The sequence below is a fragment of the Mycobacterium sp. NPDC004974 genome (assembly GCF_053600815.1).
In genome coordinates this window covers 858,685-915,995 of record NZ_JBSGAQ010000001.1, presented here as the reverse complement: position 1 = coordinate 915,995, position 57,311 = coordinate 858,685, and the positions used below count along the sequence as shown (strand labels likewise).

The 57,311-nt window shown below is 66.7% G+C and carries 52 protein-coding genes (2 of these 52 only partly in view); 18 read left to right on the top strand and 34 right to left on the bottom strand.

The window, feature by feature from the left end; all coding sequences use genetic code 11:
- The 6 genes from pks2 to mutA form a co-directional block, all read right to left on the bottom strand.
- Window positions 1-4,593, bottom strand: the 5' portion of a protein-coding gene (gene pks2 / locus ACWEFV_RS04410; RefSeq protein ID WP_450069171.1) for a sulfolipid-1 biosynthesis phthioceranic/hydroxyphthioceranic acid synthase. 1,686 nt of this gene lie to the left of the window's left edge; the window shows 4,593 of its 6,279 coding nt (coding positions 1-4,593); it begins with the start codon at window positions 4,591-4,593; the stop codon falls past the left edge of the window.
- Window positions 4,594-5,561: 968 nt separating this feature from the next.
- On the bottom strand, window positions 5,562-6,827 hold the full coding sequence (lipL, locus tag ACWEFV_RS04405) for an esterase/beta-lactamase LipL (protein ID WP_450069170.1): 1,266 nt from the start codon (window positions 6,825-6,827) through the stop codon (window positions 5,562-5,564).
- A 75-nt stretch (window positions 6,828-6,902) separates the two neighbouring features.
- Window positions 6,903-7,253, bottom strand: a complete 351-nt coding sequence (locus tag ACWEFV_RS04400; RefSeq protein ID WP_167857840.1) for a DUF4333 domain-containing protein — start codon at window positions 7,251-7,253, stop codon at window positions 6,903-6,905.
- Between the two features lie 66 nt (window positions 7,254-7,319).
- On the bottom strand, window positions 7,320-8,294 hold the full coding sequence (gene meaB / locus ACWEFV_RS04395) for a methylmalonyl Co-A mutase-associated GTPase MeaB (RefSeq protein ID WP_210115656.1): 975 nt from the start codon (window positions 8,292-8,294) through the stop codon (window positions 7,320-7,322).
- Entirely contained in the window at window positions 8,291-10,558 is a 2,268-nt protein-coding gene (gene scpA / locus ACWEFV_RS04390) for a methylmalonyl-CoA mutase (protein ID WP_450069169.1), read from the bottom strand. The genes meaB and scpA overlap by 4 nt, the downstream gene beginning before the upstream one ends.
- Window position 10,559: 1 nt before the next feature.
- Window positions 10,560-12,449: a methylmalonyl-CoA mutase small subunit gene (gene mutA, locus ACWEFV_RS04385; RefSeq protein WP_450069168.1), complete on the bottom strand. Its 1,890-nt coding sequence runs from the start codon at window positions 12,447-12,449 to the stop codon at window positions 10,560-10,562.
- Window positions 12,450-12,587: 138 nt separating this feature from the next.
- On the opposite strand from mutA, the gene ACWEFV_RS04380 reads away from it, so the two are divergent.
- Both ACWEFV_RS04380 and ACWEFV_RS04375 read left to right on the top strand, forming a co-directional pair.
- Window positions 12,588-13,343, top strand: coding sequence for a TVP38/TMEM64 family protein (locus tag ACWEFV_RS04380; RefSeq protein WP_135454369.1), 756 nt, complete (start codon window positions 12,588-12,590; stop codon window positions 13,341-13,343).
- A gap of 51 nt (window positions 13,344-13,394) precedes the next feature.
- On the top strand, window positions 13,395-13,871 hold the full coding sequence (locus ACWEFV_RS04375; protein WP_450069167.1) for a nitroreductase family deazaflavin-dependent oxidoreductase: 477 nt from the start codon (window positions 13,395-13,397) through the stop codon (window positions 13,869-13,871).
- A 10-nt stretch (window positions 13,872-13,881) separates the two neighbouring features.
- Here the strand turns inward: ACWEFV_RS04375 and ACWEFV_RS04370 are convergent, their stop codons facing one another.
- Together ACWEFV_RS04370 and ACWEFV_RS04365 are read right to left on the bottom strand one after the other, a co-directional pair.
- Window positions 13,882-15,081, bottom strand: coding sequence for an SPFH domain-containing protein (locus ACWEFV_RS04370; RefSeq protein WP_135454364.1), 1,200 nt, complete (start codon window positions 15,079-15,081; stop codon window positions 13,882-13,884).
- Between the two features lie 41 nt (window positions 15,082-15,122).
- A complete protein-coding gene (locus ACWEFV_RS04365) occupies window positions 15,123-15,557 on the bottom strand; it encodes an NfeD family protein (protein ID WP_450069166.1) in 435 nt (144 codons plus the stop codon).
- 57 nt (window positions 15,558-15,614) lie between these two features.
- Here ACWEFV_RS04365 and ACWEFV_RS04360 point away from each other — a divergent pair, with 57 nt between their 5' ends.
- Entirely contained in the window at window positions 15,615-16,472 is an 858-nt protein-coding gene (locus tag ACWEFV_RS04360) for a hypothetical protein (RefSeq protein WP_135454359.1), read from the top strand.
- 27 nt (window positions 16,473-16,499) lie between these two features.
- On the opposite strand, the gene ACWEFV_RS04355 is transcribed toward ACWEFV_RS04360, so the two are convergent.
- From ACWEFV_RS04355 to ACWEFV_RS04315, 9 genes are all read right to left on the bottom strand, one after another.
- Window positions 16,500-17,519, bottom strand: a complete 1,020-nt coding sequence (locus ACWEFV_RS04355; RefSeq protein WP_450069165.1) for a ferrochelatase — start codon at window positions 17,517-17,519, stop codon at window positions 16,500-16,502.
- A 91-nt stretch (window positions 17,520-17,610) separates the two neighbouring features.
- The gene (inhA, locus tag ACWEFV_RS04350; protein ID WP_135454354.1) at window positions 17,611-18,420 is read right to left on the bottom strand and encodes an NADH-dependent enoyl-ACP reductase InhA; all 810 of its coding nucleotides are present in this window, start codon (window positions 18,418-18,420) and stop codon (window positions 17,611-17,613) included.
- A 62-nt stretch (window positions 18,421-18,482) separates the two neighbouring features.
- Complete coding sequence (gene fabG1, locus ACWEFV_RS04345) at window positions 18,483-19,271, bottom strand: 3-oxoacyl-ACP reductase FabG1 (protein WP_135454352.1); 789 nt, start codon at window positions 19,269-19,271, stop codon at window positions 18,483-18,485.
- Between the two features lie 84 nt (window positions 19,272-19,355).
- Window positions 19,356-20,363 (bottom strand): VWA domain-containing protein, encoded by a 1,008-nt coding sequence (locus tag ACWEFV_RS04340; protein WP_135454350.1) that lies wholly within the window; start codon window positions 20,361-20,363, stop codon window positions 19,356-19,358.
- Between the two features lie 73 nt (window positions 20,364-20,436).
- Window positions 20,437-21,381, bottom strand: coding sequence for a DUF58 domain-containing protein (locus ACWEFV_RS04335; protein ID WP_044518315.1), 945 nt, complete (start codon window positions 21,379-21,381; stop codon window positions 20,437-20,439).
- Complete coding sequence (gene moxR1 / locus ACWEFV_RS04330; protein ID WP_135454346.1) at window positions 21,378-22,541, bottom strand: chaperone MoxR1; 1,164 nt, start codon at window positions 22,539-22,541, stop codon at window positions 21,378-21,380. The genes ACWEFV_RS04335 and moxR1 overlap by 4 nt, the downstream gene beginning before the upstream one ends.
- Before the next feature lie 135 nt (window positions 22,542-22,676).
- On the bottom strand, window positions 22,677-23,372 hold the full coding sequence (gene ripB / locus ACWEFV_RS04325; RefSeq protein WP_135454344.1) for an NlpC/P60 family peptidoglycan endopeptidase RipB: 696 nt from the start codon (window positions 23,370-23,372) through the stop codon (window positions 22,677-22,679).
- Between the two features lie 10 nt (window positions 23,373-23,382).
- Window positions 23,383-24,849, bottom strand: a complete 1,467-nt coding sequence (gene ripA / locus ACWEFV_RS04320) for an NlpC/P60 family peptidoglycan endopeptidase RipA (protein WP_286174931.1) — start codon at window positions 24,847-24,849, stop codon at window positions 23,383-23,385.
- Between the two features lie 225 nt (window positions 24,850-25,074).
- Complete coding sequence (locus ACWEFV_RS04315; protein WP_135454342.1) at window positions 25,075-25,659, bottom strand: Rv1476 family membrane protein; 585 nt, start codon at window positions 25,657-25,659, stop codon at window positions 25,075-25,077.
- Between the two features lie 292 nt (window positions 25,660-25,951).
- Between ACWEFV_RS04315 and ACWEFV_RS04310 the strand changes: the two genes are divergently transcribed.
- Together ACWEFV_RS04310 and ACWEFV_RS04305 are read left to right on the top strand one after the other, a co-directional pair.
- On the top strand, window positions 25,952-28,780 hold the full coding sequence (locus tag ACWEFV_RS04310; RefSeq protein WP_450069164.1) for an aconitate hydratase: 2,829 nt from the start codon (window positions 25,952-25,954) through the stop codon (window positions 28,778-28,780).
- Between the two features lie 67 nt (window positions 28,781-28,847).
- Window positions 28,848-29,426 (top strand): TetR/AcrR family transcriptional regulator, encoded by a 579-nt coding sequence (locus ACWEFV_RS04305; RefSeq protein ID WP_044518305.1) that lies wholly within the window; start codon window positions 28,848-28,850, stop codon window positions 29,424-29,426.
- A gap of 29 nt (window positions 29,427-29,455) precedes the next feature.
- On the opposite strand, the gene ACWEFV_RS04300 is transcribed toward ACWEFV_RS04305, so the two are convergent.
- From ACWEFV_RS04300 to trxA, 4 genes are all read right to left on the bottom strand, one after another.
- A complete protein-coding gene (locus tag ACWEFV_RS04300) occupies window positions 29,456-29,650 on the bottom strand; it encodes a helix-turn-helix domain-containing protein (RefSeq protein WP_135454337.1) in 195 nt (64 codons plus the stop codon).
- Between the two features lie 129 nt (window positions 29,651-29,779).
- On the bottom strand, window positions 29,780-31,408 hold the full coding sequence (locus ACWEFV_RS04295) for an ABC-F family ATP-binding cassette domain-containing protein (RefSeq protein ID WP_135454335.1): 1,629 nt from the start codon (window positions 31,406-31,408) through the stop codon (window positions 29,780-29,782).
- A gap of 24 nt (window positions 31,409-31,432) precedes the next feature.
- A complete protein-coding gene (locus tag ACWEFV_RS04290; RefSeq protein ID WP_450069163.1) occupies window positions 31,433-32,263 on the bottom strand; it encodes an enoyl-CoA hydratase in 831 nt (276 codons plus the stop codon).
- An 18-nt stretch (window positions 32,264-32,281) separates the two neighbouring features.
- Window positions 32,282-32,656, bottom strand: coding sequence for a thioredoxin (trxA, locus tag ACWEFV_RS04285; RefSeq protein WP_135454330.1), 375 nt, complete (start codon window positions 32,654-32,656; stop codon window positions 32,282-32,284).
- A 267-nt stretch (window positions 32,657-32,923) separates the two neighbouring features.
- On the opposite strand from trxA, the gene ACWEFV_RS04280 reads away from it, so the two are divergent.
- The gene (locus tag ACWEFV_RS04280; protein WP_450069162.1) at window positions 32,924-33,649 is read left to right on the top strand and encodes a polysaccharide deacetylase family protein; all 726 of its coding nucleotides are present in this window, start codon (window positions 32,924-32,926) and stop codon (window positions 33,647-33,649) included.
- Between the two features lie 68 nt (window positions 33,650-33,717).
- Here ACWEFV_RS04280 and ACWEFV_RS04275 read toward each other — a convergent pair whose 3' ends face one another.
- From ACWEFV_RS04275 to ACWEFV_RS04230, 10 genes are all read right to left on the bottom strand, one after another.
- Window positions 33,718-34,410, bottom strand: coding sequence for a heme peroxidase (locus tag ACWEFV_RS04275; protein WP_450069161.1), 693 nt, complete (start codon window positions 34,408-34,410; stop codon window positions 33,718-33,720).
- A 94-nt stretch (window positions 34,411-34,504) separates the two neighbouring features.
- Window positions 34,505-35,032: a hypothetical protein gene (locus ACWEFV_RS04270; protein ID WP_450069160.1), complete on the bottom strand. Its 528-nt coding sequence runs from the start codon at window positions 35,030-35,032 to the stop codon at window positions 34,505-34,507.
- Window positions 35,033-35,076: 44 nt separating this feature from the next.
- Entirely contained in the window at window positions 35,077-35,430 is a 354-nt protein-coding gene (locus ACWEFV_RS04265) for a hypothetical protein (RefSeq protein ID WP_450069159.1), read from the bottom strand.
- A 97-nt stretch (window positions 35,431-35,527) separates the two neighbouring features.
- Entirely contained in the window at window positions 35,528-35,869 is a 342-nt protein-coding gene (locus ACWEFV_RS04260; RefSeq protein WP_135454321.1) for a metal-sulfur cluster assembly factor, read from the bottom strand.
- Entirely contained in the window at window positions 35,866-36,318 is a 453-nt protein-coding gene (gene sufU / locus ACWEFV_RS04255; protein ID WP_210741441.1) for a Fe-S cluster assembly sulfur transfer protein SufU, read from the bottom strand. Before sufU ends, ACWEFV_RS04260 begins: the two co-directional genes overlap by 4 nt.
- A gap of 2 nt (window positions 36,319-36,320) precedes the next feature.
- Window positions 36,321-37,577, bottom strand: a complete 1,257-nt coding sequence (locus ACWEFV_RS04250; RefSeq protein WP_450069158.1) for a cysteine desulfurase — start codon at window positions 37,575-37,577, stop codon at window positions 36,321-36,323.
- A gap of 1 nt (window position 37,578) precedes the next feature.
- Entirely contained in the window at window positions 37,579-38,352 is a 774-nt protein-coding gene (gene sufC / locus ACWEFV_RS04245) for a Fe-S cluster assembly ATPase SufC (RefSeq protein WP_135454314.1), read from the bottom strand.
- On the bottom strand, window positions 38,352-39,503 hold the full coding sequence (gene sufD / locus ACWEFV_RS04240; protein ID WP_210115654.1) for a Fe-S cluster assembly protein SufD: 1,152 nt from the start codon (window positions 39,501-39,503) through the stop codon (window positions 38,352-38,354). Before sufD ends, sufC begins: the two co-directional genes overlap by 1 nt.
- A 54-nt stretch (window positions 39,504-39,557) precedes the next feature.
- Window positions 39,558-40,988 (bottom strand): Fe-S cluster assembly protein SufB, encoded by a 1,431-nt coding sequence (gene sufB / locus ACWEFV_RS04235; RefSeq protein ID WP_135454309.1) that lies wholly within the window; start codon window positions 40,986-40,988, stop codon window positions 39,558-39,560.
- Window positions 40,985-41,833, bottom strand: coding sequence for a helix-turn-helix transcriptional regulator (locus ACWEFV_RS04230; protein ID WP_210115513.1), 849 nt, complete (start codon window positions 41,831-41,833; stop codon window positions 40,985-40,987). The genes sufB and ACWEFV_RS04230 overlap by 4 nt, the downstream gene beginning before the upstream one ends.
- Window positions 41,834-41,898: 65 nt before the next feature.
- Between ACWEFV_RS04230 and mptB the strand changes: the two genes are divergently transcribed.
- From mptB to ACWEFV_RS04205, 5 genes are all read left to right on the top strand, one after another.
- Window positions 41,899-43,575, top strand: a complete 1,677-nt coding sequence (gene mptB / locus ACWEFV_RS04225; protein ID WP_450069157.1) for a polyprenol phosphomannose-dependent alpha 1,6 mannosyltransferase MptB — start codon at window positions 41,899-41,901, stop codon at window positions 43,573-43,575.
- Window positions 43,572-44,504: an ABC transporter ATP-binding protein gene (locus tag ACWEFV_RS04220; RefSeq protein ID WP_135454307.1), complete on the top strand. Its 933-nt coding sequence runs from the start codon at window positions 43,572-43,574 to the stop codon at window positions 44,502-44,504. The genes mptB and ACWEFV_RS04220 overlap by 4 nt, the downstream gene beginning before the upstream one ends.
- Entirely contained in the window at window positions 44,501-45,283 is a 783-nt protein-coding gene (locus ACWEFV_RS04215) for an ABC transporter permease (protein ID WP_135454305.1), read from the top strand. The genes ACWEFV_RS04220 and ACWEFV_RS04215 overlap by 4 nt, the downstream gene beginning before the upstream one ends.
- Window positions 45,284-45,380: 97 nt before the next feature.
- Window positions 45,381-46,307 (top strand): COX15/CtaA family protein, encoded by a 927-nt coding sequence (locus ACWEFV_RS04210; protein ID WP_450069268.1) that lies wholly within the window; start codon window positions 45,381-45,383, stop codon window positions 46,305-46,307.
- A gap of 88 nt (window positions 46,308-46,395) precedes the next feature.
- Window positions 46,396-47,199 carry a DeoR/GlpR family DNA-binding transcription regulator gene (locus tag ACWEFV_RS04205; RefSeq protein ID WP_135454303.1) on the top strand — a complete coding sequence of 268 codons (804 nt, stop codon included), beginning with the start codon at window positions 46,396-46,398 and terminating at the stop codon, window positions 47,197-47,199.
- On the opposite strand, the gene ACWEFV_RS04200 is transcribed toward ACWEFV_RS04205, so the two are convergent.
- Both ACWEFV_RS04200 and ACWEFV_RS04195 read right to left on the bottom strand, forming a co-directional pair.
- Window positions 47,182-47,919 carry an inositol monophosphatase family protein gene (locus tag ACWEFV_RS04200; protein WP_450069156.1) on the bottom strand — a complete coding sequence of 246 codons (738 nt, stop codon included), beginning with the start codon at window positions 47,917-47,919 and terminating at the stop codon, window positions 47,182-47,184. The genes ACWEFV_RS04205 and ACWEFV_RS04200 overlap by 18 nt on opposite strands.
- The gene (locus ACWEFV_RS04195) at window positions 47,916-48,731 is read right to left on the bottom strand and encodes a BtpA/SgcQ family protein (RefSeq protein WP_135454299.1); all 816 of its coding nucleotides are present in this window, start codon (window positions 48,729-48,731) and stop codon (window positions 47,916-47,918) included. Before ACWEFV_RS04195 ends, ACWEFV_RS04200 begins: the two co-directional genes overlap by 4 nt.
- A 196-nt stretch (window positions 48,732-48,927) precedes the next feature.
- Between ACWEFV_RS04195 and ACWEFV_RS04190 the strand changes: the two genes are divergently transcribed.
- The 6 genes from ACWEFV_RS04190 to ACWEFV_RS04165 all read left to right on the top strand — a co-directional run bounded on the left by ACWEFV_RS04190 (window position 48,928) and on the right by ACWEFV_RS04165 (window position 55,414).
- Window positions 48,928-50,415, top strand: a complete 1,488-nt coding sequence (locus ACWEFV_RS04190) for an FGGY-family carbohydrate kinase (RefSeq protein ID WP_450069155.1) — start codon at window positions 48,928-48,930, stop codon at window positions 50,413-50,415.
- Window positions 50,412-51,212: an SDR family NAD(P)-dependent oxidoreductase gene (locus tag ACWEFV_RS04185; protein ID WP_135454295.1), complete on the top strand. Its 801-nt coding sequence runs from the start codon at window positions 50,412-50,414 to the stop codon at window positions 51,210-51,212. The genes ACWEFV_RS04190 and ACWEFV_RS04185 overlap by 4 nt, the downstream gene beginning before the upstream one ends.
- A gap of 62 nt (window positions 51,213-51,274) precedes the next feature.
- Window positions 51,275-52,612, top strand: a complete 1,338-nt coding sequence (locus tag ACWEFV_RS04180; protein ID WP_135454293.1) for an ABC transporter substrate-binding protein — start codon at window positions 51,275-51,277, stop codon at window positions 52,610-52,612.
- Between the two features lie 40 nt (window positions 52,613-52,652).
- Window positions 52,653-53,519 carry a carbohydrate ABC transporter permease gene (locus ACWEFV_RS04175; RefSeq protein WP_450069154.1) on the top strand — a complete coding sequence of 289 codons (867 nt, stop codon included), beginning with the start codon at window positions 52,653-52,655 and terminating at the stop codon, window positions 53,517-53,519.
- On the top strand, window positions 53,516-54,331 hold the full coding sequence (locus tag ACWEFV_RS04170; protein ID WP_135454288.1) for a carbohydrate ABC transporter permease: 816 nt from the start codon (window positions 53,516-53,518) through the stop codon (window positions 54,329-54,331). Before ACWEFV_RS04175 ends, ACWEFV_RS04170 begins: the two co-directional genes overlap by 4 nt.
- Window positions 54,332-54,349: 18 nt before the next feature.
- A complete protein-coding gene (locus ACWEFV_RS04165) occupies window positions 54,350-55,414 on the top strand; it encodes an ABC transporter ATP-binding protein (protein WP_450069153.1) in 1,065 nt (354 codons plus the stop codon).
- Between the two features lie 25 nt (window positions 55,415-55,439).
- Here the strand turns inward: ACWEFV_RS04165 and ACWEFV_RS04160 are convergent, their stop codons facing one another.
- A complete protein-coding gene (locus ACWEFV_RS04160) occupies window positions 55,440-56,378 on the bottom strand; it encodes an ATP-grasp domain-containing protein (protein ID WP_450069152.1) in 939 nt (312 codons plus the stop codon).
- A 32-nt stretch (window positions 56,379-56,410) separates the two neighbouring features.
- Between ACWEFV_RS04160 and ACWEFV_RS04155 the strand changes: the two genes are divergently transcribed.
- On the top strand, window positions 56,411-57,311 hold the 5' portion of the coding sequence (locus ACWEFV_RS04155) for a quinone oxidoreductase family protein (RefSeq protein WP_135460018.1). The gene runs 74 nt beyond the window's last position; 901 of the gene's 975 nt are visible here — the first part of the coding sequence; it begins with the start codon at window positions 56,411-56,413; its stop codon lies off the right edge, out of view.

The following is a 57,311-nucleotide window of genomic DNA, read 5'->3' as shown; positions in this document are numbered from 1 at the left end:
GTACCACGCCGTTGCGTGTGCGGTGGGCACAGCGGCGGCGCTTGCCGTCGCCAGCCCGTCTGGCAGTGCGACGGCAAGGTCGGAGGCACACGTGACGAACGTGCCCCAGCAGCCTGTTGTCGACACACCGGCGACCCGATCGCCCACCTTGTGGTCGGCGACGTCGGGTCCGACGGCCGTGACGATTCCGGCGAAATCGCGGCCCAGCGTTGCGGATTGCTCCATCAGACCGGGATACCGGCCGGAGGCGGCCAGGACGTCGATGAAATTCAGGCTCGACGCGCCGACCCTCACCTCGATGCAACCGCGCTCGGGAGCGGTCCGCTCAAAGGCGGTGAGCTCCAGAGAACCGAAGTCACCCGGCGTACGGATGCTCAGGCGCACTGCGTCGGTGGACATGTCGACGATGGTGGACAGACGCTCGTCGGCAGCCAGCGGGCTCGCTCCCAGTCGCGCGGTGTACCACTTGCCGTCGCGCCAGGCGGTCTCGTCCTCGGGACTGCCGGTGAGCAGTTGACGGGCAATGTCTTTGGCGTCGGTCCGCTCATCGATGTCGATCTGAGTCGCATGCAGCTGCGGTTGTTCGTTCCCGATCACCCGGACCAGCCCGCGAAGGCCGATCTGGTCGAGGTTGATCGCGTCGCCGGACAGCACCGATTGCGCACTACGAGTGATCAGATGGAGACGGGGGGCTTGATCGTCGACCTCGACGAGTTCACGCACGATGTGAACCACCCGCTGGACATGTTGCAGACCCCGGGAAGCCGATTGCCGGTCCCCCGCATCCGCAGCGCCGGCCAGGACCACGACGACATTGCTGTACGAGTCGTTGTCGAGGTGGTTGCGCAGTGATTCGGCATGGGCCGAGTGGTTCGCCCCTTCGGGCCAGACCACGGTCGACACGTCGCCGAGATCAGGTTCGAGCGCATCGGCCAATTCGGTGGACAGCAGATCCGCTTCGTCGGGCGTGATCAGCAACCACCGGCCCGTTCCGGACGTCTGCACCTCCGGAAGCTCCTGCTCCTGCCAATCGACGGCGAGCAGGCGCTCGTTGAAGACGCGTTCCCGCTGACCGCTTTCAGACATTCCGGTGCCCAGGCGCAGGCCCCGAACGACGAGCAGCACCTCACCGTCCTCATCGAGGAGATCGAGATCGGCTTCCACGCTGGTGGCGTCGGCGCTGGTGACCTGCAGCAGGCAGTAATGCGCTGCCCGGGTCGAACCGGATGCCCGCAGGCTGTTCACGCCGAGCGGGAGCAGCAGCCCGCCCGGATCCTCGCCCTCGGCGTACGCCGCCACAGACTGGAAGCACACGTCGAGCAGGGCCGGATGGATCTGGTAGGCGCCCTGTTGGGACCGAATCGCACTGGGCAGGGCCACCTCAGCCAGAACGCTGGTGACCGGACCTTCGGCGGTATATGCCGCCGCCAGGCCGGAGAATGCAGGCCCGTACTGAATGCCCTTCTCCGCGAACCATTTACGCAGCCCATCCCCCTCGACACGGCGAGGGTGGGCGGCCTTGAGTTCGGTGAGATCGTGCCGGGCCGGAACGTCGGACGGATCGGCCTCGACGATCACCGCCGCCGCACGCCGGATCCGTTCGCCCTGCTTGGCGGTCTCGACCTGGAAGTCCACCGCACCCTCGGGTGTCACCGTCGCCTCGGCGGAGACCAGGGTCTCGTCGTCGAGCAGCAGCATCTGCTCGAAGGTGATGTCCCGTACCTCGCAGGCATCGCCCAACAGCGAGCGACCGGCGACCAAAGCCATCTCGCAATACGCGGCGCCCGGAAGTGCAGCCACATTGTGGACCTGATGGTCGGCCAGCCACGGCTGCGCTTCGACACCGACGTCGGCCTGCCAGACATGCCGCTCGGGATCCTCGGGAAGGACCACGTGCGCGCCCAACAACGGGTGGACGCTGAGCAGATGGCCACCGCCCGGAACGTGCTCGCGGGCGTCCCGGCTGACGGTCAGGGGCTGGCGGGTCCAGGTGGGAAGCGGCGCGTCGGACAGGGCGCCCGCCGGGTACAGCGTCGCGAAGTCGACTGCCGCACCAGCGCTGTGGAGGTCTCCGACATACTGCAGCAGCCCGGTGGGCATCTGCGTCTCGCGTCGCATGCTCGGCAGCGCCGCGATGCTGATGTCCAGGCTGCGGGCGACCTGTTCGGCCGGGTGGACCAGCAGAGGATGCGGGGCCAGCTCACCGAACACCCGGTAGCCGTCTTCGAGTGCGGCCTGCACGGCGGCCGAGAACCGCACCGCGTGGCGCAGATTGTCGACCCAGTAATCGGCATCCGTATACGGCTCGTCACGAGGGTCGTATGAGGTCGACGAGTAGTACGGCACCGACGGAGTGAGTGGGGTCAGGTCCGCGAGCGCCTCGACGAGGTCGTCGAGGATCGGGTCGACCTGCGGCGAGTGCGACGCGACGTCGACCGCGACCTCGCGCGCCATGATGTCCCGTTGTTCCCAGTCGGCGACCAGTTCCCGAATGCGTTCGGTGGTGCCTCCGACCACGGTGGACCGCGGCGAGGCGATCACCGAGATCACGACGTCGGTGATCCCGCGTGCGGCGAGTTCGGACAACACATGCTGAGCGGGCAGTTCGACCGATGCCATCGCACCCGAACCCGAGATGCGCATCATCAGGGTCGAACGCCTGCAGATCACCTTCACGCCGTCCTGCAGCGACAGCGCGCCCGCCACCACCGCGGCGGCGGCCTCGCCCATCGAATGGCCGATCACCGCTCCGGGCAGCACTCCCCTTGACTTCAACGCCGCAGCGAGCGCGACCTGCATCGCGAAGATCGTCGGCTGCACCCGGTCAATTCCCTTGACCGGCTCGGGATCTGAAATCGCTTCGGTCACAGAGAAACCCGACTCTGCCGCGATCAGGGGCTCCAGCTCGGCAATGGCTGCCGCGAAGGCAGGCTCATTGGCAAGAAGCTGGGCGCCCATGCCGGCCCACTGCGAGCCCTGACCCGAGAACAACCACACGGGTCCGCGCTCGCCGGTACCCACCGCCGGCTCGTAGACGGCGTCGCCCTCGGCGACCTCGCGCAGGGCTGCGGTGAGTTCCTCGGCGGTCGCCGCCGTCACCGTGGTTCGGACCGGCCGATGAGCGCGCCGCCTCGTCAGCGTGTACGCCAGATCGGGCAACGGCTGATCGGCGGCCTCATGGGTCAGCCAGTTGGCCAGCCGGCCCGCAGTGCGGCGCAGTTCATCGGCGGAGGTGGAGGACACCGCGAAGATCATGGCCTCGGAGTCGCCGTTCGACGCGCCGGCAGGTTCGGACCCGGCGTCAGGCGCCTGCTCGAGCACAGCGTGCACGTTGGTGCCCGACAAGCCGTAGGACGACACCGCCGCGCGACGGGGATGCGCCCCCTCGACGGGCCACTGCATCAGTTCGGTGGGCACCACCAGTGAGCTCTTGAGTCGAGCCATCGGCTCGGGCAATTCGGTGAAATGCAGGTTCGCCGGGACAGAGCCGTGCTGCAGCGCGAGCACGGCCTTGATCAGACCGATCGCGCCGGATGCCGACTGGGCGTGTCCGATGTTCGTCTTCACCGAACCGAGTGCGCACGGTCCGTCGGTGCCGTACACCGCGGCCAAACTCGCGAACTCGATGGGATCGCCGACCGGAGTTCCGGTCCCGTGGGCTTCGATCATGCCGACCGTCACGGGATCGACCCCACCGGCAGCCAGGGCCGCGCGGTAGACCGCACTTTGCGACTCCTCCGACGGGGTCGCGATGTTGATCGTGTGGCCGTCCTGGTTCGCCGCGGTCCCACGGATCACGGCGAGCACCCGGTCGCCGTCCCGCTCCGCGTCGGCAAGGCGCTTCAGCAGCACCATCGCGACGCCTTCACCGGAGACGAACCCATCGGCACTGACGTCGAACGCGTGGCAGCGACCTGTGGGCGACAGCATCCCCTGTGCCGAACCCGCCACCATCTTCTTCGGATCGAGCAAGAGCGAAGCGCCGCCGGCCAGGGCCAGGTCGCTTTCCGACTCGTGCAGGCTCCGGCACGCCATGTGAATGGCCAGCAAGCCCGATGAGCATGCCGAGTCCACTGTCAGCGCGGGCCCGTGAACACCGAGCGCGTAGGCAACGCGACCCGACGCGAGGCTGAAGTTCGTCCCGGCGAAGCCGTAGGCGCCGTCGAGTGCATCGGCCTCGGCGGCCACCATCTGGTAGTCGTTGTGCGTCATGCCGAGGAACACGCCGGTCAGCGAGCCGGAAACGTCGGTCGGGGCCAACCCTGCGTGCTCGAGGGCCTCCCAGGACGTCTCGAGGAGCAGACGGTGCTGCGGATCGATGGACGGCGCCTCACGCTCGCCGTATCCGAAGAAGTCGGCATCGAACCCCGTGACATCGTCGAGGAACGCACCCCACTTGGACACCGAACGACCGGGCACGCCTGGCTCCGGGTCGTAATACTCGTCAGCGTCCCAGCGATCCAGCGGAACCTTCGTGACGAGGTCATCGCGTCGCAGGAGCGCCTGCCAGAACCCCGCCGGTGAGTCGATCCCGCCGGGCAGCCGGCAGCCCATGCCAATGACGGCAATCGGGGTGACTGGTGTTTCGGCCAAGTTGGCTCACCTCTCTCGATGCGATCGACCAGCAAAGCATCGATCAACATACTTAGAACGCGGAAAAGAATGTGCGCTACGTCGCCCACAACGGACGGTACCGAATCCCCGTATCCGGCACGAGTCGTTGCCAACGCGGCTCCGTAGCCTAGCGCGTGGGCCAACCTAGATGTTGGAAACATCTGATCGCAAAAACACTCCGATGTTCGCTACGCCGATCCATTTTCGCGAAATGGCAGGGCCGGTCAATTTCACTAGCGAGGCCCCACGAGGGCAACTCCCGGCACCTCATAATGCACGACTTCTACTGTGCTACAGCATGTTTCATGGCCCAGCCGAGCATTTCCAGATGGCGGTGAAAAATTATCCCGCTAACTAGTGCGGCACTAGTTTTGAACACTGAAACACGTATTCACAGGTTGTCCATCGTTTGAAAACGGTGTTCAGTTTGCCGCGTACAGTAAATTCATAGGTTGTCTTCAAATAGTTAGCCAGTGACCGGCACGCAAACTCTCGAAACCGTAGTTGAACCCAATTCATGTTCCACGCAAGCATGACCCGGATAATGGTACGATTGCGTACCCGAGAAGCGCATCAGCTAATGGGTTTTGTTGACACCGCAACCTAACAACCAGCAGCGATCATGGAGATCGCAAGAATTTCGCAACCCCTGCGCGCGGCGATGCACCAATGGAGGCGGCCACCGGGCGCCTCCTGAGACTCAGCCCACGTCACGGTTGAACCCGTGACTGAACCCACTATCGGCACCGGAAGCAAACGAACCAGGGTTAACGGCGGAGATGCGCTGCACAGTAAGGAAAGGTGTCCCATGAATGGGACTGGATGTGATGTATATCACTGCAGGTAGAAGGGCCGCGGCCGGTATCGGAGGCCCGCCCGTACCCCCCGCAACGACACGAGCCGGCCTGACGTCATCCGTCAGGCCGGCTCGTGTCGATAAGCGAGAACTACCCCGCCGCGGGCTTGGGCACCTCGTGTGGGGCCGCACCGAGATCGGGTACAGCCACGTATCCCCGCTCACGGGCGCGAGTCACGTCCTTGCGAATCAGTGCGTTCAGACCGACGAACGCAGCCATGTCGAGCACCATCGGGGTCAACAAGCGGTTGTGCACAAAGCCGATCGCCAGGCCACTGGCCGGGTCCGCCCAGCCGACCGAACCACCGAGCCCTACGTGGCCGAATCCGGGCATGACCCCGAACGGAACCGAGTGATATCCGAGATGGAAGCCGAGCGGCACCCCCAGATTTCGGTCCGCACGTATGCCGGGCGGACCGGTCAGCCCGGCCACGGTGTGCTCAGACAGGTATTCCACGCCATCGAGACGGCCCCGGTTCGCGATCGCGCCGTACATCCTGGCCAGGCCGCGGGCCGTCGCGACGCCGTTGACCGCGGGCGCCTCCGAGTCCAAGAACGGGGTATCGCCTTGAACCAGCGACATCACGCCGGGGAAGTACATCGATCCGAACGCACCCGAGAAGTTCAGCGCGGCGATCCGCGGCGCCACGAAGTCGAAGACGTGGTTGGGCCACCGCCGTTGCGGAAGCAGAATCTGTGCGGCCCGGGTGGGAGCCTGCACGGGTGGTCGCCCCAGGTGCAGACCGTCTGTCCCCAACGGCTCTGCCAGCTCGATGCGGAACAGCTCGCGCATGCTCTGCCCCGTCACCGCACGAGCCAGGCCCGACAGCAGCCAGCCGTAGGTCAGCGCGTGATAGGCCGGCTTTCCGAACAGAAGTGAGTTCACCGGCGCAGCGGCAACCCGACTCTCCATCACCAGGTGATCCATCAGATCGGCTTTGCTGACGCCGTTGAGTTGAGACAGCCCGGCCTCGTGCGCCATCACCTGCCGCACCGTGATCGAGGATTTGCCATTGGCCCCAAAATCAGGCCAATACGCGCTCACCGGGCAGTCGTATTCGATCAGACCGCGGTCGACGAGGCGATGGACGACCGTCGAGGCCATCCCCTTCGTCGCGGAGAACACCATCGCGCCGGTGTCGGCTGTCCAATGCCGGGTACCGTCGCGGTCCGAGTAACCGGTCCAGACGTCGACGACAGGCTCACCGTCCTGAAGGATCGCCAGCGCTCCGCCGCCGTACTTCCGGCCGGGGAACAACTTCGAGAACCCGCGGACCGTACAGGAGAAGTTCCTGTCCGCCGCGCCTTGGACGCCGTGTGGGAGCGCCTCGTCGCGCTCACCGCTGTGATCGGTCACACACTTGAATTTACCTGGACCCCCGGCAAATTTTACAAGCGTTACCTACCTGTTAGCCGAGGCTCGGCCGCCCGGTCAGGAACTCGGCTTCTCGTCCACCTTGAAGTCGATATTGACCTTGCCGGACTCGACCGCCTTGACCGTAGCCGTGACGCCATATTTGGTGCCGTTCTTGGCCGTCAGCACACAATGTTGGGTCGCCCCCACCTTGCCGACGATACCGTCGTCGCAGGTCACGGACTTGGCCTTGGTCTTGGCCGCGGCTTCTAGCTTCTCCTTGGCCATGGTTTGCAGCTTGGTCTTGGCCACGGTGGGCTGTGCACCGGTCGACGGGCCGGTCGCCCCGCCGCCGCACGCGGTCAGCACCGCACCACCGACCATCGCGGCCGCCACGAGCGCACGCAGTTTCGCGTTCACGTCCCTCATCTCCGGGTCAGCCCAGCCTTTCGCTTCGGTGTCGCTGCGAACAGCCTAAGTGCGGTAGACGAGGTGTCAGTCGGCCGCGTCGAGAATTTCCTGGGCAGCCAGCGCCGGGGTCAACTCGCCCTCGCGCACCCGGCGTTCCACCTCGTCGCGGATGCTGCGCACACCCGGATGCGACATCACCCGGTCCAGCACGGTGTCACGCACCATCGACCAGGTCCAGTCCACCTGTTGGGCACGACGTCTGGCCTCGAACTCCCCCGCCTCGGTGAGCACCTCACGGTGTTTGAGCACCGTCTCCCACAGCTCGGCCAACCCGTGGCCTTCGATCGCGCTCATCGTGAGAACCGGTGGCCGCCATAGCGTTTCGCGCGGGTAGATCAGCCGTATGGCGCCGGTCAGTTCACGGGCGGCCGCCTTGGCCTCGATGGCGTGTTCGCCGTCGGCCTTGTTGACGACGATGACATCGGCCAGCTCGAGCACACCCTTTTTGATGCCCTGCAACTGGTCGCCGGTGCGGGCCAGGGTGAGGAACACGAAGGTGTCTACCATGTTCGACACCGTGACCTCGGACTGCCCCACCCCGACGGTCTCGACCAGGATGACGTCGTAGCCCGCCGCCTCGAGCAGCACGATGGTCTCCCGGGTGGCCTTGGCGACCCCGCCGAGCGTCCCGGAGGTCGGCGACGGCCGGATATAGGCATCCGGATGGACCGCCAGGCGGGCCATTCTGGTCTTGTCCCCCAGGATCGAGCCGCCGGTCCGGGTCGACGACGGGTCCACTGCCAGGACCGCGACCCGGTGGCCGGCCTCGATCAGGTACATGCCGAGGGCTTCGATCGTCGTCGACTTGCCGACCCCCGGCACCCCGGTGATACCGACGTGTTGGGCTTTGCCTGCGTCTGGCATGAGCTCCAGCAGCAACTGCTGAGCCTGGTCACGATGATCGGCCCGGGTGGACTCGACCATCGTGATGGCCCGCGCCAGCGCGGCGCGGTCACCACTGCGGACGGCCGCCGCCAGTTCACGAACGGAAGCCACTATTCGCTCAGCTGGTACCCGAGCCGGTCCGCCAACTTCTGCAGCAGGCCGATGGCGGCATCGGCGATCACGGTGCCAGGCGGGAAGATCGCGGTCGCCCCGGCCTCGTACAGCTCGTCGAAATCCCCGGGCGGGATGACCCCGCCGACGACGATCATGATGTCGGGGCGGCCCACCTCGGCCAGCGCGTCACGCAGCGCTGGCACCAAGGTGAGATGCCCCGCAGCAAGCGAGGACACCCCGACCACATGCACGTCGTTGTCGGCGGCCTGACGGGCCACCTCCTCCGGGGTGGAGAACAGCGAGCCCACGTCGACGTCGAAGCCGATGTCGGCGAACGCCGTCGCGATCACCTTCTGCCCACGGTCGTGTCCGTCCTGGCCCATCTTGGCCACCAGGATGCGGGGCCGACGGCCGTCGGCCTCGGCGAACTTGTTCACCAGCTCCGTCGCGGTAGACATTCCGCCGACCTTTCCAGCTCCCCCTATTTCGTCGCGGTAGACGCCCGAAATCGTACGGATCTCGGCCTGGTGGCGCCCGTACACCTTCTCCAGCGCGTCGGAGATCTCACCCAGGGTGGCCTTGGCGCGGGCCGCATTGATGGCCAGGGCCAGCAGGTTGTTGCCGAGTCCGTCTTCGCCCGTGGACCCGGTGGCCTCGGCGGCGCGGGTCAGCTCGGCCAGTGCAGCCTGAGTCGCCGACTCGTCGCGATCGGCACGCAGCTGCTGCAGCTTGGCCAGCTGCTCGGCGCGTACCCGGCTGTTCTCGACCTTGAGGACCTCGATCTCCTGGTCCTCTTCCACCTGGTACTTGTTGACGCCGATCAGCGGTTGGGCACCGGAGTCGATACGGGCCTGGGTCCGGGCGGCCGCCTCCTCGATACGCAGCTTCGGAATCCCGTCGCTGATCGCCTGCGCCATGCCGCCGTGCTCGTTCACCTCGTGGATGTGAGCACGTGCCTTCTCCGCCAACTGATGCGTCAGCCACTCGACGTAGTACGAGCCGCCCCACGGATCGATCGGCCGGGTGGTGCCCGACTCCTGTTGCAACAGGAGCTGTGTGTTGCGGGCGATCCGCGCCGAGAAGTCGGTCGGCAGCGCCAGCGCCTCGTCCAGGGCGTTGGTGTGCAGAGACTGCGTGTGGCCCTGCGTGGCGGCCATCGCCTCGATACAGGTGCGCGCGACGTTGTTGAACACGTCCTGCGCGGTCAGCGACCAGCCCGAGGTCTGCGAGTGGGTACGCAGCGACAGCGACTTGTCGTTCTTGGGCTCGAACTGGGCCACCAGCTCGCTCCACAGCAGCCGGCCGGCCCGAAGCTTGGCCACCTCCATGAAGAAGTTCATGCCGATGCCCCAGAAGAAGCTCAGCCGCGGTGCGAACTTGTCGATGTCCAGTCCGGCGTCCAGCCCGGCCTTGATGTACTCGACGCCGTCCGCCAGCGTGTAGGCGAGCTCCAGATCGGCTGTGGCACCGGCCTCTTGGATGTGGTAGCCCGAGATCGAGATCGAGTTGAACTTCGGCATCTTCGAGCTGGTGTAGGCGAAGATGTCCGAGATGATCCGCATCGACGGCTTGGGCGGATAGATGTAGGTGTTGCGGACCATGAACTCTTTGAGGATGTCGTTCTGGATGGTCCCGGCCAGCTTCTCCGGCGGCACACCCTGTTCCTCGGCGGCGACGACGTAGAGCGCCAGGATCGGCAGCACCGCGCCGTTCATGGTCATCGAGACACTGACCTGACCCAGGTCGATGCCGTCGAACAGCTGCCGCATGTCGAGGATGGAATCGATAGCCACACCGGCCATTCCGACGTCACCCTGCACGCGCGGGTGGTCGGAGTCGTAGCCGCGGTGGGTGGCCAGGTCGAAGGCCACCGACAGACCCTTCTGGCCGGCGGCCAAGTTGCGCCGGTAGAACGCGTTGGATTCGGCGGCGGTCGAGAACCCGGCGTACTGGCGGATGGTCCACGGCTGGTTGACGTACATCGTCGGGTACGGCCCGCGCACGAAAGGCGGTGCGCCGGGGAAGCTGTCGAGCGGATAGCCGGCTTCGGCCGCCTCGTCACGGTCGGCGGCGATGTACACCGGCTTGACGTCGATACCCTCGGGCGTGGCCCACGTGAGCTGCTCAGGCGCGTAGCCGTGGGCAGCGGCGGCCGCTGCAACGTGCTCGGTCACCGCTTCCGGGGTGACGGGCCGACCCGGCTCCTCACTGCGCAGCGGGACGTCGGCGAAGCTACGGATCTCTGATCCTGTTGTGGCAGTCATCTCAGGCCCCCAGTCCGGTGAGCAGTTTCGACAGTGCTTCGACCGCATCGATTTTTGCGGTCAGATATCCATCGGGCTTCGAATCCGATTCGGCGACAGCCTTTTCCGGGCCGGCCAGGAGCACCTCGCGGACGCCGGCGGCGTGAGCTGCCGCCACCGCGTCGGAGGCCTCCGCGCCGTAGCGGACGTCGGTGCCGCACAGCACGGCCACCGCCGGCGTACCGGCATCGGCCACCGCTCCGGCGATCGATGCGGCGTCGACGGCGCCCGGGTTGATGGCCTCGATCCCGCCGGAAGCCAACAGGTTCGATGCGAACGTGGTGCGGATGTTGTGCTCGGCCAGCGGCCCCACCGGCAGCAGCAGAACCTTGGGGCGGGCGCCGGTCGCTGCCAGGAAGGCGTCCGAGCGGTCGCGCAGCGCCTCGAACCCGGCCGCATACCGAGCGATCGACGACGCCGAACCACCTTGCGGGAGCGGCTTTTCGTCGAGGTTGGGGAACTCGTTGACACCGGTGATCGCGGTGCGGCGGTGCGCGATGTCGGCACTGCGCCGTGCAGCGACCTCGGCGATCTGGGCGGTGATGTAGTCGCGGGCCGCGACGAATCCGCCGCGCGCCTCGATGTCCTGGAAATGCGCCCAGGCCTGGTCGGCGAGTTGAGCCGTCAGGTCCTCGACAAACCACGAACCACCGGCCGGGTCGAGCACCTGACCGATGTGCGATTCCTCAAGCAGCAGCAGCTGGGTGTTGCGGGCGATGCGGCGGGCGAAACTCGTCGACGTCCCGTCCAGGCCGTCGGGAATCGCCGCATCGAACGAATGCACCTGCACGGTGTCGGCTCCCCCGACGCCCGCCGAGAAGGCGGCCAGAGTGGTGCGCAGCATGTTCACCCACGGATCCCGCTGGGTCATCATCGGCAGCGAGGTCACGGCATGGATCCGGGCGGCTCCGGCCTCAGGAGCACCGACCACCTCGGCGACCCGGGCCCACAGCTGCCGCGCAACGCGCAACTTGGCGATCGTCATGAACTGATCGTCATCGGCGGCGTAGCGGAAACTGATCTGCCGCAACGCATCCGGTGTCGCCACTCCGCCATCGTTGAGGATCCGCAGGTACGCGACGGCCGCGGCGACCGTGCCGGCGAGCTCCCATGCCGCGCTGGCGCCGAGGTTGTGGAAGGCCGGGCCGTCGACGGTGACCGCACGCACTCCACCGGCATGGCCGGTGAGCTTGGCGACGGTAGCGAGTAAGTCCGAGTCATCGGCCGTGACTGAATTGTCGGCTCCGCCGACGGTGGCCTGCCCGGACAGCGGTGCGGTCAACGGGTCGGCGCCGAGGTCGATCGCCAACCGCGAGCGCTGGTCGTCGTCAAGGTCTTTGAGCAGGGGCAGTACCGCGTCGGCAGTGGCAGCCAGGTCCGCTCCGGTGCATTCCAGGATCACCGGCACCAGATCCAGGAATACACCGTCCAACACACGGTCCAGTTCGCCCAGCGAGATACCTCCCTCGCCGCCGACCCGCAGCGCCAGCGCGCTGGCGCCCTCGGTCAGCGCCACCAGCGCCGCACCGTTGATCGTGCCCGCAGCGCTACCCGCGACAGCGGGGAAGCTCTCGACGACCTTCCAGCCGGATTTCACGTCACGCAGGGCGTCGCCGCCGCGAACGAACGGCCATTGCCCCGGCAGGGTGGACTCCGGCCGAGCGTCCAGGCTCGTGTAGAGCGGCCTGATGGCGAAACCCTCATAGGTCTGCGAATCCAGCAGGCGTTCCGGCTCGGCCGGCAGATCGGCCACATCGCGCCGACTGCTCTTGGCCAGCACGCCGGCGACCGCCGTCCGCCACTGCCGGCGGTCCGACTCGACCGCACTAGTCCCCTGTAACGACACCCGCATCTCCTGTTATCGCAGCGTGTGACCTACCCACTCGCCCATCAGGCTAAATGATCGCCATCACGGCGCTGACCGCTGGTCGGTGGACTCACGGCAGCGCACAGCGGTGTTCACCGCCGACGGCCCGTACTGTTGTAAGACGTGAAACCCGTCGTCAGAACCCTGCGCGTGGTGCGCGCCGCGGTAATTGCGACGGCCTCCCAGTTGCCACCTCGGCGGATCGTCGGGCTGCTGGCAGGCATTGTGATTCTCGTCGCAGTTGCCGTGCTGGTTCCGTTGCCGACAGCGATGCAGATGCGGGACTGGGCCACCTCGGTGGGGCCGTGGTTCCCGCTGGCGTTCCTCGGCGCGCACATCGTGGTGACCGTCTTCCCGTTCCCCCGGACCGCCTTCACCCTGGCCGCGGGCCTGCTGTTCGGGCCGGTGCTGGGCGTGGCGATCGCGGTGGCGGCCAGCGCGGTGAGCGCGGTGCTGGCCTTGTTCCTGATCCGTGCGGCCGGCTGGCAGCTCAACCGGCTGGTGCCCCATCCTCGGATCGACTCATTGGATACCCGGCTGCGGCGGCGTGGCTGGCCGGTGGTGCTGTCCATGCGGCTGATCCCGGTGGTGCCGTTCTCGGTGCTGAATTACGCCGCGGGCGCCTCTGCCGTGCGGGTCGTGCCCTACACCCTGGCGACGTTGGTGGGACTGTTCCCCGGCACGGCGGCGGTCGTCGTCCTCGGTGACGCGTTGACCGGGAACATCAGCCCGGCGTTGGTCCTGGTGTCGCTGAGCACCGCTGCACTCGGGGTGGCCGGACTGGTGTACGAGATGCGCCTGCACCACCGCGAGCGCGCGCGTCCGCAGGCCGACACGCCTCAATCGGTTGGCATTTCGCGCACATTCACGGAGCCGTGAGCGCGGTCGCCGCGTGACGGGGACGCGGCACGAGGCGGAGGGAGACAACGCATGAGCGCACTGCCCGATCTCGGTGCTCGACTCTTACGCAACCGCCGGCTGGTGCGTGCCCCGATATGGCTCTACCGGATGCGGGCGGGGGCGTTGCTCGGCGCGAGAATGATGATGCTCGAACACATCGGCCGCACCTCCGGCGCGCGCCGCTACGTCGTGCTCGAGGTGGTGGACCGTCCCGGTCCCGACGCCGTCATCGTCGCCTCCGGTTTCGGCGCGAAAGCCCAGTGGTTCCGCAACATCGCCGTCAATCCGCAGGTCCGGGTGTGGCTCGGCAGCCACCGGCCGGTGGCCGGCGACGCGCATGTCCTCGACCAGCGCAGCGCCGACCAGGTCCTGACCGACTACCGGCAGCGCCACCCGGCGACGTGGCAGCAGTTCAAACTCGTCCTCGAAGAAACGCTCGGCCAACCGATCACCGAAACCGACACCCCGCTGCCGCTGGTCGAGATCCGGCTACAGCCTCAGCGCTGACGCGCCCGCCTTACAGCGCGCGGTGCGCGCCGCCCTCCAGTTCATTGGGCGGGGTCTGCGGCGGGGTCTCCAACGACGCCTGCGGCGGCCTGGCACCCAGCGGCGGAGTGCTGGCCCGCGCCTCGGCCTCGGCCTTGGCCACGGCCCGGGCGATCTCCGGATCGGTCTCCGTGTTGAACCACGCGGCGACCTCGTCGCTGTCGTCCTCGGGCTTTGGCAGATCCTCGTCGACGGGCGACGGCGTATACCGGAACACGCCGTCCTCGCCCGGTGCCCCCAGCAGCTTGGTGAAACCCTGTAACGCCGAACCGAAGTCGCTGGGCACCACCCAGACCTTGTTGGCCTCCCCCTTGGCCATCTGCGGCAACGTCTGCAGGTACTGATAGGCCAGCATCTCGGGGGTGGGCCGGCCTGCCTTGATCGCGGCGAAGGTCTTCTCGATGGCCTTGGCCTGGCCTTGCGCCTGCAGATATTGGGCGGCCCGCTCACCCTGGGCCCGCAACATCCGGGACTGCCGGTCGGCCTCGGCAGCCAGAATCGCGGCCTGCTTGGCGCCCTCGGCCGCCAGGATCTGCGACTGCTTCTGCCCCTCGGCCTGCTTGATCGACGACTCCCGCACACCCTCGGCGGTCAGGATCATGGCCCGCTTCTCGCGATCGGCCTTCATCTGCTTTTCCATCGACTCCTGGATCGACGGCGGCGGATCGATGCTGCGCAACTCCACCCGCGCCACGCGAAGCCCCCACCGGCCGGTCGCCTCGTCGAGCACGCCGCGCAACTGGCCATTGATCGAGTCGCGCGAAGTCAGCGTCTGCTCCAGGGTCATGCCACCGACGACGTTGCGCAGCGTGGTGGTGGTCAGCTGTTCCACACCGACGATGTAATTGCTGATCGAGTACACGGCGGCCTGCGGATTCGTCACCTGGAAATAGACCACGGTGTCGATGTTGAGCGTCAGGTTGTCCTCGGTGATCACCGGCTGCGGTGGGAAGGACACCACCCGCTCGCGCAGGTCCACCCGGGCCCGGATCCGATCGATGAACGGCACCAGCAGCGTCAGCTGACCGCTGACGGTGCGGCTGTAGCGACCTAGACGCTCGATCACCGCGGCCTCGGCCTGAGGAATGAGCGCAACCGACTTGGCCACGACAATGATCGCGAACACCACAAGCACAAGCAGCAAAACCAGCCCGGCTACGGCACCGTCCATGGTGAACCCCTCCCTGGGTACTACGTCGATTTGAAGCGGTACTACATCGTTTTGAAGACCACCGCGGTGGCGCCGTCGATCCTCACGACGGTCACGTGGTCACCCGGTTCGTACACATCGTGGTCGTTGAGGGGGCGCGCCGTCCAGACCTCGCCGTCGAGCTTGACCTGCCCCTCGTGCTGCGCCACCCGGTCCAGCACCAGCGCGGACTTTCCCTCCAGCGCCTTGACCGGTTCGGGAAGCCCTCGTCCGATCTCGAAACGGCGCCGTAGCGCGGGCCGCACCAAGACCAGCAAAAGCACCGAAACCACGAGAAACACCGCACCGTCAGCCCACAGCGGCAGGTCGAACAGCCAACTCGAACCGCTCGCGGCCAGTGCGCCACCGGCCAGCATCAGCAGAAACATGTCGCCGGTCAGCGCCTCTGCCCCGGCGAGTCCCAGCGCCAGGATGAGCCAGATCAGCGGTAGGGGCATACGCCCACCCTATCGGGTCAGGCCTGATCGGCGACCGGCAATTACACTGCCAACATCATGTGGTGTCCAAGTGCAACGCTTTCGATGTGGGCCAACGCCTGGCTCGCCGGCGCAGCCGCGCCTGACGACGTCCTCGACGCGTTATCCCAGTGGGCACCAATGCATTCTGTAACCGCCTACGACTCGCAGGCCGCAGTCCGCACCGGGCTGCCTTGGCCGGAGTTGGAGGACTCCGGTTCGGTGTCGCTGCTGCAGACCCTCCGCACCGCCGTCGGCAGATCCGGCACCAGGCCGTCGATCAGGGTGGCCCTACCGGTTCCCGGGGACGTCCGCGGATTGCCTGCCGGCTCGCAGTTCCAGCGGGATGCGCTGACCGTCGGTGAAGCGGTGCTGGTGACCCATGACGAACTGGACGGGGTCGGGCTGGTGCCGGAGTTCGAGTACTTCGAATTCGACGACGTGGAAACCGAATCCGCGTTCGAGCCGGAGCCGCGGGCGCTGTCGTGGACCGTGTACTCACTGCCGGTTCTGCCGGCGCCGCAGCACTACGATCTGGGTGAGGCCGAGTACGAGTTGCGGTCGGCGGTGCGCTCGGCCGCCGACACCCTGGTCGCGTTGCGGGCGGGCGTCGGTGTCGATGTCGACGATCCCCGCGGCATGGTGGAAGACATCCTCGAAGCCGGCCGGTTGCACACGATCCCCGACCATGCCCCGACCCGGGCCGTGCGGGTGCTGGAGAACGCCGCCCATGTGGAGGCGATCGTCACGGTGAGCTCGGGACTGATGCCGATCGGCCTGCAGAGCTCCTCAGAGGTGCAGATCGCCGGCGATGCCATCCGGCCGTTGGACCGGGTGGTCCGCTCGGCACGGCTGGCCGCCCTCGAGGCGATCCTGCAATCCGCCTGGCGGGACTGACTTTTCCAGACCCTGATGGTTCGCGCGCTAGGACGGCGTGCCACAGCAGTGCGGCGAGCACGGCGCACCGTTGATGCTGAATCCGTAGCCGGCGACCGGGTCGGGGCCTGCCGCCCGCAGCGGTGCCGCGCCGGTGCGCAACTCATCGATCAACCCGGCGGCCAACCGAGCGAAACGCTTGTCGGCGTTCGGAGTGCTGGCCCGCGCGAAGGCGATACCTGCTTGTTCGGCTTGCAGTCGCAGCTCGTGATCGAGATCCCACACGACCTCGATGTGGTCGGCGACGAACCCGATCGGGCACACGATGACCGCCCGGGTTCCCTTCTGGCCCAACACAGTCAGGTGATCGGCAACGTCAGGCTCCAGCCACGGGATCCGGGGCGGACCCGACCGCGACTGCCACACCTGGTCGAAGTCCTCGTAACCCGCGGCGGCAGCCACCAGCCGGGTCGCGTAGTCGACCTGGCGACTGTAGAGCCGCGGGCCGTGCCGCTCATCGGCGGCGGTCGGGATCGAATGCGCGGTGAACACCAACCGGGCCTCGTCGCGCAGTTCGGCGGGCAGTGTGGCTGCCGAGGCCGAGATCGCGTCGGCGAACATCTCCACCAACAGCGGATGGTCGAAGTACTGGCGCAGTTTGACCAACTCCGGCGCGTCATCACCCACCGCGGCGCGTGCCCGGGCGATGTCCTCGACATACTGGGTGCAGCTGGAATAACCGCCCCAGGCCGATGTGGTGAACACCGCCGCCCGTCGAATCCCGTTGTCTCGCATCGCCGCAACCGTGTCTTCGACATACGGTTCCCAGTTCCGGTTGCCGAAGTAGACGGGGATACCGGGCAACTCGGCCCGCAACTGCTCGATGAGTGCCCGGTTGATCCCGTTGATCGGCGACACCCCGCCGAAATGCAGGTAGTGCTCGGCGACGTCGGCCAACCGTTCGGCGGGGATGCCGCGGCCCCGGGTCACGTTCTCCAGGAACGGCATCACCTGGTCCGGCGCCTCCGGTCCCCCGAAGGACAGCAGCAGAACTGCGTCAAACTCCATCAGCTTGCCTCTCCCCTAACCGCGAAACCGCATTCCGGCAGGATTTGTGCGAGTACACACCTGCTGGAATGCGGTTTCGGCATAAAACAAGTCAGAGCAGCTGGGTGCTGGCGCCGCCGTCGGCGTAGATGATGGTGCCGGTGGTGGCCGGCAGCCAATCCGACAGCAACGCGCACACCGTCTTGGCGACCGGCTCCGGGTCCTTCATGTTCCAGCCGACGGGCGCACGCTGATCCCAGCCCTCTTCGAGCAGCCGCATCTGATCCCCGGCTTCGGCACCCAGCGCGCCGCCGACGATGGCGCTCATGGCCAGCGTCCGGATCGGTCCCGCCGCAACAAGGTTGGAGCGGACACCGAACGGGCCGGCCTCACGGGCGACGAACCGGTTGACCGACTCGAGTGCGCTCTTGGCCACCGTCATCCAGTTGTAGGCCGGCATCGCCCGGGTCGGGTCGAAGTCCATGCCGACGATGCTGCCGCCTTCGTTCATGATCGGCAGCGTGGCCTTGGCCAGCGAGGCGTAGGAGTACGCCGAGATGTGGATGCCCTTGGCGACATCCTCGTAGGGGGCATCGAAGAAGGGGTTGACGCCCATGCCGGTCTGCGGCATGAAGCCGATCGAGTGCACCACACCGTCGAGCTTGTTGCCCGCACCGATGACCTCGGCGACCCGGTCGGCCAGGCTTGCCAGGTGCTCCTCGTTCTGCACGTCGAGCTCCAGCAGCGGGGCCGGCTTGGGCAGCCGGTCGGCGATGCGCTGGATCAGCTTCATCCGGTCGAACCCGGTGAGCACCAGCTCAGCACCGGCCTCCTGGGCCACCTTGGCGATGTGGAACGCGATCGACGAGTCCGTGATGATCCCGGTGACCAGAATGCGCTTGCCTTCGAGCAAACCTGCCATTGTCCTGACTCCTACTTCGGTGAAGAGTTGTGCGAAAGTTCTTGCAATCCAGAGCTTTTAGATCAGTGCCCCATGCCCATGCCGCCGTCGACGGGGATCACCGCACCGGCGATGTACCCGGCGTCCTCGGAGGCCAGGAAGCTGACCGCACCGGCCACCTCGTCTGCGGTGCCGACGCGCTTGGCCGGAATGAACTCCAGGGCGCCCGCCTGGATCCGCTCATCGAGGGCACGGGTCATCTCGGTGTCGATGTAGCCCGGGGCCACCACGTTCGCGGTGACGCCGGCCTTGGACAGCTCCCGGGAGATCGAGCGGGCCATGCCGATCAGGCCGGCCTTGGCCGCCGCATAGTTGGCCTGGTTGCCGATACCCCACATGCCCGAGACCGAGCCGATGAAGATGATCCGGCCGAAACGCTTGCGCTGCATGCTGCGCGACGCGCGCTGCGCCACCCGGAATGCCCCGGTGAGGTTCGCGTTGATGACGTTCTCGAAGCGTTCCTCGGTCATCCGCATGAGGAACGCGTCCTGGGAGATACCGGCGTTGGACACCAGTACCTCGACCGGACCCTGGTGCTCTTCGACTTCCTTGAACGCACGGTCGACGGCTTCGTTGTCGGTGACGTCGCACACGACGCCGAACAGCCCGTCGGGCGCTCCGGATCCGCGGTGGGTGACGGCCACCTTGTGCCCGTCGGCGGCCAGTCGCTGCGCGATCGCCAGGCCGATCCCCCGGTTTCCACCGGTGACCAGCACGGAACGGGGAACAAAGGCCGGTCGGCCGCCGGCTTCTCCAGCGGCGCTTTCGGAAACGGTTTCGGCGTCGGCTTTCGCGACAACAGCGTCACTCATGCCCGCCAACTTATCTCCTCACCAGCATGGTCTGAAAATCGCATCACCCGTGTGGACCGGCGCCCGCGGGCGCCGGATCGGGTCCTAACCGGGGAGTCTGCGATTGATCAGCAGGGCGAGCACACCGGCGGCTGCCAGCACCAACGCACCCAGCCGCAGCCAGCCGAGGCTGGCGTCGCCCTTGATGGTCTCGTAGCCGATCTGCTGCTGCAGCGAGGTGAATACCTGCTTGAGCTGTTCCAGGCTGGACGCGGTGAAGGCGTCACCGCCGGACAGCTTGGCGATCTTGCCGAGCATCTCGTCGTCGACGGGCACCGGCTGGCGTTGATCATTGATCTCGACGTAGCCGTACGGCGTGCCGAAGGACACCGTGGAGATCGGCACTCCCTGGTCCTTGGCGGTGCGGGCGGCGGTGTACGCGCCCTTGGGATTGTCCGGGTTGGACGGCACGGTCTCCTTGCCGTCGGACATCAGCACGATGCGCGCCGGCGGCTTCTCGTCACCGCCGCCGATCACCGCGCCGACGGTGGCGATCGCCTGCAGCGCCGTGAAAATGCCCTCACCGGTGGCGGTCCGGTCGGCCAACTGCAGCTTGTCCAGGCCGTTCTTGGTGGCCTCACGGTTGGTGGTCGGCTGTACCAGCACAGTCGCCGTGCCGGCGTAGGCGATGAGGCCGAGGTTGATCCCCGGGGTCAGCTGATCGGCGAACTGCTTGGCGGCTTCCTGCGCGGCGGCCAACCGGCTGGGCGCGACGTCGGTCGCACGCATCGATTGCGACACGTCGATCACCAGCATCACCACCGCACGGTTGCGCGGAATCCGCACATCATGGGTAGGACCGGCCATCGCGACCGTCAACAGGACGAGTGCGACGGCCAACAGCGCCGCCGGCAGATGCCGCCAGCGGGTCGGCTGCTTGGGCGCCACACTTTCGAGCAGCTCCATGTTGGCGAACCGCAGGATCCGCTGCTTCCGCGCACGCTGCACGATGACGTAGTACGCCAACAGGCCCAGTACCACGAAGAGAAACAGGAACCACCACGCGTGCGCGAAGCCCGTCAGGCTCATCGGACCGAGAATCGGTAAAGTCATGTGCTAGAAGTCATTTCGGTTGGTTGCTGGTCAAGCTTCGTCTACCTGTGCCCGTTGCTCTTCGCGCAAGCGCTCATCGGCTGGCCAGGGCGCCGCGCCGCCGACTCGCCACAAACCGGACCACATCGGCGATCCAGTCCCGGTCGGTGCGGAGGCTCAGCAGCGGTGCATCGCACCGCCGCAATGTGCGGGCCACTTCCTCACGATGGGCCGCGGCGGCCCGCTCGAAATCGCTGCGCAACTGCTCGTCGATGGTGAACTCGCGGGTGACACCGGTCTCGGTGTCCTGCAGCACCACATCGCCGACAGCAGGCAACTCGACGTCGCGCGGGTCGAGGATCTCGATGCCCAGTACCTCGTGGCGCCCGGCGATGGCCCGCAGCGGGCGCATCCAGTTGATCGGCCCAAGGAAGTCACTGATGATCACTGCCATGCCGCGCCTGCGCTCGGGACGACGGAGAGCATCGATGGCACCGGCCAGGTCGCCCCGCACCCCGGGCGCGGCCTTCGGCGTGGTGGCGATCGCCCGCAGCAGCTCCTGCTCGTGCAGACGCCCACTCAATGCCGGAACCCGTCGCACGGTCTCCCCGTTGGCGATGATCGCGCCGATCCGGTTGCCGCCACCGCTGTTGAGGAACGCGATCGCGGCCGCGGCCGCCACCGCCAGATCACGCTTCTCGCAGCCGGTAGTACCGAAGTCCATGCTGGCCGACATGTCGACGACCAGCCAGGTCTCCAGTTCGCGGTCGGCGATCATCTGTCGCACGTGGGGCGTCTGTGTCCGCGCCGTCACCGACCAGTCCATCCGGCGCACGTCATCGCCGGGCTGGTAGATCCGCGAGTCCCCCGGCTCTGATCCCGGACCCGGGATCAGACCGAGGTGGTCGCCGTGCAGAACCCCGTCGAGCTTGCGCCGCACCGTCAGCTCAAGCTTGCGCAACGCCGCCGTCAACGCCGGGTCCCGAATCTCCCCGCGCTTCAGAGACGGCAGGTCGACGGTGCGTCGGGAACTGGTCACCGACCACCCGCCGCGCCGGCCGCGGCGGGTACGGCGGGCGGAACTGAATGGCCTTGCTGCGGTAGAGCGTTCACCTGCGGCAGGGCAACCGTCTGCAGGATCCGGTTGACCACGGTCTCCGCGGAGACCTCGTCGGCCAGCGCGTCGTAGGTGAGCACCAGGCGGTGCCGCAGCACGTCGGGGATCACCTCGACGACGTCCTGCGGGATGACGTAGTCACGCCCGCGCACCAGGGCCAGCGCGCGGGCGGCCGAGATGATGCCGAGCGAGGCACGCGGCGAAGCACCGTAGGCGATCCACGCCTTGGCGTCGGGCATGCCGAACTTCTCGGGCTCGCGCGTGGCGGTGACGATTCGCACCACGTAGTCCACCAGCGCGTGGTGCACGAAGGTGTTGGCCGCGAGTTCCTGCAACCGCAGCAGGTCGCCGGTGTTCAGGATCTGCTTGGGCTCCGGGGGCTTGACGCCCATCCGGTAGATGATCTCGCGCTCTTCCTCCGGCGACGGGTAGTCGACGTTGAGCTTGAACAGGAAGCGGTCGCGCTGGGCTTCCGGGAGCGCGTAGACGCCTTCCTGCTCGATCGGGTTCTGGGTGGCCATCACCAGGAACGGGCTGGGCAGCGGGAAGGTCTTGCCGCCGATGGAGATCTTGCGCTCGGCCATCACCTCGAGCAGGGCCGACTGAACCTTGGCAGGCGCACGGTTGATCTCGTCGGCGAGCAGGAAGTTGACCACCACCGGGCCGAGCTCGATGTCGAAGTCTTCCTTGCCCTGCCGGTAGATGCGGGTACCGATGATGTCGGTGGGCACCAGGTCAGGGGTGAACTGGATGCGGGCAAAGGTGCCGCCGACGACCTTGGCGAACGTCTCGACGGCCAGCGTCTTGGCCACACCGGGCACGCCTTCGAGCAGCACATGGCCCTTGGCGAGAAGTCCGACGAGCATCCGCTCGACGAGCTGATCCTGGCCGACGATGATCCGCTTGACCTCGAAGATGGCGCGTTCCAGGGTGTGCACCTCGGCCTGCAGACTGCCGTTGGTCGCTGCTGGTGGTGCGGCCGGCGCGGCAGGGGAGCCGGTCGATCCGGGCGGGAAACCTGGCGCCGGGCTCGAGCCGGGATAACCTCCGGCGCCCTGCGGCGGTCCACTCGGTGACGTCATCAACTTCCTCCCACGGTATTCGACTACAAACGCTGGTCTTGCATTTTTTGCTCTACGGGCAATCGGGAGCCCGCCGTCAACTATTCCAGGCACTTCGAGATCCGTCGACGCTGCCCGGAAGAGTTAAGGTTCCGCTCAGGATTCGATGATGCGGGCCGCATAGGGCTGGATGCCTCCGGTGCGGACCGGGCTCACCGTCACTTTGCCCGCACTGCCCGACGCCTCCAACATCTTTCCGCCGCCGAGGTACATCGCGACGTGCTGGCTACCGCCCGGACCCCAGAACAAGAGGTCACCCCGCTTCGCCTGGGCCACCGGCACCTTGCGGCCGGTGTTGTACTGGTCCCCGGAGTACTTGGGAATCTGCACTCCGACCCCGGCGAACGCATATCGGGTGAAGCCCGAGCAGTCGTAGCCCATCTTGCCGGCGTCGTAGTCCACACCGGGGCCGGGACCGGTCAGCGTGCCACCACCCCACGAGTAAGGCACGCCCATCTGGGAACCTCCGCGCCGGATGGCGTATTCGATGGCCTGCGGACCGCGTACCCGGCCGCCGGGGAACGTGGAGGCCGCTTGTTTCGGGGCCAGCCCGATGGTCTGTAGGAACTGCTGTCCGAGGTTCTGGGTGGTCTGTAGCGCGAGCTGGCTGACCTGGAACGAAGCGTTGGCGATAGCCACCGGATCACCCGGTGCCCCGGAGCTGACGATCTTCGGGAGGGTGGGATCCCACTGCCCGTCGTCGGGCGCGGCACTGGCCGGCGTCACCAGACCGATCGCCGCGAACGCAGTTGCGGCGATCAGGATCAGGCATCGTAAGACGAAGGAGCGCAATGTATTCCCATCAGTATTCGATGTAGCGGACGACGTACGGGGTCATCCCGCTCGTGCGGACCGGCGAGATCTTGACCTGCGAACCCGTGTACGGCGCTTCGAGCATCTGGCCGTTGCCGAGGTAGAGCGTCACGTGCTGGCTGCCGCCGGGGCCGTAGAAGATCACGTCGCCGCGCCGCATCTGCGAGGACGGGATCTTGCGGCCGGCGTTGTACTGCGAGCCCGAGTAATGCGGCAACTTGATGCCGACACCGGCGAACCCGTAGAGGATCAGGCCCGAGCAGTCGAACCCGACGGTGTTGGCCCCCGAATCGATGCCGCGACTCGGACCGGCGGCGTTGCCACCACCCCAGGAGTACGGAACGCCCATCTGGGAACCGGCCCGCTGGATGACGTATTCAGATGCCTGCCGTCCGTACACCCGGGGAATGGACCCGTTCGTGTAGCCGGTCGGCGTGGGCAGGATGCCCATTTTCTGCAGGAACTGGCGCCCCATGTTCTGGGTGACCTGCGCCGAGGTCGACGAGATCCCCAGGACCGTGTTGATGATGGCGATCGGGTCACCGCTGACGAACGCGCTGGGAATCGCCGGCAGCGTGGGATCCCATTCGCCGTCCCATTTCTGGCCCGCTTGAGCCGGCGCGCCCGGAGCTCTGTCCCAGTCCCCCGCCGCCGCCTGCGGCACCGGCCCCTGCACCGGAGCGGCCGGTGCTGATGCCTTGTGCACCTGAGCGAGTTGAGCTTGGGCCGTTGCCCGTTCGGCCGTCAGCCGCTGCAGCTCGCCCTGCTGGGCACTGAAGGTCTGCTGCGCCTGTTGCAGTGCGGCGACGGCGCTGTCTTGACTGGTCTGAGCGTTGGCCGTGGCCCGGTCGGCATTCTGCTTGGCCAGCCGGGCAGCCGATTCGCGGTTGACCTGCTCGGTGCGGGCCCGCTGCAGATCGGCGATCACCTTGTCGGTGCTGGCGGCCAGGGTTTGACCGGTCGCCGCGGTGCGCGCGATGTCGGCGGGGTCGGACGCAGTCAGGTACGAGCTCGATGGCCCGTTGACGTAGGTGGCCGCCGCGAAGGTGTCGAACCTCTTCTGCGCCTCGGCGATGGCGCGATTGGCGTCGGCGATGCCTTGTTGGCTGGCGTCGACCTCCTGCTGCGCCGTAGCGGCTGCATCGCGGGCGTCCTGCACATCGACGATTGCCTTGTTGACGGCTTCCTGCTGAGTCTGGATGGCAGCGCCCAGCTCCTGCAGCTTCTGGTCGGCGTTGGCCACCGCGGCCACGAGCGTTGCGATCTGATCTGGCGCCCCCGGATCCGCCGCGGCCGGGACGCCACCCGACAACGCTGTCGCCAACAGCATCGCCGCGGTCAGCGGCACCGCCCAGAAACGGCCGCGCAGACGCGATGCAGAGACCCCATCTGCTGCTCGCGCATGCGAAGCCCCATCTGCTCCGCGCGTGCGCGGGACGCCAACGGTGCGTCTCATTCGACTCAAGTCTCCTATGGCTCAACGTCGGCGTGCCGGCGTTTGCTCGGGGCCTTTGCACAGAAGTCACATGAAGCACAACTGCAACAATGGCTACCGATTGCACCGTACGTCACATCTGAAACCAAAGAAACTTTAGTCACAAATTACAGGAATGTAATTGCGAATAGTGTGACCAATTAGTGATATTTGGACGGTATTCCGAACTAATGTTCGACGGGTTTTTCAGACCTCGACTGAGGGGGCGCTCGAGGCCCCTGACCCGGCCAATCGTTTGCTGCGCACCTGCAGGGCGCGAGTCAGCGCGGCCGCCGCGGCAACCCCGAGCGTCAGCACGATCGTGAGCGCAGTCCAGGGAAAGTCGGGGGTCGAAATCTCCCCGACGAAATTCTTTGCCGACAACACCGGATTACCGGTCTTGGCCACATCCTGCCCGGCTTCCAAAGTCACGCGGTCGATTGTCGGGCTGTACGTACCGGCAAACGACGGGCTCAGCGCGAGCACCGTCGCACCCGGATTGGCCGCCCCGACCTCGCTGGCGATATCACGCAGCGGCGTGTCGATACCGGGGTTCTGCGGCAGAACCACGATCTTGAGATCGACCCCGCCCTGACGGGCATCGCTGACGACCTGGCGCAGAGCCTCAACATCGGCGTCGGGCGCGCTGACACCGTCGTCGCGAACGTCGGCCTGCACGGCCGCCATGCACTTGGCCACTCCGTCGGGTTGCGCCGGATCCATCCCGACGGTCTCGCAGACCTCGACCGGGATATAGGCCGGCAGGAACGGGATGACATGGGGTCCGGTCACAGACGCACGGTATCCCGAGCCCATCCGCCGCTGCGCAGCGACACTGGAATCGTCACCGCATCGACCGCCTATCGTCACGCCGGAGTGACGCTCGCGGTGCCACGCCTCATCGCCGCCGCATTGCCCCGGACCGAGCGGGCGGATCGCACGGATCGGCCGAACGGGGTAGCAACCAGAACCCGACAAGGGAAGACTGGACCCCGGCCCGCTGGGCATTGCAGGACAAGCGTACTGTTAACATCGGAACGCCGCCGACACAGCCCGTCGCGGCGAGATCGAGCCGGGAGTTGATGTGAGCAGCGAGAATACGGAAAATTCGTCCCTTAACTCATTTGGTGCCCGCGACACATTGGCTGTCGGGGACAAGAGCTACGAGATCTACCGCCTCGACGCGGTACCTGGTACCGAGAAACTGCCCTACAGCCTCAAGGTGCTCGCGGAGAACCTCCTGCGGACCGAGGACGGCGCCAACATCACCAAGGACCACATCGAGGCTATCGCCAACTGGGATCCCTCGGCCGAGCCGAGCATCGAGATCCAGTTCACCCCGGCGCGGGTGTTGATGCAGGACTTCACCGGCGTGCCGTGCATCGTCGACCTGGCTACCATGCGCGAGGCAGTCGCGGCCCTGGGTGGGGACCCGGACAAGGTGAACCCGCTCTCGCCGGCCGAGATGGTCATTGACCACTCGGTGATCCTCGACGTGTTCGGCAATGCCGGCGCCTTCGAGCGCAACGTCGAACTCGAATATGAGCGCAACTCCGAGCGCTACCAGTTCCTGCGCTGGGGCCAGGGCGCGTTCGACGACTTCAAGGTCGTCCCCCCGGGCACCGGGATCGTGCATCAGGTCAACATCGAGTACCTGGCCCGGGTGGTGTTCGAGCGCGACGGGGTGGCCTACCCGGACACCTGCGTGGGCACCGACAGCCACACCACCATGGAGAACGGTCTCGGCGTGCTCGGCTGGGGCGTCGGCGGTATCGAGGCCGAGGCCGCCATGCTGGGCCAGCCCGTCTCGATGCTCATCCCCCGCGTCGTCGGCTTCAAGCTGACCGGTGAGATCAAGCCGGGCGTGACCGCCACCGACGTGGTGCTGACCGTCACCGACATGCTGCGCAAGCACGGCGTCGTCGGCAAGTTCGTCGAGTTCTACGGCAAGGGCGTGGCCGAGGTGCCGCTGGCCAACCGCGCCACCCTGGGCAACATGAGCCCCGAATTCGGTTCCACCGCAGCGATCTTCCCGATCGACGAAGAGACCATCAACTACCTGCGGCTGACCGGGCGTACCGAGGAGCAGCTGGCACTGGTCGAGGCGTACGCCAAGACGCAGGGCATGTGGCACGACGCCGACCATGAGCCCGCGTTCTCCGAGTACCTCGAGCTCGACCTGTCGACCGTGGTGCCCTCGATCTCCGGCCCGAAGCGCCCACAGGACCGCATCGAGCTGTCGGACGCCAAGAACGCGTTCCGCAAGGACATCCACAACTACGTCGAGGAGCACCTCCCGACCCCGGAGACCAAGCTCGACGAAGCGGTCGACGAGTCCTTCCCGGCCAGCGACTCGGTGTCGCTGTCGTTCGCGGACGACGGCGCGGTCGACGCCCGTCCGTCGGCCGCCAACGGCGCCGAGGGCCGGCCGTCGAAGCCGATCACCGTGAAGTCTGACGAGCGGGGCGAATTCGTGCTCGACCACGGCGCGGTCGTCGTCGCGGGCATCACGTCCTGCACCAACACCTCCAACCCGTCCGTCATGCTCGGCGCCGCTCTGTTGGCCAAGAAGGCCGTCGAGAAGGGCCTGACCAGCAAGCCGTGGGTCAAGACCAACATGGCGCCGGGCAGCCAGGTCGTCACCGACTACTACAACAAGGCCGGCCTGTGGCCCTACCTGGAGAAGCTGGGCTACTACCTCGGCGGCTACGGCTGCACCACGTGCATCGGCAACACCGGTCCGCTGCCCGACGAGATCTCCAAGGCCATCAACGACAACGATCTGTCGGTCACCGCGGTGCTCTCGGGTAACCGCAACTTCGAAGGCCGTATCTCCCCCGACGTCAAGATGAACTACCTGGCCTCGCCGCCGCTGGTGATCGCATACGGCATCGCGGGCACCATGGACTTCGACTTCGAGACCGATCCGCTCGGCCAGGATCAGCAGGGCAACGACGTCTTCCTCAAGGACATCTGGCCTTCTGCGCAAGAAATCGAGGAGACCATCGCCTCCTCGATCAACCGGGAGATGTTCACCGACTCCTACGCCGACGTGTTCAAGGGCGACGACCGCTGGCGTTCGCTGTCCACCCCGGAGGGCAACATCTTCGAGTGGGACGACGCCTCCACCTACGTGCGCAAGGCGCCGTACTTCGACGGCATGCCCGCCGAGCCGGAGCCGGTCGGCGACATCAAGGGCGCCAGAGTCCTTGCCCTGCTGGGCGATTCGGTGACCACCGATCACATCAGCCCGGCAGGTTCGATCAAGCCGGGCACCCCGGCCGCGCAGTACCTGGACGCCAACGGCGTTGCGCGCAAGGACTACAACTCGCTGGGGTCGCGACGCGGCAACCACGAGGTGATGATCCGTGGCACCTTCGCCAACATCCGGCTGCGCAACCAGCTGCTCGACGACGTCTCCGGCGGCTACACGCGGGACTTCACCCAGCCCGGCGGCCCGCAGGCGTTCATCTACGACGCCTCGGTGAACTACAAGGAGGCCGGCATCCCGCTGGTCGTCCTGGGCGGCAAGGAATACGGCTCGGGCTCCTCGCGTGACTGGGCGGCCAAGGGCACCGTGCTGCTCGGCGTCAAGGCCGTCATCACCGAGTCCTTCGAGCGCATCCACCGGTCGAACCTGATCGGTATGGGCGTCATCCCGCTGCAGTTCCCGGCGGGTGAGTCGGCTGCGAGCCTCAAGCTCGACGGCACCGAGACCTTCGACATCACCGGCATCGAGGATCTCAACAAGGGCAAGACGCCGAAGACTGTGAAGGTGACCGCCACCAAGGAAGATGGATCCAAGGTGGAGTTCGACGCGGTGGTCCGTATCGACACCCCCGGCGAGGCCGACTACTACCGAAACGGCGGCATCCTGCAGTACGTTCTGCGCAACATGCTGAAGTCGAAGTAATCCTGAATCCGACAACCGAAGCAGCACAGGCGCGGCGCCGAGCCGCGCTTGGGCGAGGAGTTCTCCAGTGCCCAGGGTGACGGACGATCATCTTGCCGCCCGGCGTCGTCAGATTCTCGACGGCGCCCGGCGCTGCTTCGGTCAGTACGGATATGAGAGTGCGACCGTGCGACGGCTCGAAGAAACCATCGGGCTGTCGCGCGGCGCAATCTTTCATCACTTCAAGGACAAGGACACCTTGTTCTTCGAACTGGCCAGGGAGGACGCCGAGCGGATGGCCGAAGTGGCCGCCCGCGAAGGCCTGATCCAGGTGATGCGGAACATGCTTGCCGCGCCCGAGCAGTTCGACTGGCTGGCCACCCGGCTGGAAATCGCCCGCAAGCTGCGCAACGATCCGGCCTTTCACCAAGGCTGGGCGGAACGGTCCGCCGAGCTGGATGCCGCGATCACCGAGCGCCTGCGCCGCCAGAAACAGGCCGGGCGCCTACGTGACGACGTGCCGAGTGCGGTCCTGCATATCTACCTGGATCTGGTTCTCGACGGCCTGGTAGCCCGCATCGCCTCCGGCGAGGACCCGAAGAACCTCACCGCGGTGCTGGACCTGGTCGAGGACAGCGTGCGGCAGCAGACGCCGGCGGATAGCTGAATCCTGTTACCGCACAGCGGTTGTGCTCATCACACCCTCGACCGGGTGCGGTGGTTGGGACCGCCGCGGCTGCGCATCGTCGTTCCCGACTCACGCAGCAAGCTGTGGATCGAGCCGTAAGAACGTCCGGTCGTCGCCACAAGCGTGCGGATGCTGGCACCCCCCTCGTACGCCTTTCGAAGTTCTGCCAGCAGCTCGCCGCGATTCTTGTTCATTTCCCTCATCGACATCTCCCCGCTTGTGATGTCCCGACGGATACCCAGAGTAGGAACCACCCACACACCGAGGGGTCGATTTGTCCAACGTCTTAAATTGACGTTCTCGAAGGTGTGGCGGTTCTTGAGAATTCGCTGTCAGGCGAGCTCGATGAGATCCCGGTATTCGGTGGACCAGAAGTCCTCGGTACCGTCCGGCAGTAGCACCACGCGCTGCGGATCGAGGGCCTCGGCTGCGCCCGGATCGTGGGTAACCAGCACCACCGCACCCTGGTAGCTGCGCAGCGCGTCGAGAACCTGCTCTCGTGACGCGGGATCGAGGTTGTTGGTCGGCTCGTCCAGCAACAACACATTGGCCGTCGAAGCAACCAGGCCGGCCAGCGCCAACCGCGTCTTCTCACCGCCGGACAGCGTGCCGGCGGGCTGATCCAGCTGCGGGCCGGTGAACATGAACGCGCCCAACAGACCTCGAAGGTCCTGCTCCCCGGTGTCCGGCGCGGCGTGGCGGATGTTCTCCCAGACGGTCGACTCGTTGTCGAGGGTGTCGTGTTCCTGGGCGAAGTATCCGATCTTGCACCCGTGCCCGGGTTCCAGGACTCCGGCGTCGGCGGTCTCAGCACCGGCGAGCAGGCGCAGCAATGTCGTCTTGCCCGCACCGTTGAGTCCGAGCACCACCACCCTGGATCCGCGGTCGATCGCCAGATCGACACCGGTGAAGATCTCCAGCGACCCGTAGGTCTTGGTCAGCCCCTTGGCCACCAGCGGGGTCTTACCGCACGGCGCCGGCGTGGGGAACTTGATGCGGGCCACCTTGTCGGCCACCCGCTCGGCGTCGAGCTCGGCGATCATCCGCTCGGCCCGACGCAACATGTTCTGTGCGGCAACGGCTTTGGTGGCCTTTGCGCCCATCTTGGCGGCCTGGGCGCGCAACGCGCCGGCTTTCTTCTCGGCGTTGGCACGTTCGCGGCGACGACGCTGTTCGTCGGTCGCGCGCGCATCGAGGTACTTCTTCCAGCCCATGTTGTAAACGTCGGCCTCACCGCGTACCGCGTCGAGGAACCACACCCGGTTGACGACCTCGTCGAGCAGCTCGACATCGTGGCTGATGACCACGAGTCCACCGGTGTGGTTGTGAAGGAAGTCGCGAAGCCAGCCGATCGAGTCGGCGTCGAGGTGGTTGGTGGGCTCGTCGAGCAGCAGCGTGGTGGCAGATCCCGAACCGGTGTCGCTGGCCGCGAACAGGATGCGGGCCAGCTCGACACGCCGGCGCTGTCCACCGGAGAGCGTGCGCAGCGGCTGCGTCAGCACCCGATCGGGCAGGCCCAGGCTGGCGCAGATCCGGCCGGCCTCGCTCTCGGCGGCGTAACCACCCAGCGCCGAGAACCGCTCCTCCAACTGCCCGTAGCGGCGCACCGCTTTGTCGCGGGCCGCATCATCGGCCACCTCGGCCATCAAGACCTGCTGCTTCTCCAGGTCCGCCAGCAGCGTGTCGAGACCGCGAGCCGAGAGCACCCGGTCCCGGGCCAGGACGTCGAGGTCGCCTTCTTTGGGGTCCTGTGGCAGGTAACCGACCTCACCCGTACGCGAGATGCTGCCGGCGTACGGTTCGCCCTCCCCGGCCAGGATGCGCATGGTGGTGGTCTTGCCTGCGCCGTTGCGCCCGACCAGTCCGATCCGGTCGCCGGGCTGCACCCGCAACGCAGAGCCCTCGAAGGACAGCAGCGTGCGCGCGCCGGCGCGGACCTCCAGGTCCGTTGCGGTGATCACGCTGCGTCCTCCTCAGTGTTTGTCTTACTTCTGGTCGGTAAATACGGCGGGGCGCTTCTCCGCGCGCGCGGCAACCGCTTCCTCAAAGTTTGCGGTGAGCAGGCGCACGAAGAGTTGTCCCAGGCCCTCGGCCTGCATGTGCCCCTCCAGACTAGCGGCGTCCAGTCCACTCCAAAGAGTGCGCTTGGTCAACTCGATACCCGGCCGGGAGAACGCCGCCATGCGGTCCGCCATCGCGTAGCAGGTGTCCAGGAGCGCCTCCTCGGCCACCACGCTGGAGACCAAACCGATGCGCTCTGCCTCCTGCGCGTCGACGTCACGGCCGGTCAACATGATCTCGAACGCCCGTGACGACCCGATGGCCCGCGGCAGCAGGTAGGACAAGCCCAGCTCACTGGCGGTAAGCCCGTTGTTGATCCCGGCGGCGCGGAAGTAGGCACCTTCGGCGGCGACCCGGACGTCACACGCCAGCGCCAGGCAGAGACCACCCCCGATGGCCGCGCCGTTGACGGCGGCGATCACCGGCTGGTGCAGCCGGCGTAGGGCGAGAATCACATCGTCGAGGATCTCCATCGACCGCAGGGCGTACGTCGGTCTGGTCAGACCGGCGACGTGCGGAACCGAGCCGGCCGACTTGTGATCGGCCCCGGACGAGAAGCCGCGGCCGGCCCCGGTCAGCACCACGACGCGCACGCTGTTGTCGTAGCGGAGCTCTTCGAGGACGCCCTTGAGCGGCACCATGACGTCGAACGCCATCGAGTTCATCCGCTCAGGCCGGTTGAGGGTCACCAGGGCCACGTCCGGTCGCGGACGGTCAACCAGTACGAATTCGTTCTGCGCAGTCACGGACAGCACGCTATCGCGTGCCGTTCATCACACCTGTTCGGCGTCGCCCTGAGCGGCCTGCTCTTTCATGGCCGCATCGATGTCGAATTCCTTGATCTTCTGAACCAGATCCTCCAGCGCCGCCGGCGGCAGTGCTCCGGCCTGGTTGAAGACCAACTTGCCCTTCTTGAACGCCATCAGGGTCGGGATCGACCGGATGTCGGCAGCCGCGGCGAGCCCCTGCTCGGCCTCGGTGTCCACCTTGGCGAAGACGACGTCGGGGTGCTGCTCGGAGGCGGCCTTGAACGTCGGCGCGAACGCACGACACGGTCCGCACCACGACGCCCAGAAATCCACCAGCACGATGTCGTTGTCGTTGACGATGTCATTGAACTGGTCTGCGGTGATGTCCTGCGTACTCACACTTTTCCTAACGTCGGATTGATACAGCCTGTTCCCAGCATTGTGGTCGAGCAAACCGGAACCCGCGAGCACCAGCCAGTCTCAACCTGTGCGCGTCCGTCCCGGTCGGGCAGCGCGGACAGCCACCGCAAACCAGCACCGAAGCGGGATCACACCCCCGCTGAAACCCGGCGATCCCCACCCCACAGCCAGTTTGCAGCAGATGAGAAGCAAAGCAGCAGAAAACAATTGGACTCGGCCGCAGCCGGACTTGCGTACTATCAGAACATGCCGTGCGTTGACCGGCGCACTGTGCTTGCCGGCATCACGTTGGGCGTGATTTCCGCCCTGACCCGGGCACCCGTGGCTAGCGCCATCCGGGTACCCATACCGCTCGCGCGGATGCCGGTGGCGGTGATCTCCCGGTTACCCGGAGAGGGCAACCAGCTGGCTCTCACCGTCGACGACGGTAAGAGCAGTATGGTGGTCGGCGCGTTCGCGCAGTTCTGCCGCGACACCGGGACCAGGCTGACCTTCTTCGTCAACGGTGACAACGCTTCCTGGACCGACAACGCGCCGGCACTGCGGCCGATGGTCGACTCCGGCCAGATCCAGATGGGCAACCACACTTGGTCCCATCCGTTCCTGAACCAGCTGTCGCTTGCCCAGGTCGGCGACGAGATCCGGCGGAACGCCGACTTCTTGCGCAACACTTACGGCAGCGACGGAACCCCGTACTTCCGGCCGCCGTACGGCGTGCACAATGCCGACATCGACGGCGTCGCAGCAGACCAGGGATACACGACGGTGACGATGTGGAGCGGCACCGTCGGAGATTCACTCCCCGAGAACGAAGCCAGCCTGATCGCGGCGGCCACCCGCTCGTTCAACCCACAGCAGATCATCCTGGCGCACGCCAACCTGCCGACGGTCACGCACTGCTACGCCCAGCTCCACGATCTGATCACGAGCCGCAATCTGCAGACGGTCACCCTGCGAGACGCGTTCGGCTGACCTCACGCGGCCCCAGACAGTGAAACCGAGCGCGCCCCGCCGAAAGCCGCTGATCTACCGGCCAGCCGTCACGCTGGCACGTCCCGCTGATACGGGCGTTTCGACTCGAATCGCCAGATGGCGTGGTCGAGGTCGATGACGTTCCAACCGCCCGCTTCTGCCGTCGCATAGACCAGTTCGGCCGCCCGGACCGCATCGACCGGCCCCACTTCCCGACAGACATAGCCGAGCACCATCCGGTCGGCTTTCACGCCAGGGATCTTCGCCAAGATCTGCGCGTACTCCCAGGTAATTCCGGACCGCTGCCCCGGCACGGCACACCAGGCCGCCTTGACTTCTTCGCGGCGGGGCCCGTCTTCGACCATCGCCCGCAGCTCGTCGGTCGTCCGAATACCCAGGGCGACAAGCACTTCCGCTGCCTGCGCGACGGCCACGGACTTCAGTGGAGCGCTCACCGCGGTCGATGTGGGCCGACGGTTCCCGATCTGCGAGGCCCACGGGTCAGGACCGCCCAGCTCGGCGATGTTCTGTAGGAGCTCGGTGGCGCCATCAGTCTCAGCATCCGCCCCCTGGGCCGCCCGATAGCCGCGGTACCGGGCGACGACCTTCTCAACGGTGACGTAGCGCGCCCCGGTCGAGTAGATCGAATCGATCACACACAGCGCCAACGAATCCGGATATCCGCGCGGGCTGAACCAGCGCTGCGGATCACCGAGATCGCGCAGGCATGCCCCGTACAACTTCTCGACGTCTGAACTCATCGCAGTTCCTTCCGACTGTCCGGGAACTCCATCGGTTCCCGATGAGCTGGAAGCTAGCGCCGTGGGCCGACAAGAAGTCAGCGCAGCGCCAAAGTTATCCACAGGCCTGCCGGGTATTGGCCAGCAGCTGGGCTTGACGCCTGGGCCACCAGGCCAACTCCACCGCCAGAGCCGCCAAGTAGATAACCGACACCACGACATTTCCGACCGAACCGAACACGGCGTCCCACAACGCACTCGCTGCGGCGACGACGAGCACCACCGGCAGCAGCCACCGGAACGGGCGGGCTGTCTCCGCAGCCGCGTGCACTCCCCGGCTGTAATCGCGGGCGGCGTCCACCAATCGCGGATCGTCGATCCGTTCACCGCCGCGGGCAGCCCGCACGACCGCCTCCCGATCGGTCCCGGCGAGCTCCTTCGACATCGGCCAGTACCTCGCCATCCGGCGCGCCATCCCGATGCCGTAAAACACGCCGACGATCACGAAGACCAGTACGCCCGAGACCCAGAAACCCGAGTCCAGCCAGGCGAGCACACCCACGACCGCGCCCACCCCGGCGCCGATGATCATCGCCCGGCCCACGAAGCCGCTGCGCCAGACGAACGCCGGGACCGTGACCATGAGCCCACACGGTATCCGCAGGAGGCGGGTTTGCTCCCGGGTTACTACCAATCTCCATCGGTGACAACGTCGCCGGGCGCACCCTTGAGCGAGACAACCTTCGTGGGCCGCCGCAACGTACGCGTCGCGGTCCACCGGGGTGGGTGGCGGAACCTCACCCGTGATCGCCGTCCACTGAGCCGCGCTACACAGATGCACGAACACCCGCCGCGAGCCAGCCACTCGGCCGGCACCGTATCCGGATAGTCCTGAACCCGGCGTAGCGGAAACGAGCCGAGACTCGGCGGCAGCGGGTGCAACCCGATCTCCGGGATGCGCAACGTCCGTTCGAATCCGACCGTGACCGGCCCCAGGACCAACCGGTCAGCAATGACTTTTACGTCGGGACTGTGCCCCATGCGCGCCTCCGTTTCGCCTACTGGCGATATCGGTAGCACCGGGTGCCGACAAGCCTGTCGGCTGAACGGGGTGGCGCCCAGGAGAGGCGCCCGGCCGTCAGACCGTGAAACCGAGGGCGCGAAGCTGCTCGCGGCCGTCGTCGGTGATCTTGTCCGGGCCCCACGGCGGGTTCCAGACCCAATTGATCTTGATCTCGTTCACCAGGCCCGCGCCCACCAGCGCGGTGCGTGACTGATCCTCGATCACGTCGGTCAGCGGGCAGGCCGCCGAGGTGAGCGTCATGTCGATAAGGGCGACCTTGCCGGCATCACCCTCCTCGACATCGAGGCCGTACACCAGGCCCAGGTCGACGACGTTGATGCCGAGCTCGGGATCCACCACGTCACGCATGGCCTCCTCGACGTCGGCCAGCAGTTCGTCAGAAGCGGTGTCACTCATCGCTTGTCCTCCACGTCGTCGCTGGCCTGCACCAGCGCATCTTTAAAAGCCATCCAACCCAGCAGCGCACACTTCACCCGCGCCGGATACTTGGCGACACCGGCGAACGCGATGCCGTCACCGAGTACATCTTCGTCCCCCTCCACGTTGCCGCGTGAGGAAATCATCTCGGTGAATGCCTCGACCGTCTTGAGTGCATCGCCGACGCTCAGGCCGATGACCTGGTCGGTGAGCACCGAGGTGGCGGCCTGGCTGATCGAACAGCCCTGCCCGTCGTACGAGATGTCGGCCACCGTTTCCGCGTCGTCGGAGAGTGCGACCCGCAGCGTCACCTCGTCCCCGCAGGTCGGGTTGACGTGATGTACCTCGGCGGCGAACGGCTCCCGCAGTCCGCGGTGATGCGGATGCTTGTAATGGTCCAGGATCACTTCCTGGTACATCTGTTCCATTTTCACGAGAAGAACTCCACGGCGCGCTTGATGCCGGCCACCAGGCGATCCACCTCGTCGAGCGTGTTGTACACCGCGAACGACGCGCGAGCCGTCGCGGCGATCCCGAAGCGACGATGCAGCGGCCAGGCGCAATGGTGTCCGACGCGTACCGCGACGCCCTCGTCGTCGAGCACCTGCCCGACGTCGTGGGCGTGGATCCCGTCGACCACGAAACTGACCGGGGACCCACGATGATCCATCGTCGTCGGTCCGATGATGCGCACCTGGGGAAGTTCGGACAGTTCTTCCAGCGCGGCCGCGACCAGTTCGGCTTCGTGCGCCTCGACTGCGCCCATCCCGATGTCGCTCAAATACCTTGCCGCAGCAGCTAATCCGACCACCTGCGAGGTCATCGGGGTGCCTGCCTCGAAACGCTGTGGGGCCGCCGCATACGTGGTCTGTTCCATCGTGACGGTCTCGATCATCGAACCGCCTGTGATGAACGGCGGCATCGCGTTCAACAGCCGCTGCCGGCCGTAGAGGACGCCGATACCCGTGGGGCCGAGCATCTTGTGACCCGAGAATGCCGCGAAATCGACGTCGAGAGCGTGGAAGTCGACCGGCTGGTGCGGCACCGACTGGCACGCGTCCAGCACCGTCAGTGCACCGACCGCCTTGGCCCGCGACACCAATTCGTCCACAGGGGCAACCGCACCGGTGACGTTCGAATGATGGCTGAATGCCACCACTTTCACCCGCTCATCGAGCTCCAGCGAATCCAGATCGATGCGGCCGTCATCGGTGACGCCAAACCATTTCAGCGTCGCACCGGTGCGCTGGGCCAGTTCCTGCCACGGAATCAGATTCGCGTGGTGTTCCAGCTCGGTGGTGACGATGACATCGCCGGGACCGACGGCAGTCTCGAACCGCTTGTCCCCCAGCACATACGACACGAGGTTGATCGACTCGGTGGCGTTCTTGGTGAACACCAGTTCGTCGGTCTCGGCACCGACGAACGCCGCGATGTCGGCACGGCCCTGCTCGTAGGCGTCGGTGGCCTCTTCCATCAGCTGGTGCGCTCCGCGGTGCACCGCACCGTTGGAGGTGGTGAGGAATTCCCGTTCCGTGTCGAGGACCTGTAGCGGCTTCTGCGACGTCGCACCGGAATCCAGGTACGCGAGCTGTTTCCCACCGCGCATCACCCGGCTCAGGATCGGGAAATCAGCTCGGATCCTGGCCAGCCCGGCTTGGTCCAATGTCGTCGCCGAGGTGGTCATCTCAGGCTCCGACGGCTTGGGTGAAGCGCACGTATCCGTTCTCTTCGAGCTCGTCGGCGAGTTCGGGCCCGCCCGATTCGACGATGCGCCCACCCACGAACACGTGCACGAACTGCGGCTGGATGTAGCGCAGGATCCGGGTGTAGTGGGTGATCAGCAGGACGCCGCCGTGCTCGGCTTCGGCATAGCGGTTGACGCCCTCGCTGACGATGCGCAGCGCGTCGACGTCCAGGCCCGAGTCGGTCTCGTCGAGGATCGCGATCTTCGGCTTGAGCAGGCCCAGCTGCAGGATCTCGTGGCGCTTCTTCTCGCCACCGGAGAAGCCCTCGTTGACGCTGCGCTCACCGAATGCCGGGTCGATATCCAACTCGTCCATCGCGGCCTTGACTTCCTTGACCCAGTGGCGCAGCTTCGGTGCCTCGCCCCGAACGGCGGTGGCCGCCGTGCGCAGGAAGTTCGACATCGACACCCCGGGCACCTCGACCGGGTACTGCATGGCCAGGAAGAGGCCCGCGCGCGCCCGCTCGTCGATGCTCATCTCGAGGACGTCCTTGCCGTCGAGGGTGATCGAACCGGAGGTGACGGTGTACTTCGGGTGCCCGGCGATGGCGTAGGACAGCGTCGACTTGCCGGAGCCGTTGGGGCCCATGACCGCGTGGGTCTCCCCCGACTTCACGGTCAGGTCGACACCCTTGAGGATCGGGATCTCGGTGTTCTCAGCGCCTTCGGCGGCGTTGACCGAGACGTGCAGGTCCTTGATTTCCAGAGTGGTCATTAGTGCGTAGCTTTCGATTCGGTGATGGCAAGTTCTTTTTCGATGGCTGCGGTCAGGCGCTCACGCACCTCGGGGACAGCGATCTTGGCGATGATCTCGTTGAAGAATCCGCGTACGACCAGGCGGCGGGCCTGATCCTCGGGGATGCCGCGGGCGCGCAGGTAGAACAACTGCTCGTCGTCGAAACGTCCGGTGGCACTGGCGTGCCCGGCACCGACGATCTCGCCGGTCTCGATCTCCAGGTTGGGTACCGAATCGGCGCGGGCGCCGTCGGTGAGCACCAGGTTGCGGTTCACCTCGAAGGTGTCGGTACCGGTGGCCTCGGCCCGGATCAACACGTCGCCGATCCACACCGTGTGCGCGTCGGGCTTCTTGGAGTCCGGATCTCCTTGCAGGGCGCCCTTGTAGAGGACGTCGGACTTACAGTGCGGCTGGGCGTGGTCGACCAGCAACCGCGACTCGAAGAACTGACCGTCGTCGGCGAAGTACGTACCGAGCATCTTGGCGTCACCGCCGGGCCCGGTGAACCGCACGGTGGCCGAGGTGCGCACGACATCGCCACCGAGGGTGACGTTGACGTGCCCGAGCACCGCGTCCTTGCCGAGCTTGGCGTGGTGGGAGCTGACGTGCACCATGTCGTCGGCCCAGTCGGCGATCCAGATGACGCCGAGGCCGGCCGCGTCACCGACGATGATCTCGACGTTGTCGGCGTAGGTTCCGCTGCCACGCAGATCGACCACGACGATCGCCCGGGACAGTTCCTCCACCCGGATCTGAAGGTGGCCGTAGCCCACGGTGTCCACACCGGGCCCGTCGACGACGATCTCGATCGGCTCGGCCACCTCGGTGTCGCGCTTGACCGTTACCACCGTCGCCGTCTCGAACGACGAGTAGGCCTGGGCGGCAACGCGATCGGTGGGCACACCGCCCTCGCCGAGACGCTTGTCGTCGCGGCCGACGGTCTCCACGGTCACACCCGGCCGCTCGGTCACGGTGATACCGGCCTTGCCGTTCGCGACAGCCGAGCCGTCGTGTAGACCGCGAAGCCTCTTGAGCGGGGTGAATCGCCACAGCTCGTCGCGGCCGCCAGGCACCTCGAAGGCGTTGACGTCGAACGATGCGAACAGCTCGCCCTTGTTGGCGGCAGCCAACGTTGAGCCTGAGCTGTGAGCGGCCGTTGCTCCGTCAGTCAGATTCTGTGTCACTTAACCGACCGCGCCTTCCATTTGCAGCTCGATCAGCCGGTTCAGCTCGAGCGCGTATTCCATGGGCAGTTCCTTGGCGATGGGCTCGACGAAGCCGCGCACCACCATCGCCATCGCCTCGTCCTCGGTCATACCGCGGCTCATCAGGTAGAACAGCTGATCCTCGCTGACCTTCGACACCGTGGCCTCATGACCCATCGTCACGTCGTCCTCGCGGATGTCGACGTACGGGTAGGTGTCCGAGCGACTGATCGTATCGACCAGCAGCGCATCGCATTTCACGCTCGACTTGCTACCGTGCGCGCCCTTGTTGATCTGGACCAGGCCGCGGTAGGAGGCTCGGCCGCCGCCACGGGCCACCGACTTGGACACGATGTTCGACGACGTGTTCGGGGCCAGGTGCAGCATCTTGGCGCCGGTGTCCTGGTGCTGGCCCTCACCGGCGAACGCCACCGAGAGCACCTCACCCTTGGCGTGCTCACCGGTCATCCAGACCGCCGGGTACTTCATGGTGACCTTGGAGCCGATGTTGCCGTCGATCCATTCCATGGTGGCGCCGGCCTCGGCCCGGGCCCGCTTGGTGACCAGGTTGAAGACGTTGTTCGACCAGTTCTGGATCGTGGTGTACCGCACCCGCGCACCGGGCTTCACGATGATCTCCACGACAGCGGAGTGCAGTGAATCGGACTTGTAGATCGGCGCGGTACAACCCTCGACGTAGTGCACGTAGGAGCCCTCGTCGGCGATGATCAGCGTCCGCTCGAACTGGCCCATGTTCTCGGTGTTGATCCGGAAGTAGGCCTGCAGCGGGATGTCGACGTGCACACCCGGCGGCACGTAGATGAACGAACCGCCCGACCACACCGCGGTGTTCAGCGCCGAGAACTTGTTGTCGCCGGCCGGGATCACCGTGCCGAAGTACTTCTTGAAGATCTCGGGCTGCTCACGCAGCGCGGTATCGGTGTCCAGGAAGACCACACCCTGGGCCTCGAGGTCCTCACGAATGGAGTGGTAGACCACCTCGGACTCGTACTGCGCGGCCACGCCGGAAACCAGACGCTGCTTCTCAGCCTCCGGGATACCCAGCTTGTCGTAGGTGTTCTTGATGTCGGCCGGCAGGTCGTCCCACGTGGCGGCCTGCTTCTCACTGGAGCGCACGAAGTACTTGATGTTGTCGAAGTCGATGCCCTCGAGGTTGGAACCCCAGTTCGGCATGGGCTTCTTGTCGAAGGTGCGCAGCGCCCGCAGCCGGGTCTCCAGCATCCACTCCGGCTCGCTCTTCTTGGCCGAGATGTCACGCACGACGGCTTCGGACAGGCCGCGCTGCGCACTGGCGCCTGCGACGTCCGAGTCCGACCAGCCGTAGCCGTAGTTACCCAGCGACGCGATGGTCTCTTCCTGGGTCAATGGCGTTTCGGGCGTGATGGTCATGTCGCCGCTCCTTGTTTGATCGTGGCGGTCGTCCGGGCGCGGGCTGTGCTCCGAACCTTGGTCGAACTGTCTGTACTTGCCTTGTTTTCGACGCTGTCCGCATCGAGTGGGACGTGAGTGGTGCAGGCGCAGTCACCGTTGACGATGGTGGCCAGACGCTGCACGTGGGTGCCCAGAATCTCGGCGAACGCCTCGTTCTCCGTCTCACAGAACTCCGGGAACTCTTCGGCGACGTGCGAAACCGGGCAGTGATGCTGACAGATCTGCACACCGTGGATCGGGCCGTCCACCGGATTCGTTGTGGTGGCATACCCGGCCCTGCTCAACGCGCCGGCCACCCGCTCGGCGGTGTCGGCGACTCCGCCCGGCCCCTCGGTGACCCCGGCCAGGATGGTGTCCATCCGGCGCCGCGCGAACGTCCGCACGGCTTCCTTGCCACCGATTTCGCGCAACTGCCGAATCGCAGCGACCGCGAGGTCGTCGTAGGTGTGGCCGAGTTTGGCGCGCCCCGCAGCAGTCAACCGGTAGCGCTTGGCGGGGCGACCCCGACCGTTGTGCTGCCACGCAGCGGCGGCGCTGGCCTGCGCATCGCCGGCCTCGATCAGGGCATCGAGGTGACGACGCACGCCGGCAGCCGAAATGCCGAGCCGCTCGCCGATCTGCCCGGCCGTGATGGGCCCCTCCAGCAAGAGGTGGATGATCGCGCGCCGAGTATGTCCGTCGGAAGCCGGCACCACGTCGTTGACCGGCTTCGGCGCACTGACCGAAGCCGAGCCCGCAGCCGCCCGACGTATTTTCACAACACCATTGTGACGGAATTCCCCGCGGGGTTCTAGCAAGGGCACCCTTACGTGACCTGGGCCACCGTTGCGTGGCGAAGACCGCGTCCGCCGACGGTTACGCTGCCCTGATGGCAAGCCGCCTGTCGACCTTCAGCTCATCGATCGCCCGGTGGCACGGCGACGAACGCACCGTCGGGTCCCCGCTCAATCCCGCCGAGGTCATCGCGCAGCGCCGTACCCGGCTGTTCGGGGCCACCGGAACCGTACTCATGGCGATCGGCGCCCTCGGCGCGGGCGCCCGCCCCGTCGTGCAGGATCCGACCTTCGGCGTCCGGCTGCTCAACCTGCCCTCCCGCATCCAGACCGTGTCGCTGACCATGACCACCACCGGCGCGGTGATGATGACGCTGGCCTGGCTCATGCTGGGACGCTTCGCCCTCGGCCCACGCCGGATGTCGCGCAGCCAGCTCGACCGCACGCTGTTGCTGTGGGCCATACCCCTGCTGATCGCGCCGCCGATGTACAGCAAGGACGTCTACTCGTATCTGGCCCAGAGCGAGATCGGGTACATCGGGCTCAACCCCTACAAGGTCGGCCCGGCGACCGGTCTCGGGCTCGATCACGTGTTCACGTTGTCGGTGCCCAGCCTGTGGCGCGAGACCCCGGCGCCGTACGGACCGCTTTTCCTGTGGATCGGCGAGAGTATCTCCGCCCTGACCGGCGAGAACATCGTCGCCGCCGTGCTGTGCCACCGCGTCGTGGTGCTTCTCGGTGTCGGCCTCATCGTCTGGGCCACACCGCGGCTGGCCCGGCGCTGTGGCGTCGCCGAGGTCAGCGCTCTGTGGCTGGGCGCCTGTAATCCGCTGCTGTTCATGCACCTGGTGGCCGGGATCCACAACGAGGCGCTGATGCTCGGGCTGATGCTGGCCGGCACGGAGTTCGCGTTGCGCGGCATCGACGCCGCGGCTCCATTAATTCCCCGGCCACTGACCTGGCCGCACTCACGCGAGGACTGGGAGCACTGGTATCCCGCGGCGATGCTGCTGGCCGGCACGGTGCTGATCACCCTGTCCTCCCAGGTCAAGCTGCCGTCACTACTGGCACTCGGATTCGTGGCGATGGCACTGGCCTGGCGTCTGGGCGGCACGATCAAGGCGTTTTTCGTGGCGAGCATCCCACTCGGCACGGTGTCTATTGCAGTGATGGCCCTGATCGGCTGGGCCAGCGGGCTGGGCTTCGGGTGGCTGGGCACCCTGGGCACGGCCAACGTGGTGCGCAGTTGGATGTCACCGCCGACACTGCTGGCCCTGGGCACCGGCCAGGTCGGCATCCTGCTGGGGCTCGGCGATCACACCACCGCGGTACTCGCCCTGACCCGCGCCATCGGCGTCTTCCTGATCGCGATCCTGGTCAGCTGGCTGCTGCTGGCCGTGATGCGCGGCCGCCTGCATCCCGTGGGCGGTCTGGGCGTCGCCCTCGGCGGCACGATTCTGCTGTTCCCGGTGGTCCAACCGTGGTATCTGCTGTGGGCGGTGATCCCGTTGGCCGCGTGGGCAACCCGGCCGGGGTTCCGCGGATCCACGATCGCCATCACGCTGGTCGTCGGCATCTTCGGTCCGACGGCCAACGGCGACCGGTTCACGTTGTTCCAGATCGTGATGGCGACGCTGGCCAGCGCGCTGATCGTGCTGATCCTGATCGGGCTGACGTGGCGCCGGCTACCGTGGCGCGCGTCACGTCAGACGGACACAAGCCCACCGCCGGCACGCACGCAGTCCCCCGACGCCTACGCTGAATCCCCGTGACCTCGCGTTCTGAACATCCGGTGCTGCTCCGCGGCGTCAGCAAGCGCTACGGATCGACAACAGCGGTCGCCAACCTCGACCTCGACGTGCAACGCGCCGAGGTGCTCGCCCTGCTCGGCCCGAACGGCGCGGGCAAGACCACCACCGTCGAGATGTGCGAGGGCTTCATCCGCCCCGACGGCGGCCGCGTCGAGATCCTCGGCCTGGATCCCGTTGCGGACAACGCGCAGTTGCGCGAACGGATCGGCGTGATGCTGCAGGGCGGCGGCGGGTACCCCGCAGCGAAGGCCGGCGAGATGCTCAATCTGGTCGCCTCCTACGCCGCCGATCCCCTCGACCCGGCCTGGTTGATGGACACCCTCGGCCTGACCGAATCCGCCCGCACCACCTACCGGCGGTTGTCGGGCGGTCAGCAACAACGCCTGGCACTGGCCTGCGCCGTGGTGGGCCGCCCGGAGTTGGTCTTCCTCGACGAGCCCACCGCCGGAATGGACGCCCACGCCCGAATTGTGGTGTGGGAGTTGATCGATGCGCTGCGCCGCGACGGTGTCACGGTCGTGCTGACGACCCACCATCTCACCGAGGCCGAAGAACTCGCCGACCGGATCGTCATCATCGATCACGGCGTTGCAGTCGCCACCGGCACACCGGCCGAGCTGACCCGCAGCGGTGCCGAGAACCAGCTGCGGTTCAGCGCGCCACGCAAGCTCGACCTGTCCCTGCTGGCGGCCGCCCTACCGGAGAACTACAAGGCCACGGAGACCGCTCCCGGCGAGTACCTGGTCGAGGGGCACATCGATCCGCAGGTGCTGGCCACCGTGACAGCGTGGTGCGCCCGACTCGACGTGCTCGCCACCGATATGCGAGTGGAGCAGCGCAGCCTCGAAGATGTATTCCTCGACCTGACAGGACGGGAGCTGCGGTCATGACGAGTGCTACGAATCGATTCGCCCCGGGCACCTTCTCCCCGGACCCCCGCCCGGCCAAGGTGCCGGCCATGCTGGCCGCCCAGTTCGGGCTGGAACTGAAGTTGCTGCTGCGCAACGGCGAACAGCTGCTGCTGACGATGTTCATCCCCATCACGCTGCTGGTCGGGATGACACTGCTGCCGCTGGGCTCGTTCGGCGACAATCGGGCGGCGACCTTCACTCCGGCCATCATGGCCCTGGCCCTGATCTCCACGGCGTTCACCGGGCAGGCCATCGCGGTGGCTTTCGACCGCCGCTACGGGGCCCTGAAACGGCTCGGGGCCACCGCGCTCCCGGTGTGGGGAATCATCGCCGGCAAGTCGCTGGCAGTGGTGACCGTCGTGTTCTTGCAGGCGATCCTGTTGGGCGCCATCGGTTTCGCGCTGGGTTGGCGCCCTTCACCGGCGGGGCTGGCGCTGGGTGCGGTGATCATCGCCCTGGGGACGGCCACGTTCGCCGCGTTGGGGCTGTTGCTCGGCGGCACCCTCAAGGCCGAGATCGTGCTGGCCCTGGCGAACCTGCTGTGGTTCGTGTTCGCCGGTCTCGGCGCGCTGACCCTCGAAGGCGGCCCGGTTCCGTCGGCGTTGCGTTGGGCTGCCCGGCTGACGCCATCGGGAGCCCTCACCGAATCCCTCACCCAGGCGATGACGGTGTCGATGGACTGGTTCGGCGTGGCCGTCCTGGCGGTGTGGGGTGCCGTCGCGGCGATCTGCGCGCTGCGCTGGTTCCGGTTCACCTGATTCACACCAGCCCTACTACGGGCTGTAGTTCCTGATCAACTACGATCAGCCCGTGCCCGGCGGAACAGCTTTCCAGCGACTGGTCGATCTGCTGCCCATGCCGAGCCTTCGGGTCCAGCGCCTGATCGCGTTCCTGGTGATCCTCACCCAGGGCGGTATCTCGGTCACCGGGGCGATCGTCCGGGTCACCGCGTCCGGCCTGGGCTGCCCTACGTGGCCCCAGTGTTTCCCGGGCAGCTTCACGCCCGTCCCGCACGCCGAAGTCGCCGTCGTGCACCAGGTGGTCGAGTTCGGCAACCGGATGATCACGTTCCTGGTGGTGTTGACCGCCATCGCCGCCGTCCTGGCCGTGACCCGGGCCCGCCGTCGCCGCGAGGTGTTGATCTACGCCTGGCTGATGCCGGCGTCCACCGTGGTCCAGGCGATCATCGGCGGCATCACGGTGCGGACCGGCCTGCTGTGGTGGACCGTGGCCATCCACCTGCTCGCATCCATGGCGATGGTCTGGCTCGCGGTTCTGCTGTTCGTCAAGATCGGTCAGCCCGACTCCGGTGCGCCCACCGCAACCGCGCCGAAACCGTTGCGGCAGTTGACCGCGCTGAGCGCCGTCATCCTGGCCGCAGTCCTGGTGACGGGCACGCTGGTGACCGGCGCCGGCCCGCATGCCGGGGACAAGAGCCTGGATCGCGTGGTCCCGCGTTTACAGGTCGAGATCACCACGCTGGTGCACATGCATTCGTCGCTGCTCGTCGCCTACCTGTCGCTCATCATCGCGTTGGGATTCGGACTCACCGCGGTGCGCGCACCACGCCCGGTCATGGTCCGCCTCGGTGTCCTGGTGGCACTGGTGTGCGGACAGGGGCTGATCGGGATCGTGCAGTTCTACACCGGGGTTCCCGCTGTGCTGGTCGCGGTGCACGTCGCCGGCGCGGCCGCCTGCACCGCGGCCACCGCGGCGCTGTGGGCGTCGATGCGTGAGCGGGTGCGACCCACCGGTGATAGCGCGGCGGACTCCGACCACTGACTGTTGGGGCATCAGCACCGATCCGGCCCGGCGCGCCCACACCTGTGATTGCTGTGAATAATTCACAACAGTCCCCTACGCTGCAACCATGGCACCAGGCATGAACGCCCACGCGCGGCGGGCGGCGATCGCCGCGCGGATCCACACCGACCGCGAAGTCGATTTCACCACCCTGGCCGACGAATTCGAAGTCTCGGCCATGACCATCCGCCGCGATATCGAACGGCTCGAGGAACAAGGCATCGCCCGCCGGGTACTGGGCGGCGCGATCGCGTTCGGCGGCAAGTCGACCGAACCATCCTTTGCCTCGCGGGCCGCCGATGCCGCCGACGAGAAACTGCATATCGCCCGCGGGGTCGCCGATCTGCTGACTCCGCGCGAAACCGTGATCTTGGACAGCGGCAGCACGGTCCTGGCAGTGGCCCGGGCCCTCAAGGGCCGCAATCTGGGACTCACCGTGATAACGCCCAGTGTGCTGGTGGCCGTCGAACTCGCCGACGAACCCGATACCACCATCCTGCTGACCGGAGGAAAGGTCCGCCCCGGCGAGCTGAGCCTGATCGGCGCCGAGGCCGAGGACTTCTACCAGCGCTACAACTGCGACACCTATGTCATGGGCATCGCCGGAGTAGACGGGAAACGTGGTGCTTCGGAATACCACCGCGAGGAAGGCAATGTGAAGCAGGCCGCCATGCGGGCGGCGGACCGCGTGATCGTGGCCGCCGATGCCACCAAGCTCGGCCGAGTCCAGCTGATCAATGTCGCACCGGTATCGGCCATTTCCATCCTCGTCACCGACGGCCCGCCGACGCATCCCGCGGTCGAGGCCCTACAGTCGGCCGGAGTTTCGGTGATCTGCGTCAACGCAGAGCGGTCAACTCCAGCGCGCTGACAGCACCGAGTCGCGCCCCTGGGGCCGCGACACCCGGGCCCCGGCCTCCTCGGCGATCAGAGCGCCCGCGGCCCAATCGTGCACCGCCAGGTCGTCCTCGACGAACGCGTCGAGACTGCCCTGAGCCAGCAGACACAGATCGACCGCCGCCGCACCGAACCGGCGCATATCGGTGTAATCGGTCATCAGGGCACCGAGTTCGCCCAGTTGCCTCCGCCGAAGACCGGGATCGTAGGACAGCCCGGTACCGACCAGCCGCGCCGACGATTGCACCATCGCGAGCGGCAGACGCCTCTCACCCGATCCCGAGTCGACCTGTGCCCCAAGATTTTTCGCGGCACTCCAGGTTGTGGCCAGCGCGGGCGCACACACCGCGCCGGCCAGCCAGCTACCGTCGGCCATCGACCGCGCCGCCACCGACGTGCCGAAATACGCGATACGCCGGGTGTAGTTGGTGGTGCCGTCGAGCGGGTCTACCACCCACTGCACCGGCCCAACGCCGGTGTGCTCGGCCAACTCCTCGCCGAGCACACCATCGTCGGGCCGAGCGTTCAACAACACGGCGCGCACCGCCTCTTCGGCGGCACGGTCCACGATGGTCACCACATCGCCGGCCGCACTCTTAGTCTCGGCCTGCACCGGTTCACCCCACTGCCGCAGGCACACCGCGGCCCCATGCCGGGCGGCCTCGACCGCCAGGCGGCGCAGCTGTTCGCTCATAGCGTCTTGCGGAATTCCTTGACCGCGGTCATCAATTCGGCGGCACGGGAGGCCACGGCGCGGTTCTCGAAGATGCCGCCTTCCTTGAAGTAGGTGCCAACGACCGCCCCGTCCGCGATCGACAACTGGTCGGCAGCGTTGTGGGCGCGCACTCCCGTGTTGACGAACACCGGCACCGCACCCGCGTTGTCCTTGACCACCTGCAATGCCTGGGTATCCGTTGATGCACCCGCGGTCAGTCCGGAGACACAGATACCGTCCGGCTTGGTGGCGAACACGGTGGTGGCGGTGACCGAAGCGAGGTCACGCTCGGCCAGATACACGGCCGACTCCGGAACGATGTTGAACAGCAGCTTCACCCCGTCGCCACCGATGCGGTGACGGTGCCGGGCGACCTCACCGACATTGGTGTTCCACAGGCCGAAGTCGCTGGCGTACACGCCGGTGAAGATCTCGCGGACCCACTGCGCACCGGTGGCCACCGCCAGATCGATGGAGGCCCGCCCGTCCCACAGCACGTTCACGCCGTAGGGCCCCGAGATATCGGGCAGAAGCTCACCGATCACCCGGGCCATGGTGATCGCGGTGATCGGTTCGGTCTTGGTCAGGTACGGCAGGCTGAACTCGTTGGAGAACATCACACCGTCGACGCCGCCCTCCTGCAGCGCCGCCAGCTCACCGCGAGCCCGGTCCACGACCGCACGAATACCGGCGGCCGAGTCGAATCCCGGGTCCCCCGGCAGTGCCGCGAGATGCAGCATCGCGATCACGGGCTTTCGCACAGCAAATACGTCGTCGAGCCAACTGTTCATGGGGCGTCTCTCCGCTTCGTCATCGGCGTGTTTCGCTACAACACCTGTTACTAAATCACAGTGATCGTACAGATTCTCGTGAGATGTCGTGACTATCCCACACATCTTGTGAGAATCTAACAGCGTCAGTAGTGTGGTCCCACCGCGGCAATGGCTGCGCGCAACGCACCCAAGCGAACCCAAGGGGAAGGACGGCATGCCGGAGTTCACGATCGGCATCGACATCGGCACCACGGGCACCAAGACCGTGCTCGTCGATATCGGCCAAGCACGCATCGTCGCCCAGGCCACTTGCGACGCCCCGCTGTATTCGGACGCCCCCGGGCAGGCGGAAGCCGACCCGGCCAAGTGGCTGGACAATGTGCACGACGGGATCCGCGCCGTATTGGCCGATTCCGGCATCTCCCCCAAGCGGATCGGCGCGCTGTCGACCACCGGCATGGTCCCGGCGGTCGTCCCGGTCGACAGCAACGGTGCGCCGGTTCGCCGCGCCCTGCTGCAGAACGATGCGCGCGCCACAGCGGAGATCACCGAACTCCGAGATGCCCTTGACAACGACGTCGTGCTGCGAGCCACCGGATCGGCGGTGACCCAACAATCCGTGGGGCCCACCGCCCTGTGGCTGCAACGGCACGAACCTGAAATCTGGCGCGCCACCGCACACCTGGTCGGCTCATACGACTGGGTGCTCATGGCCCTCGGTGCTCCCGCGCACGTCGAGCTGAACTGGGCCATCGAATCGGGGCTCGGCACCGTCGACGGACACCGCTTCGAGCCCATGTATGACGCGGCCGACCTGGCAGCCGGGCTGGTGCCGACGGTGCTCTCCCCCGGAGCGCAGGCCGGCGAGCTCAGTGCCGCCGCCGCGGCCGCCACCGGCCTGCCCGCAGGGCTACCGCTGATCGTCGGCGGCGCCGACCACGTGCTCTCGGCCTACGCGGCCGGGATCAACAACGAGGGCGATTGGCTGGTGAAGCTTGGCGGCGCCGGAGACATCCTGGCCGCCGCCGACCACCCGGTGATCGACGCCCGGCTCTACCTCGATGCCCATCCCGTTCCGGGCCGCTGGCTGCCCAACGGCTGCATGGCAACCAGCGGCAGCCTGATCCGCTGGTTCCAGACCCTGTCCGGCGGCATCGACCTGGTGGCACTGGATGACGAGGCCGATGCCCGCAGGCCCGCCGAAATCCTCTGTCTCCCCTATTTTCTCGGCGAGAAGAGCCCGCTGCACGACCCCGATCTGCGCGGCGCCTTCGTCGGGCTCGATCTCGCCCACAACCGCGCCGACATGTACCGCTCGGTGCTGGAAGCCATCGCCTACGGCTTCAAACATCACACCGAGGTGTTCGCCTCGATGGGCGTGCCGCTGCGGCGGGCCCTGGTCACCAACGGCGGCAGCCGATCGGTGCTGTGGAAGCAGATCCTCGCCGACGTACTCGACACCCCACTCTCCCCGATCATCGGCCATCCCGGCGCCTCACTCGGCGCGGCGATCATCGCGGCCGTCGGCACCGGCATGCTCGAGGGCTGGGACAGCACCGAGGCCTTCCAGACCGTCGGTGAACCCGTTGTGCCCAACCCCCGACACGTCGACCGTTACGCCGAGGCCTATACCGAATGGCGCGAGCTCGGCGACGTGCTCACCCCCGTTTCCCACCGCATCGCCCGAAAGGCCCGGTCATGACCTCCCCTGACAACTCTGCAACCACCACCGACGCGCCACAGACCGTCGTCGTCACCGGCGCCGGCTCCGGCATCGGCCGGGCGATCGCCACCACCCTGGCCGACCGCGGCTGGCGGGTGGTGGCAACCGATATCGACGAGGTCGCGGCCGAGCAGACCCGCGCCGGTCTGGCCGGAACCGGGCATGAGGCCGGCCGGCTCGATGTCACCGACGCGGCCACCGCCGGCCGGCTCGCTGATGATGTAGCCGACCGCACAGGGCTGCACGCATGGGTCAGCAATGCAGGCATCTCGGCGATGGCCAGCTTTGTCGACGTTTCTCCCGAGCAACTCGACCGCAGCCTCGACATCAACCTCAAGGGCGTGTTCCTATGCGGGCAGGCCGCAGCTCGCGCCATGATCCGCACCGGCGTGCGCGGAACCATCGTCAACACCGCATCGATGGCGGCCAAGCAGGGCCGGGTGCCGTTCCTGGCGGACTATGTAGCCTCCAAGTTCGGCGTGTTGGGTCTCACCCAGGCGATGGCCTATGAGCTTGCCGCCCACGGCATCACTGTCAACAGCGTGTGCCCCGGTTTCGTCGCCACCCCGATGCAGACCCGAGAATTGGAGTGGGAGGCCACCCTGAGCGGCTCGACTCCCGACGGCGTGCGCCAGTCCTGGGTCGATGCCACCCCCCTGGGTCGGCTGCAGACCCCCGACGACGTCGCCCGCGCGGTGGCGTTCCTGGTTTCCGAGGATGCTCGGTTCATCACCGGAGAAGCACTGTCCGTCAACGGCGGTGCCTACATGGATTGAGCGGAATCCGTCCCAGTGAACGCCTCGATCCACCCCACCCGCATCAGGGAAAGTGAGAACGCATGAAAATTCCGATGTTGAGCCGGCGGGCGGCCCGACGTGCCCCGTCCAAGGCGACCCGGTGGTTGCCTGCGGTCGTTGCCGCCGCCGGACTCACCCTGGCCGGCTGCGCCGGCACCGGCGGCTCCGGTGAGCAGAGCTCATCCGGGCTCGGCGATGTTCCGACCGACACCAGCGCCACCGTGCGGGTTCTGATGGAGAATGTGCCGGACACCGACGTCGTGAAAAACCTTGTCGGGCAGTTCAACCAGAAGTACCCCAGCATCAAGGTCCAAATCGAGACCATGACCTTCGACCAGATGCGTGACCGTCTGGTGTCGTCGTTCCAGGCTTCCGAGCCGGCCTACGACCTGATCGTGGTGGACAACCCGTGGATGGACGATTTCGCCGCAGCCGGGTTCCTTGAGCCGCTCAACGACCGGATCTCCTCGACCACCGGGTATGAGCCCAACGACTTCTTCCCGTCGCTGACGGCGATCACCGACGTCGAGGGCACCACGTACGGGGTACCGTTCTATAACTACGCGCTGGGATACATCTACAACACCGGCGATCTCAAGTCGGCCGGCCTGACCGTCCCCACCGATCTGGACGCCCTGGTCTCCACCTCGCAGAAGCTCAAGACCGCCGATCGGGCCGGCATCGCGATGCAGCCCCAGCGCGGCTACAAGATCTTCGAAGAATGGGCCAACTGGCTGTTCGCCGCCGGCGGGTCGATCTACGGCGAGGACGGCAAGCCCACGCTGAACACCGAACAGGCTGCCCGCGCCCTGAACGCCTACATCGACACCTATCGCACCGCTGCCCCGGCCAACAGCCTGGCCTGGGGATTCGACGAGGCCTTCCGCTCGATCTCCAGCGGTAAGGCGGCTTCGATGATCGGCTACAACTGGAACCTGCCCGCACTCAACGACCCCGCCGGAGCTTCGGCGCAGCGTGCCGGCCAGTTCGCCCTGGCCCCCATCCCGGGCGGCAAATCGGCTCTGGGACTGTGGAGTTGGGCCATCCCGGCCAACTCCGGCGCAGCCGACGCAGCCTGGGCGTTCGCCTCCTGGGTGACCTCACCTGAGGTCGACGCGCAGCGGGTCGCCGACGGTGGTGCCGTGATCCGGAAGAGCTCGCTGACCAATCCGAAAGTGCTCGCCGACGGGTATGGCGCCGACTACTACAAGACCGTCGGTGAGATCCTGGCCGACGCGTCCCCCCTCACCCAGGGCAAGGGCGGCGAGGAGATGATCCAGGCGGTCGGCACCGAGCTCAACGACGCCGCCGCAGGCAACAAGAGCGTCACCGACGCACTGCGCGACGCGCAGGCAGCTGCGGAGCGGATCCAGCAGTGACCGTAGGGAATCCGGCGGCCACCATGGCGGGGGTGTCCAAATGAAGTTCAAGTACGGCATGCTCATGCCGTTGCTCGCCCTGTTCGCTGTGGCCGTCGGATTCCCGCTCTGCTACGCGGCCTACTTGTCGCTGACCAACTACAAGCTGACCGACCGTAAGCAGCCTGGTTTCGTCGGCGTGGCGAATTTCACCAACGCCCTGTCGAACTCGGCGTTCTGGGAGGCGTTCGCCACCACCGCGATCTACGTGGTGATCGCGGTGACCGCGGAGCTGGTGATCGGTTTCGCCCTGGCCCTGGCGCTGCATCAGCAGCGCTGGGCCAAGGACCTGTCCCGGGCCATCGTGCTCGCGCCCATGTTCATCACCCCGATCGCGGTCGGGTTGATCTTCCGGTTCCTGCTCAACGACCAAATCGGCGCCGTTCCGGCGCTGCTGCACGCGGTGGGGAGCGACTATGACTTCTTCGGCTCAGGCCGAGCGCTACTGACTCTGGCCTTCATCGATGTCTGGCAGTGGACACCGTTCATGGTCCTGCTGATCCTGGCCGGCCTGGAATCGATGCCCAAGCAACCCATGGAGGCCGCGCGCGTCGACGGTGCCGGGCCGGTCTACCGGTTGCGCCGGGTGCTGATCCCGATGCTCGCCCTGGTGCTCACCGTGGCGGTGCTGCTGCGCGGCCTGGACGCCCTGCGGGTCTTCGAATACGTCTACGCCACCACCCGCGGCGGACCGGGCACCGACACCCAGACGCTGCAGTACTACATGTATCTCGAAGGCATCCAGTTCTTCCGGCTCGCACAGGCCAGTGCCATGGCCTTCATCGTGCTGGCGGTCGTGCTGGTGGTGATCGTGGTGGCGTTTCGCACCATGGAACGCAGCCGGGCCTCGGAAAGGACTGTCCGATGACCCGACCCCGCGGGCTGGAGATCCTGCGTCTCACCGTGCTCACCGCCGCGTTCGTATTCGTCCTGTTTCCCATCGCCTGGGTAGCGCTGGCGAGTTTCAAGACGCCCGAACAGATGTCGGAGCCGTTCCTCATCGCTTTCTCCCCCAGCCTGGCCAACTGGCAGAACGTGCTGGATTCCGGCGTCTTCGCCGCCGCGGGCCGCAGCGCGCTGGTGGGCATCATCACGGTATCGATCAGCCTGGTGGTCGGCAGCATGGGCGCCTACGTCATCGCCAAGTACCGTGCCGGTGGCTCGCTGACCCGGTTCGGCATGCTGGCCGCCCAGGTGGTTCCGCCTGCGGTGATGGTGTTCCCGTTCCTGACCATGGCGCACGCGCTGCGGTTGACCGACACCCTGGCGCCGGTGATCTTCGCGCATCTGTCCTTCGTCCTGCCACTGGTCACCTGGTTTCTAATCGGCTTCTTCGAGGCCGTTCCCGCCTCGTTGGAGGAACAGGCCCGGGTCGACGGTTTCACCCGCTGGCAGGCGTTCCGGATGGTGGTGCTGCCGCAGGTGTACCCGGGTATCGGGGCCGCGGGCATCTTCGGGTTCACCCTGTCGTGGAACGACCTGTTCTACGGGCTGATCTTGGCGCCCGGCAATGCGGCGATCCTGCCGGTGGCGATCGCGAACTTCAACACCTTCCGCGGTGTGCAGATCGGCACCATGAGCGCCGCCATCATGATCGCGATCGTTCCGGTCGTGATCGCCAGCTTCTTCATCCAGCGACGCTTGGTCCAAGGGATCAGCGGCGGCGCGGTCAAGTACTAGACAAGCAAGGATTCGGATATGGCATCGGTGAAGTTCTCCAAGGTCGGAAAATCTTACGGGACAACGACTGTGGTCTCCGATCTCGACCTGGAATTGACCGACGGCAGCCTGACCGTGCTGGTCGGCCCGTCCGGGTGCGGTAAGACCACATCGCTTCGGATGCTGGCCGGGCTGGAGGAGATCACCTCCGGCAGCATCCACATCGGCGACCGTGATGTGACGGCGCTGGAACCCAAGGAACGCGATATCGCCATGGTGTTCCAGAACTACGCTCTCTACCCGCACCTTACGGTCCGGGAGAACATCGCGTTCCCGTTGCGGGCCAAGCGAATTCCGCGCGCCGAGGCGTTGCGGCGGGCCGATGAGATCGCCGAATCACTCGGCCTGGGCAAGCTGGTCGAGCGTAAACCCAAGGATCTGTCCGGCGGGCAGCAGCAGCGGGTCGCGATCGGCCGGGCCATCATCCGCGAACCCGCGGTGTTCCTGTTCGACGAGCCGCTGAGCAACCTCGACGCCAAGCTGCGGGTGGAGACCCGCACAGAGCTGCTGCGGCTGCAGCGAAAGCTGGGCATCACCGCCCTGTACGTGACGCACGACCAGGAAGAGGCGATGACGCTGTCGGACCGCATCGTGGTGATGCGCGACGGGCACATCGCACAGGCCGGTCCGCCCGAGGAGGTTTACCGGCGCCCAGCCGACACCTTCGTGGCCACCTTCGTCGGCAGTCCGAAGATGAACCTGATCGACGGCTCGGTCAGCGGCGGTGAGCTGCGCACCTTGTCGGGCGTGCGGATGGCCGTTGGCGGACCGGACACGGCAGCGGTGACGATCGGTGTGCGCCCCGACGATGTCATCCTCACCCCGGCCACCGGCACCGGCACCGGCGACGGCGTGGCCTCGGTCGAGCTCGTGGAACTACTGGGGCCGCGCGCCATCGTCACGGTACGGGCCTCCGACATGCTGCTCACCAGTGTGGTGGAAGCCGCTGCACTGCCCGACATCGAGCCGGGCGCGACCGTCGCGCTCTCGGCCCGCGAGGTGCACCGGTTCGACGTGGCCACGGGGTCCCGGCTCCCAGACTGACGCCCGCGCCGGTCCCTACCGCGGGTCAGAAACCCCGGTGTGACAGCGGGCCCAGCCCGAATCGCTCAAGGGCGCCCTCCACACCGACGGCGAACCGCCGCTCAGCGTCCTCCCGCGCGGTCTGATCGAGCTGCCGGAATCCCAGTCCAGGCTCGACCAGTTCGAGTTCGAGCAGGCGGGGATCGTCCGCGCCACCGATCACGTCGACCCGGGCGTACACCAGATCTTCGGGCTCAAGGTCGAACAATCGGGTCACCGCATCGATGGCCAGGCGGCCGACCCGCCAAACCTCGTCGTCAGGGTCGGCCGGCGACAGCGACTCCTGCGCGTAGGTACCGGTTTCCTCGAACTCGGGTGACTGTCCGGCCGGAGGCAGGATCGGCCCCTTGGTGAACGCGTGGGACTCCTTGCCGCCCAGGAACACCAGTGCGGTCTCGCCGTCGGCGATCCGCGGGTCGTACGGCTGCACCAACACGGCGCGACCCTTGGCCTGCAGGGCTGCCGCGTGGGCCAGGGCCTCGGAAGCGTCGACGAACCGCTGAGCCCCGGTCGAGCCGGCACCCACCGCGGGCTTCACCACGACTTCGCCATCTGGCACGCTGACCTTGTCTCCGACCGCGAAGTACCCGGTCGGCACGACCGGAACCCCCATGCGGTGCAGATCGTCGAGGTAGCGCTTGTCGGTGTTCCACTCCACGATCTGCGGCCGGTTGATCAAGTGGGGCACCGATCGCGTCCAGGCCAGGAACTCGTCGAGACGCTCGGTGTAGTCCCAGGTGGCCCGAAGGATGACCAGGTCGGCATCGAGGGTGGCCGGGTCGTCCCAGGGCAGCCAGCGGGCGTGCAGACCGCGGTTACGCAGCGCCTTGAGCAGGCCGGCGTCGTCGCCGTCACCTTCCGGCAATGCCGCGCAACCGGCCAACACGATGCGGGGATGGAACACATCCGGACGGGCGAGCTTCACCCCCGCGATGATAGGTGTGGATGATGGATGGCGTGTATGCCATCGAAGTTGCAGAGACCGGCGGACCCGAAGTCCTGAGCTACGTCGAGCGGCCCGAGCCCTCCCCGGGCCCCGGCGAGGTACTGATCAAGGCCGAGGCGGTCGGCGTCAACTTCATCGACACGTACTTCCGGTCCGGGCTGTATCCACGGGACGTTCCGTTCATCGTCGGTTCCGAGGTGTGCGGCACCGTCGCCGCGGTCGGCGACGACGTGGCCGCGCTGGCCGTCGGCGACCGCGTGGTGACCGCCAACGCGACCGGCGCCTACGCCGACTTCTGTGTCGCCCCAGCCGATTTCGTCGCCTATGTACCCGACGGCGTGGCGCCCGACGCCATCGCGTCGGCGCTGCTGAAAGGCATGACCGCGCACTATCTGATCAAGTCCACCTATGCCGTGCAGCCGAGCGACACCGTGCTGGTACATGCCGGTGCCGGCGGCGTCGGCCTGATCCTCACCCAGTGGGCCACCAGCATGGGCACCCGGGTGATCACCACCGCCTCGACGCCGGAGAAGGCCGAGCTGTCCCGGCAGGCCGGCGCGATCGAGGTGCTCGACTATCCCGAGGATCCGACCGAATTCGGGGACAAGATTCGCGATCTCACCGGCGGGGCGGGTGTGGCCGCCGTCTACGACGGGGTCGGTGCATCGACGTTCGACGCCAGCCTGGCCAGCCTCGCGATTCGCGGCACGCTGGCCTTGTTCGGTGCGGCCAGTGGTCCGGTGCCGCCGGTGGACCCGCAGCGGCTCAACGCGGCCGGCTCGGTGTTCCTGACCCGGCCGACGCTGGCCCACCACACCCGCACACCCGATGAATTCTCATGGCGTGCGGGAGAATTGATCAACGCCATCGCGGACGGGTCGATCACCATCACCGTCGGCGGTCGCTACCCGC

What these genes read in the sequence shown, in the direction of transcription:
- ACWEFV_RS04400 (WP_167857840.1), bottom strand. Translation starts at nt 7,253, where the DNA reads ATGAGGGACGTGAACGCGAAACTGCGTGCGCTCGTGGCGGCCGCGATG.
- scpA (WP_450069169.1), bottom strand. Translation starts at nt 10,558, where the DNA reads ATGACTGCCACAACAGGATCAGAGATCCGTAGCTTCGCCGACGTCCCG.
- mutA (WP_450069168.1), bottom strand. Translation starts at nt 12,449, where the DNA reads ATGCGGGTGTCGTTACAGGGGACTAGTGCGGTCGAGTCGGACCGCCGG.
- ACWEFV_RS04375 (WP_450069167.1), top strand. Translation starts at nt 13,395, where the DNA reads ATGAGCGCACTGCCCGATCTCGGTGCTCGACTCTTACGCAACCGCCGG.
- ACWEFV_RS04370 (WP_135454364.1), bottom strand. Translation starts at nt 15,081, where the DNA reads ATGGACGGTGCCGTAGCCGGGCTGGTTTTGCTGCTTGTGCTTGTGGTG.
- ACWEFV_RS04365 (WP_450069166.1), bottom strand. Translation starts at nt 15,557, where the DNA reads ATGCCCCTACCGCTGATCTGGCTCATCCTGGCGCTGGGACTCGCCGGG.
- ACWEFV_RS04360 (WP_135454359.1), top strand. Translation starts at nt 15,615, where the DNA reads ATGTGGTGTCCAAGTGCAACGCTTTCGATGTGGGCCAACGCCTGGCTC.
- ACWEFV_RS04355 (WP_450069165.1), bottom strand. Translation starts at nt 17,519, where the DNA reads ATGGAGTTTGACGCAGTTCTGCTGCTGTCCTTCGGGGGACCGGAGGCG.
- inhA (WP_135454354.1), bottom strand. Translation starts at nt 18,420, where the DNA reads ATGGCAGGTTTGCTCGAAGGCAAGCGCATTCTGGTCACCGGGATCATC.
- fabG1 (WP_135454352.1), bottom strand. Translation starts at nt 19,271, where the DNA reads ATGAGTGACGCTGTTGTCGCGAAAGCCGACGCCGAAACCGTTTCCGAA.
- ACWEFV_RS04340 (WP_135454350.1), bottom strand. Translation starts at nt 20,363, where the DNA reads ATGACTTTACCGATTCTCGGTCCGATGAGCCTGACGGGCTTCGCGCAC.
- moxR1 (WP_135454346.1), bottom strand. Translation starts at nt 22,541, where the DNA reads ATGACGTCACCGAGTGGACCGCCGCAGGGCGCCGGAGGTTATCCCGGC.
- ripA (WP_286174931.1), bottom strand. Translation starts at nt 24,849, where the DNA reads ATGAGACGCACCGTTGGCGTCCCGCGCACGCGCGGAGCAGATGGGGCT.
- ACWEFV_RS04300 (WP_135454337.1), bottom strand. Translation starts at nt 29,650, where the DNA reads ATGAGGGAAATGAACAAGAATCGCGGCGAGCTGCTGGCAGAACTTCGA.
- ACWEFV_RS04280 (WP_450069162.1), top strand. Translation starts at nt 32,924, where the DNA reads ATGCCGTGCGTTGACCGGCGCACTGTGCTTGCCGGCATCACGTTGGGC.
- ACWEFV_RS04275 (WP_450069161.1), bottom strand. Translation starts at nt 34,410, where the DNA reads ATGAGTTCAGACGTCGAGAAGTTGTACGGGGCATGCCTGCGCGATCTC.
- ACWEFV_RS04270 (WP_450069160.1), bottom strand. Translation starts at nt 35,032, where the DNA reads ATGGTCACGGTCCCGGCGTTCGTCTGGCGCAGCGGCTTCGTGGGCCGG.
- ACWEFV_RS04265 (WP_450069159.1), bottom strand. Translation starts at nt 35,430, where the DNA reads ATGGGGCACAGTCCCGACGTAAAAGTCATTGCTGACCGGTTGGTCCTG.
- ACWEFV_RS04260 (WP_135454321.1), bottom strand. Translation starts at nt 35,869, where the DNA reads ATGAGTGACACCGCTTCTGACGAACTGCTGGCCGACGTCGAGGAGGCC.
- sufU (WP_210741441.1), bottom strand. Translation starts at nt 36,318, where the DNA reads ATGGAACAGATGTACCAGGAAGTGATCCTGGACCATTACAAGCATCCG.
- ACWEFV_RS04250 (WP_450069158.1), bottom strand. Translation starts at nt 37,577, where the DNA reads ATGACCACCTCGGCGACGACATTGGACCAAGCCGGGCTGGCCAGGATC.
- sufC (WP_135454314.1), bottom strand. Translation starts at nt 38,352, where the DNA reads ATGACCACTCTGGAAATCAAGGACCTGCACGTCTCGGTCAACGCCGCC.
- sufB (WP_135454309.1), bottom strand. Translation starts at nt 40,988, where the DNA reads ATGACCATCACGCCCGAAACGCCATTGACCCAGGAAGAGACCATCGCG.
- mptB (WP_450069157.1), top strand. Translation starts at nt 41,899, where the DNA reads ATGGCAAGCCGCCTGTCGACCTTCAGCTCATCGATCGCCCGGTGGCAC.
- ACWEFV_RS04215 (WP_135454305.1), top strand. Translation starts at nt 44,501, where the DNA reads ATGACGAGTGCTACGAATCGATTCGCCCCGGGCACCTTCTCCCCGGAC.
- ACWEFV_RS04210 (WP_450069268.1), top strand. Translation starts at nt 45,381, where the DNA reads ATGCCGAGCCTTCGGGTCCAGCGCCTGATCGCGTTCCTGGTGATCCTC.
- ACWEFV_RS04205 (WP_135454303.1), top strand. Translation starts at nt 46,396, where the DNA reads ATGGCACCAGGCATGAACGCCCACGCGCGGCGGGCGGCGATCGCCGCG.
- ACWEFV_RS04200 (WP_450069156.1), bottom strand. Translation starts at nt 47,919, where the DNA reads ATGAGCGAACAGCTGCGCCGCCTGGCGGTCGAGGCCGCCCGGCATGGG.
- ACWEFV_RS04195 (WP_135454299.1), bottom strand. Translation starts at nt 48,731, where the DNA reads ATGAACAGTTGGCTCGACGACGTATTTGCTGTGCGAAAGCCCGTGATC.
- ACWEFV_RS04190 (WP_450069155.1), top strand. Translation starts at nt 48,928, where the DNA reads ATGCCGGAGTTCACGATCGGCATCGACATCGGCACCACGGGCACCAAG.
- ACWEFV_RS04185 (WP_135454295.1), top strand. Translation starts at nt 50,412, where the DNA reads ATGACCTCCCCTGACAACTCTGCAACCACCACCGACGCGCCACAGACC.
- ACWEFV_RS04180 (WP_135454293.1), top strand. Translation starts at nt 51,275, where the DNA reads ATGAAAATTCCGATGTTGAGCCGGCGGGCGGCCCGACGTGCCCCGTCC.
- ACWEFV_RS04175 (WP_450069154.1), top strand. Translation starts at nt 52,653, where the DNA reads ATGAAGTTCAAGTACGGCATGCTCATGCCGTTGCTCGCCCTGTTCGCT.
- ACWEFV_RS04170 (WP_135454288.1), top strand. Translation starts at nt 53,516, where the DNA reads ATGACCCGACCCCGCGGGCTGGAGATCCTGCGTCTCACCGTGCTCACC.
- ACWEFV_RS04165 (WP_450069153.1), top strand. Translation starts at nt 54,350, where the DNA reads ATGGCATCGGTGAAGTTCTCCAAGGTCGGAAAATCTTACGGGACAACG.